General features: G+C 71.3%; 52 protein-coding genes. 19 read left to right on the top strand and 33 right to left on the bottom strand.

From position 1 onward, the window contains the following. Positions 1-102: 102 nt before the first annotated feature. The 5 genes from ACFCV8_RS10640 to ACFCV8_RS10620 all read right to left on the bottom strand — a co-directional run bounded on the left by ACFCV8_RS10640 (position 103) and on the right by ACFCV8_RS10620 (position 3,663). Positions 103-1,803 (bottom strand): methylmalonyl-CoA mutase, encoded by a 1,701-nt coding sequence (locus tag ACFCV8_RS10640; protein WP_376684929.1) that lies wholly within the window; start codon positions 1,801-1,803, stop codon positions 103-105. Between the two features lie 110 nt (positions 1,804-1,913). After that, the gene (locus tag ACFCV8_RS10635) at positions 1,914-2,246 is read right to left on the bottom strand and encodes a DUF3817 domain-containing protein (RefSeq protein ID WP_376684928.1); all 333 of its coding nucleotides are present in this window, start codon (positions 2,244-2,246) and stop codon (positions 1,914-1,916) included. A 109-nt stretch (positions 2,247-2,355) separates the two neighbouring features. Beyond that, positions 2,356-2,865, bottom strand: a complete 510-nt coding sequence (locus ACFCV8_RS10630) for a MarR family winged helix-turn-helix transcriptional regulator (protein WP_376684927.1) — start codon at positions 2,863-2,865, stop codon at positions 2,356-2,358. Between the two features lie 157 nt (positions 2,866-3,022). Next, positions 3,023-3,316: an MTH1187 family thiamine-binding protein gene (locus tag ACFCV8_RS10625; RefSeq protein WP_014048385.1), complete on the bottom strand. Its 294-nt coding sequence runs from the start codon at positions 3,314-3,316 to the stop codon at positions 3,023-3,025. Next, complete coding sequence (locus ACFCV8_RS10620) at positions 3,313-3,663, bottom strand: DUF3817 domain-containing protein (RefSeq protein WP_376684926.1); 351 nt, start codon at positions 3,661-3,663, stop codon at positions 3,313-3,315. The genes ACFCV8_RS10625 and ACFCV8_RS10620 overlap by 4 nt, the downstream gene beginning before the upstream one ends. Before the next feature lie 262 nt (positions 3,664-3,925). Here ACFCV8_RS10620 and ACFCV8_RS10615 point away from each other — a divergent pair, with 262 nt between their 5' ends. The 4 genes from ACFCV8_RS10615 to ACFCV8_RS10600 all read left to right on the top strand — a co-directional run bounded on the left by ACFCV8_RS10615 (position 3,926) and on the right by ACFCV8_RS10600 (position 6,568). Continuing rightward, on the top strand, positions 3,926-4,558 hold the full coding sequence (locus ACFCV8_RS10615) for an AIM24 family protein (RefSeq protein ID WP_376684932.1): 633 nt from the start codon (positions 3,926-3,928) through the stop codon (positions 4,556-4,558). After that, complete coding sequence (locus ACFCV8_RS10610; RefSeq protein ID WP_376684925.1) at positions 4,558-5,208, top strand: AIM24 family protein; 651 nt, start codon at positions 4,558-4,560, stop codon at positions 5,206-5,208. The genes ACFCV8_RS10615 and ACFCV8_RS10610 overlap by 1 nt, the downstream gene beginning before the upstream one ends. Beyond that, positions 5,205-5,969: an AIM24 family protein gene (locus ACFCV8_RS10605; RefSeq protein WP_376684924.1), complete on the top strand. Its 765-nt coding sequence runs from the start codon at positions 5,205-5,207 to the stop codon at positions 5,967-5,969. Before ACFCV8_RS10610 ends, ACFCV8_RS10605 begins: the two co-directional genes overlap by 4 nt. A 122-nt stretch (positions 5,970-6,091) precedes the next feature. Continuing rightward, the gene (locus tag ACFCV8_RS10600; RefSeq protein WP_376684923.1) at positions 6,092-6,568 is read left to right on the top strand and encodes a MarR family winged helix-turn-helix transcriptional regulator; all 477 of its coding nucleotides are present in this window, start codon (positions 6,092-6,094) and stop codon (positions 6,566-6,568) included. 17 nt (positions 6,569-6,585) lie between these two features. Here the strand turns inward: ACFCV8_RS10600 and ACFCV8_RS10595 are convergent, their stop codons facing one another. Both ACFCV8_RS10595 and ACFCV8_RS10590 read right to left on the bottom strand, forming a co-directional pair. Continuing rightward, positions 6,586-8,031 (bottom strand): sensor histidine kinase, encoded by a 1,446-nt coding sequence (locus tag ACFCV8_RS10595; RefSeq protein ID WP_376684922.1) that lies wholly within the window; start codon positions 8,029-8,031, stop codon positions 6,586-6,588. Next, entirely contained in the window at positions 8,028-8,690 is a 663-nt protein-coding gene (locus ACFCV8_RS10590; protein WP_376684921.1) for a response regulator transcription factor, read from the bottom strand. The genes ACFCV8_RS10595 and ACFCV8_RS10590 overlap by 4 nt, the downstream gene beginning before the upstream one ends. Before the next feature lie 120 nt (positions 8,691-8,810). On the opposite strand from ACFCV8_RS10590, the gene ACFCV8_RS10585 reads away from it, so the two are divergent. Beyond that, positions 8,811-9,455, top strand: coding sequence for a PepSY domain-containing protein (locus tag ACFCV8_RS10585; RefSeq protein ID WP_376684920.1), 645 nt, complete (start codon positions 8,811-8,813; stop codon positions 9,453-9,455). A 326-nt stretch (positions 9,456-9,781) separates the two neighbouring features. Here the strand turns inward: ACFCV8_RS10585 and meaB are convergent, their stop codons facing one another. Next, a complete protein-coding gene (gene meaB, locus ACFCV8_RS10580; protein WP_376684919.1) occupies positions 9,782-10,741 on the bottom strand; it encodes a methylmalonyl Co-A mutase-associated GTPase MeaB in 960 nt (319 codons plus the stop codon). Positions 10,742-10,773: 32 nt separating this feature from the next. Next, positions 10,774-11,976, bottom strand: coding sequence for an acetyl-CoA C-acetyltransferase (locus ACFCV8_RS10575; protein ID WP_376684918.1), 1,203 nt, complete (start codon positions 11,974-11,976; stop codon positions 10,774-10,776). Positions 11,977-12,109: 133 nt separating this feature from the next. Here ACFCV8_RS10575 and mce point away from each other — a divergent pair, with 133 nt between their 5' ends. From mce to ACFCV8_RS10540, 7 genes are all read left to right on the top strand, one after another. Next, on the top strand, positions 12,110-12,538 hold the full coding sequence (gene mce, locus ACFCV8_RS10570; RefSeq protein WP_376684917.1) for a methylmalonyl-CoA epimerase: 429 nt from the start codon (positions 12,110-12,112) through the stop codon (positions 12,536-12,538). Positions 12,539-12,741: 203 nt separating this feature from the next. Then, complete coding sequence (scy, locus tag ACFCV8_RS10565) at positions 12,742-16,602, top strand: polarized growth protein Scy (RefSeq protein WP_376684916.1); 3,861 nt, start codon at positions 12,742-12,744, stop codon at positions 16,600-16,602. 344 nt (positions 16,603-16,946) lie between these two features. After that, entirely contained in the window at positions 16,947-17,885 is a 939-nt protein-coding gene (locus ACFCV8_RS10560) for a cellulose-binding protein (RefSeq protein ID WP_376684915.1), read from the top strand. Between the two features lie 80 nt (positions 17,886-17,965). Further along, positions 17,966-18,967 (top strand): ABC transporter ATP-binding protein, encoded by a 1,002-nt coding sequence (locus ACFCV8_RS10555; protein ID WP_376684914.1) that lies wholly within the window; start codon positions 17,966-17,968, stop codon positions 18,965-18,967. 5 nt (positions 18,968-18,972) lie between these two features. Further along, positions 18,973-19,752, top strand: coding sequence for an ABC transporter permease (locus tag ACFCV8_RS10550; RefSeq protein WP_376684913.1), 780 nt, complete (start codon positions 18,973-18,975; stop codon positions 19,750-19,752). A gap of 171 nt (positions 19,753-19,923) precedes the next feature. Then, complete coding sequence (locus ACFCV8_RS10545) at positions 19,924-21,060, top strand: ATP-binding cassette domain-containing protein (RefSeq protein ID WP_376684912.1); 1,137 nt, start codon at positions 19,924-19,926, stop codon at positions 21,058-21,060. Then, positions 21,057-21,923, top strand: coding sequence for an ABC transporter permease (locus tag ACFCV8_RS10540; protein WP_376684911.1), 867 nt, complete (start codon positions 21,057-21,059; stop codon positions 21,921-21,923). Before ACFCV8_RS10545 ends, ACFCV8_RS10540 begins: the two co-directional genes overlap by 4 nt. A gap of 7 nt (positions 21,924-21,930) precedes the next feature. Here the strand turns inward: ACFCV8_RS10540 and ACFCV8_RS10535 are convergent, their stop codons facing one another. Then, on the bottom strand, positions 21,931-22,260 hold the full coding sequence (locus tag ACFCV8_RS10535) for an ATP/GTP-binding protein (protein ID WP_376684910.1): 330 nt from the start codon (positions 22,258-22,260) through the stop codon (positions 21,931-21,933). Between the two features lie 212 nt (positions 22,261-22,472). Between ACFCV8_RS10535 and ACFCV8_RS10530 the strand changes: the two genes are divergently transcribed. Then, complete coding sequence (locus tag ACFCV8_RS10530) at positions 22,473-23,513, top strand: LLM class flavin-dependent oxidoreductase (RefSeq protein ID WP_376684909.1); 1,041 nt, start codon at positions 22,473-22,475, stop codon at positions 23,511-23,513. Between the two features lie 109 nt (positions 23,514-23,622). Here ACFCV8_RS10530 and ACFCV8_RS10525 read toward each other — a convergent pair whose 3' ends face one another. After that, entirely contained in the window at positions 23,623-24,015 is a 393-nt protein-coding gene (locus tag ACFCV8_RS10525; RefSeq protein WP_376684908.1) for an SCO5389 family protein, read from the bottom strand. Positions 24,016-24,285: 270 nt separating this feature from the next. On the opposite strand from ACFCV8_RS10525, the gene nucS reads away from it, so the two are divergent. Both nucS and ACFCV8_RS10515 read left to right on the top strand, forming a co-directional pair. After that, the gene (gene nucS / locus ACFCV8_RS10520) at positions 24,286-24,957 is read left to right on the top strand and encodes an endonuclease NucS (protein WP_376684907.1); all 672 of its coding nucleotides are present in this window, start codon (positions 24,286-24,288) and stop codon (positions 24,955-24,957) included. Positions 24,958-25,024: 67 nt separating this feature from the next. Next, complete coding sequence (locus ACFCV8_RS10515; RefSeq protein ID WP_376684906.1) at positions 25,025-25,705, top strand: 2-phosphosulfolactate phosphatase; 681 nt, start codon at positions 25,025-25,027, stop codon at positions 25,703-25,705. On the opposite strand, the gene ACFCV8_RS10510 is transcribed toward ACFCV8_RS10515, so the two are convergent. From ACFCV8_RS10510 to ACFCV8_RS10500, 3 genes are all read right to left on the bottom strand, one after another. Next, positions 25,702-28,191 carry an ATP-binding protein gene (locus ACFCV8_RS10510; protein ID WP_376684905.1) on the bottom strand — a complete coding sequence of 830 codons (2,490 nt, stop codon included), beginning with the start codon at positions 28,189-28,191 and terminating at the stop codon, positions 25,702-25,704. The genes ACFCV8_RS10515 and ACFCV8_RS10510 overlap by 4 nt on opposite strands. Positions 28,192-28,431: 240 nt before the next feature. Next, positions 28,432-28,755 carry an STAS domain-containing protein gene (locus ACFCV8_RS10505; protein WP_362621836.1) on the bottom strand — a complete coding sequence of 108 codons (324 nt, stop codon included), beginning with the start codon at positions 28,753-28,755 and terminating at the stop codon, positions 28,432-28,434. A 225-nt stretch (positions 28,756-28,980) separates the two neighbouring features. Beyond that, positions 28,981-29,829, bottom strand: coding sequence for a 3-hydroxyacyl-CoA dehydrogenase family protein (locus ACFCV8_RS10500; protein WP_376684904.1), 849 nt, complete (start codon positions 29,827-29,829; stop codon positions 28,981-28,983). 201 nt (positions 29,830-30,030) lie between these two features. Between ACFCV8_RS10500 and ACFCV8_RS10495 the strand changes: the two genes are divergently transcribed. Continuing rightward, complete coding sequence (locus ACFCV8_RS10495) at positions 30,031-30,603, top strand: cob(I)yrinic acid a,c-diamide adenosyltransferase (protein WP_376684903.1); 573 nt, start codon at positions 30,031-30,033, stop codon at positions 30,601-30,603. 50 nt (positions 30,604-30,653) lie between these two features. On the opposite strand, the gene ACFCV8_RS10490 is transcribed toward ACFCV8_RS10495, so the two are convergent. Beyond that, positions 30,654-31,199 (bottom strand): hypothetical protein, encoded by a 546-nt coding sequence (locus ACFCV8_RS10490; RefSeq protein WP_376684902.1) that lies wholly within the window; start codon positions 31,197-31,199, stop codon positions 30,654-30,656. A 160-nt stretch (positions 31,200-31,359) separates the two neighbouring features. Between ACFCV8_RS10490 and ACFCV8_RS10485 the strand changes: the two genes are divergently transcribed. The 3 genes from ACFCV8_RS10485 to ACFCV8_RS10475 all read left to right on the top strand — a co-directional run bounded on the left by ACFCV8_RS10485 (position 31,360) and on the right by ACFCV8_RS10475 (position 35,252). Beyond that, positions 31,360-32,556 (top strand): sensor histidine kinase, encoded by a 1,197-nt coding sequence (locus tag ACFCV8_RS10485; protein WP_376684901.1) that lies wholly within the window; start codon positions 31,360-31,362, stop codon positions 32,554-32,556. Continuing rightward, positions 32,553-33,203, top strand: a complete 651-nt coding sequence (locus tag ACFCV8_RS10480; protein ID WP_376684900.1) for a response regulator — start codon at positions 32,553-32,555, stop codon at positions 33,201-33,203. The genes ACFCV8_RS10485 and ACFCV8_RS10480 overlap by 4 nt, the downstream gene beginning before the upstream one ends. 168 nt (positions 33,204-33,371) lie before the next feature. Further along, positions 33,372-35,252 (top strand): glycosyl hydrolase family 18 protein, encoded by a 1,881-nt coding sequence (locus ACFCV8_RS10475; RefSeq protein ID WP_376684899.1) that lies wholly within the window; start codon positions 33,372-33,374, stop codon positions 35,250-35,252. Between the two features lie 139 nt (positions 35,253-35,391). Here the strand turns inward: ACFCV8_RS10475 and ACFCV8_RS10470 are convergent, their stop codons facing one another. The 18 genes from ACFCV8_RS10470 to ACFCV8_RS10385 all read right to left on the bottom strand — a co-directional run bounded on the left by ACFCV8_RS10470 (position 35,392) and on the right by ACFCV8_RS10385 (position 51,917). Then, positions 35,392-35,838, bottom strand: coding sequence for a DUF2550 domain-containing protein (locus ACFCV8_RS10470; RefSeq protein ID WP_376684931.1), 447 nt, complete (start codon positions 35,836-35,838; stop codon positions 35,392-35,394). Between the two features lie 156 nt (positions 35,839-35,994). Next, positions 35,995-36,369, bottom strand: a complete 375-nt coding sequence (locus tag ACFCV8_RS10465) for a F0F1 ATP synthase subunit epsilon (RefSeq protein WP_093898532.1) — start codon at positions 36,367-36,369, stop codon at positions 35,995-35,997. 111 nt (positions 36,370-36,480) lie between these two features. Then, a complete protein-coding gene (gene atpD / locus ACFCV8_RS10460; protein ID WP_376684898.1) occupies positions 36,481-37,923 on the bottom strand; it encodes a F0F1 ATP synthase subunit beta in 1,443 nt (480 codons plus the stop codon). Continuing rightward, on the bottom strand, positions 37,923-38,837 hold the full coding sequence (locus ACFCV8_RS10455) for a F0F1 ATP synthase subunit gamma (RefSeq protein ID WP_376684897.1): 915 nt from the start codon (positions 38,835-38,837) through the stop codon (positions 37,923-37,925). The genes atpD and ACFCV8_RS10455 overlap by 1 nt, the downstream gene beginning before the upstream one ends. Before the next feature lie 3 nt (positions 38,838-38,840). After that, complete coding sequence (atpA, locus tag ACFCV8_RS10450; RefSeq protein WP_376684896.1) at positions 38,841-40,412, bottom strand: F0F1 ATP synthase subunit alpha; 1,572 nt, start codon at positions 40,410-40,412, stop codon at positions 38,841-38,843. Positions 40,413-40,550: 138 nt separating this feature from the next. Beyond that, positions 40,551-41,366 carry a F0F1 ATP synthase subunit delta gene (locus ACFCV8_RS10445; protein WP_376684895.1) on the bottom strand — a complete coding sequence of 272 codons (816 nt, stop codon included), beginning with the start codon at positions 41,364-41,366 and terminating at the stop codon, positions 40,551-40,553. Next, the gene (locus tag ACFCV8_RS10440) at positions 41,363-41,911 is read right to left on the bottom strand and encodes a F0F1 ATP synthase subunit B (RefSeq protein WP_376684894.1); all 549 of its coding nucleotides are present in this window, start codon (positions 41,909-41,911) and stop codon (positions 41,363-41,365) included. Before ACFCV8_RS10440 ends, ACFCV8_RS10445 begins: the two co-directional genes overlap by 4 nt. Before the next feature lie 38 nt (positions 41,912-41,949). Continuing rightward, positions 41,950-42,177 (bottom strand): ATP synthase F0 subunit C, encoded by a 228-nt coding sequence (atpE, locus tag ACFCV8_RS10435; protein ID WP_030386954.1) that lies wholly within the window; start codon positions 42,175-42,177, stop codon positions 41,950-41,952. A 72-nt stretch (positions 42,178-42,249) separates the two neighbouring features. Further along, a complete protein-coding gene (atpB, locus tag ACFCV8_RS10430; RefSeq protein WP_376684930.1) occupies positions 42,250-43,086 on the bottom strand; it encodes a F0F1 ATP synthase subunit A in 837 nt (278 codons plus the stop codon). A 210-nt stretch (positions 43,087-43,296) separates the two neighbouring features. Continuing rightward, positions 43,297-43,734, bottom strand: a complete 438-nt coding sequence (locus ACFCV8_RS10425) for a hypothetical protein (RefSeq protein WP_376684893.1) — start codon at positions 43,732-43,734, stop codon at positions 43,297-43,299. Positions 43,735-43,998: 264 nt separating this feature from the next. Next, a complete protein-coding gene (locus tag ACFCV8_RS10420; RefSeq protein ID WP_376684892.1) occupies positions 43,999-45,393 on the bottom strand; it encodes an MraY family glycosyltransferase in 1,395 nt (464 codons plus the stop codon). A gap of 144 nt (positions 45,394-45,537) precedes the next feature. Further along, on the bottom strand, positions 45,538-46,797 hold the full coding sequence (gene glyA, locus ACFCV8_RS10415) for a serine hydroxymethyltransferase (protein WP_376684891.1): 1,260 nt from the start codon (positions 46,795-46,797) through the stop codon (positions 45,538-45,540). A 157-nt stretch (positions 46,798-46,954) separates the two neighbouring features. Then, the gene (locus ACFCV8_RS10410; protein ID WP_376684890.1) at positions 46,955-47,596 is read right to left on the bottom strand and encodes a protein-tyrosine-phosphatase; all 642 of its coding nucleotides are present in this window, start codon (positions 47,594-47,596) and stop codon (positions 46,955-46,957) included. Next, the gene (locus ACFCV8_RS10405; RefSeq protein WP_376684889.1) at positions 47,593-48,240 is read right to left on the bottom strand and encodes an L-threonylcarbamoyladenylate synthase; all 648 of its coding nucleotides are present in this window, start codon (positions 48,238-48,240) and stop codon (positions 47,593-47,595) included. The genes ACFCV8_RS10410 and ACFCV8_RS10405 overlap by 4 nt, the downstream gene beginning before the upstream one ends. A gap of 70 nt (positions 48,241-48,310) precedes the next feature. Further along, entirely contained in the window at positions 48,311-49,156 is an 846-nt protein-coding gene (gene prmC / locus ACFCV8_RS10400; protein WP_376684888.1) for a peptide chain release factor N(5)-glutamine methyltransferase, read from the bottom strand. Positions 49,157-49,200: 44 nt separating this feature from the next. Further along, positions 49,201-50,277 carry a peptide chain release factor 1 gene (prfA, locus tag ACFCV8_RS10395; protein ID WP_376684887.1) on the bottom strand — a complete coding sequence of 359 codons (1,077 nt, stop codon included), beginning with the start codon at positions 50,275-50,277 and terminating at the stop codon, positions 49,201-49,203. Positions 50,278-50,433: 156 nt separating this feature from the next. After that, positions 50,434-50,661, bottom strand: coding sequence for a 50S ribosomal protein L31 (gene rpmE, locus ACFCV8_RS10390; protein WP_376684886.1), 228 nt, complete (start codon positions 50,659-50,661; stop codon positions 50,434-50,436). A gap of 152 nt (positions 50,662-50,813) precedes the next feature. Then, positions 50,814-51,917, bottom strand: a complete 1,104-nt coding sequence (locus ACFCV8_RS10385) for an LCP family protein (protein WP_376684885.1) — start codon at positions 51,915-51,917, stop codon at positions 50,814-50,816. Between the last annotated feature and the right edge of the window lie 322 nt (positions 51,918-52,239).

The raw sequence follows: 52,239 nt of genomic DNA, 5'->3' as shown, positions 1-52,239 counted from the left end.
CTACGCGCCGGGGGCGGGGCGGGGGTGCGGTCCGCCGGGGCGGGCGGTGCGGCCGTCGTACCGCGTCCGTCCGCACCCCGAAGGCCGCGGCCGCCGTGCGGGTCAGAAGCCCGGCGGCTCGGTGTAGGTGCCCCACTCGTCGCGCAGTGCCCCGCAGATCTCCCCGAGGGTGGCCTCGGCGCGTACCGCGTCGAGCATCGGGGCGATCATGTTGGAGCCGTCGCGGGCGGCGGTCAGCATGGCGTCCAGGGCCGCCTTCACCCGGGCGTCGTCGCGGGCCTCCTTGCGGCCGGCGAGGCCCCGGACCTGCTCGCGTTCGACCTCGTGGCTGACCCGCAGGATCTCCAGGTCGCCGGTGACCGAGCCGTGGTGGACGTTGACGCCGACGACGCGCTTGTCGCCCTTCTCCAGCGCCTGCTGGTACCGGAAGGCGGATTCGGCGATCTCGCCGGTGAACCAGCCGTCCTCGATGCCGCGCAGGATGCCGGAGGTGATGGGCCCGATGGGATGCTGCCCGTCCGGGTGGGCCCGGATGCCGCGCTCCTTGATCTGGTCGAAGATCTTCTCGGCGTCCGCCTCGATGCGGTCGGTGAGCTGCTCGACGTACCAGGAGCCGCCCAGCGGGTCGGCCACGTTGGCGACGCCGGTCTCCTCCATGAGCACCTGCTGGGTGCGCAGGGCGATCTCGGCGGCCTGCTCGGAGGGGAGCGCGAGGGTCTCGTCGAGGGCGTTGGTGTGGAGCGAGTTGGTGCCGCCGAGGACGGCGGAGAGGGCCTCCACGGCCGTGCGCACGACGTTGTTGTACGGCTGCTGGGCGGTGAGCGAGACCCCGGCGGTCTGGGTGTGGAAGCGGAGCCACTGGGCCTTGTCGGTCTTCGCCCCGTAGGTCTCCTTCATCCAGCGGGCCCAGATCCGGCGGGCGGCGCGGAATTTGGCGATCTCCTCGAAGAAGTCGAGGTGCGCGTCGAAGAAGAAGGAGAGGCCGGGCGCGAAGGTGTCGACGTCGAGCCCGCGGGAGAGGCCGAGCTCCACGTAGCCGAAGCCGTCGGCGAGGGTGTACGCGAGCTCCTGCGCGGCCGTCGCCCCGGCCTCGCGGATGTGGTAGCCGGAGACCGAGAGCGGCTTGTACGCGGGGATGCCCCGGGCGCAGTGCTCCATCAGGTCACCGATGAGGCGCAGATGGGGCTCGGGCTGGAAGAGCCACTCCTTCTGCGCGATGTACTCCTTGAAGATGTCGGTCTGGAGCGTGCCGTTGAGCACCGCCGGATCGACGCCCTGGCGCTCGGCCGCGACCAGGTACATGCAGAAGACCGGGACGGCCGGGCCGCTGATCGTCATGGACGTGGTGACGTCGCCGAGCGGGATGTCCTTGAAGAGGACCTCCATGTCGGCGGCGGAGTCGATGGCCACGCCGCAGTGGCCGACCTCGCCGAGCGAGCGAAGGTCGTCGGAGTCGCGGCCCATGAGCGTGGGCATGTCGAAGGCGACGCTGAGGCCGCCGCCGCCCGCGGCCAGGATCATCTTGTACCGCTCGTTGGTCTGCTCGGCGTTGCCGAAGCCGGCGAACTGGCGGATGGTCCAGGTCCGGCCGCGGTAGCCGGTGGCGTGGAGTCCTCGCGTGAAGGGGTACTCACCGGGCCAGCCGATCCGCTCGAACCCGTCGTACGCGTCCCCGGGGCGGGGGCCGTAGACGGGATCGACCGGGTCCCCGGAGAGCGTGGTGAAGTCCGCGTCACGCTTGCGGGCCTTGTCGTAACGGGCCTGCCAGCGGAGGCGGCCTTCCTCGATCGCTTCAGCGTCCATACGATCGAATTTACTAGGACGTCCTACTAAATGTCGATGGGAAACCGCCCGGCGCTTCGCGCGGGGCGGTTTCGGGTGGTACGGGCGGTGCGGGCCGGGGCCCGCGCCGTTCAGGCCCCGGCGGTCGCCGGGGCGGCGTCGGCGATCAGCGGCTCGACCTCGCGGACGACCTTGCGCTCGACGAAGAACGCGGCCGTCGGGATCGTGCCGGAGATCAGCACCCAGAGCAGCTTGCCCATCGGCCACTTCGCCTTGGAGCCGAGGTCGAAGGCGAAGATCAGGTAGATGATGTAGAGGACCCCGTGGATCTGGGAGACGACGAGCGTCAGGCCCTCCCCGGTGTCGAAGCCGTACTTGAAGACCATGCAGGTGCAGAGCACCAGCAACATGACGGCGGTGACGTAGGCCATCACCCGGTACCGGGTCAGCACACTGCGTTTCATGGCATCGAGCCTAACCGGACACCCGGGGCGATCTTGCGGCGGGCCGGTCTCTCGAAACGCCGTTCTACGCCCCGTGTTTCCCCGGCTACGCCGCCCCGCCGGCCGGCCCCTACGCCTCCTCGAAATCGTGCGCCGCCACCCGCAGCGGGCGCAGCAGCGCGAAGATCTCCGCGCACTCCTCGGCGTCGTACACCCCGAGGCCGAACTCCATGGCGACCAGGTCCTCGGTCGCCGCCTCGACGACCTCGCGGCCCTTGTCGGTGATGGAGGCGAGGGTGCCGCGGCCGTCGTTGGGATTGGGACGCTTGTCGACCAGGCCGGAGCGGACGAGCCGGTCCACCGTGTTGGTGACCGAGGTGGGGTGCACCATGAGCCGCTCGCCGATCTTGGACATCGGCAGCTCACCGGCCTTGGAGAAGGCGAGCAGCACCAGCGCCTCGTAGCGGGCGAAGGTCAGCCCGTACGGCTTGACGACCGCGTCGACCTCGGCGAGCAGGATCTGCTGGGCGCGCATGATCGAGGTGATCGCCCCCATCGAGGGCACGGGCCCCCAGCGCTGCTGCCAGAGCTCGTCGGCGCGTGCGATGGGGTCGAAGGGGAGACTGAGCGGCTTCGGCACGGCATCGACCTTACCCACTGGTCATATGGCGGTCAGCTCTGTCTCGAACTTCGGTCCGAATATGACGGGATCACCCTGACAGCACCCGATCGGACCTGCCACAAAAAGGGACGAGCCCCGGCAAAGGGGGCTCGTCAGGGGGTTCGGGCACGGGACGTCAGTCCGCGAGGTACCGCTCGACCGTCTCGACCTTCGAGGTGAGCCCGTCGGTGACGCCGGGGCGGATGTCGGCCTTCAGGACCAGCGAGACCCGTCCGGCACGGGCCTCGACGGCGGCGACGGCCCGCTTGACGACGTCCATCACCTCGTCCCACTCGCCCTCGACGGAGGTGAACATCGCGTCCGTGCGGTTGGGCAGGCCGGACTCCCGGACGACCCGGACGGCGTCGGCGACGTACTCGCCCACGTCCTCGCCGACACCCAGCGGACTGACCGAGAACGCGACGATCATGCGCTGATCACGCCCTCGCGGCGGGCGCGGGCCGCGATGACACCGTCGGCCTCGTAGCGCTTGAGCACCTTGTCGCCGTAGAGCCCGCCGAACGGCAGGACCGCGAGCAGGAAGAAGAACGCGATGCGCTTCAGCGGCCACTTGGTCTTCGACCAGACGTCGATGAGCAGGACGGCGTAGATCACGAAGAGCACACCGTGCAGCATGCCGAGCGGCATCATCAGGAAGTCGATGTCCGAGACCCGGCTGAGGACCGAGCCGAAGATGATCAGGGCCGGGAAGGAGAGCGCCTCGGGAACCGAGATGAGGCGCAGCCGGTGCAGGGCGGTAGCGGTCTTGACGTCCACGGGGGCACCTTCGGTGGGAGAACGGTGACGGCTTGCGAAAGACGGCTTGTGAATCAAGGCACAAGCTCGCCCCATTGTGGCACCGTCGCGACGGCTGCCCGCCCCCGGGGCGGTGTGTACCGGCTCACGTGCCGTGGGGGCCGTACGTCCCGGTTGCGTACGGATCCTGTACCGGATACGCATCAGGGGCGGTTCGGGGCGGGCGCCGGGCCCACGGACCCTGTTCCGGCCGGGCGCCTGCGGCTAACGTCGGCCCGTGGCAATGTTCCGACTCCAAGGCAGCAGAACGCTCGCCGTCGACCTGGCCGGCGACGCCGTCAAGGCGAAGAACGGCTCGATGGTCGCCTACGACGGCCGGATGACGTTCAAGAAGATGACCGGCGGCGGCGACGGCCTGCGTGGCATGGTGACCCGCAGGCTGACCGGCGAGCAGATGGCCGTGATGCAGGTGACCGGCCAGGGCACCTGCTATTTCGCGGACCGGGCGAGCGAGATCAACCTGGTCTCGCTGCACAACGACAAGCTGTACGTCGAGGCCAGCAATCTGCTGTGCACCGACGCCGGACTGCGCACCGGCACCACCTTCACCGGTCTGCGGGGCGGGGCGAGCGGCAACGGCCTGTTCACCACCACCGTCGAGGGCACCGGGCAGGTGGCGATCATGTCGGACGGCGCGGCGGTGGCGCTGCGGGTCTCGGCGCAGTACCCGCTCTTCGTCGACCCGGGCGCCTACATCGCCCACCAGGGCAGTCTCCAGCAGCACCTCCAGTCCGGGGTGAACTTCCGGACACTGATCGGCGAGGGGTCCGGGGAGGCCTTCCAGATGCGGTTCGAGGGCGAGGGCGTCGTCTACGTCCAGCCGAGCGAGCGGAACACCCTCGGGGGCGATGTCTGATGCCGTTCCGCGAGATCAACCCGAAGATGGTCGAGGCGACGGTGGTGCCCGGCCAGAAGCTGTTCAGCCAGCGGGGCGCGATGCTCGCGTACCGCGGCGAGGTGTCGTTCACCCCGAACATCCAGGGCGGCCAGGGCGGCGTGATGTCGATGATCGGCCGCCGGGTGGCGGGCGAGGCGACCCCGCTGATGACGGTCGAGGGCAGCGGCACGGTGCTGTTCGGCCACGGCGGCCACCACATCCAGGTGATCGATCTGTCCGGCGACACCCTGTACGTGGAGGCCGACCGGCTGCTCGCCTTCGACGGGTCGCTCCAGCAGGGGACGATGTTCATGGGGTCGCAGGGCGGCGTGATGGGCATGGTGCGCGGCCAGGTCACCGGCCAGGGGCTGTTCACCACCACGCTCAAGGGGCACGGCGCGGTGGCGGTGATGGCCCACGGCGGGGTGATCGAGCTGCCGATCACGCCCGGCCGCGAGGTGCACGTGGACCCGCAGGCGTACGTGGCGCACCACGGCGACGTACGGAACAAGCTGTCGACCGCGCTCGGCTGGCGCGACATGGTGGGGCGCGGCTCCGGCGAGGCGTTCCAGCTGGAGCTGAGCGGGAGCGGCGCGGTGTACGTCCAGGCCTCGGAGGAGAAGCTGTGAGCACGCCCGTGGTCTTCGACCCGATGACGCTGCCGTCCGACGACAACGTCAACTCGTACACCTTCTGCGTGGAGCTCAAGGGGAGCCAGTGGTTCCTCCAGAAGGGCAAGATGATCGCCTACTACGGGCGGATCGACTTCAACGGCATCGGCCACGGCCGCTTCGAGCGGCTGATCCGTACGAGCTTCCACTCGCCGCTGCACGCGAGCGACTGGGTGGTGGCCGAGGGCAGCGGCAAGATGCTCCTCGCCGACCGGGCCTTCGACGTGAACTCGTACGACCTGGACGACGGGAATCTGACGATCCGGTCCGGGAACCTGCTCGCCTACCAGCCGTCCCTGGCACTCAAGCAGTCGATCGTGCCGGGTTTTCTGACCCTGATCGGTACGGGGAAGTTCGTGGCCGCCTCCAACGGTCCCGTGGTCTTCATGGAGCCGCCGCTGCGGGTCGATCCGCAGGCCCTGGTGGGCTGGGCGGACTGCCCCTCGCCGTGCCACCACTACGACCACGGGTACATGACCGGGGTGCTGGGCGGGCTGCGGTCGCTGACGGGGATCGGGGGCACCTCGGGCGAGGAGCACCAGTTCGAGTTCGTCGGCGCGGGCACGGTGCTGCTCCAGTCGACGGAGATGCTGATGGCCGAGCAGCCGACGGGGACGGTGCCGGATCAGGCCGGGGTGCCGGGGCGCGGGAGTCAACCCGGCGCCGGCCCCCGCATGCCCGGTCAGCTCGGGGACCTCCAGCGTCGTTTCGGGCTGTGAACGGTAGTCTGCGGAGTGTGACGCCGCACGTCCGAGCCTTGCGACCGGACCCGTTCCCGGGCGGTGCCGACCGTCACACTCCCACTTCGTCCAGCTTTCAACTTCTTAGGTAGAATCCATATATGGAGACCGAGACAGCCACTCGCTGGCTGAACGACGCGGAGCAGTGCGCCTGGCGCACCCACCTCGACGTCAGCAGACTGCTGATGCACCAGCTGGAGAAGGATCTCCAGCCGTTCGGCCTGACCAACAACGACTACGAGATCCTGGTCAACCTCTCGGAGTCGGACGACCAGCGCATGCGGATGAGCGACCTCGCTTCCGCGACGCTCCAGTCCAAGAGCAGGCTCTCGCACCAGATCACCCGCATGGAGAACGCCGGGCTGGTCCGCCGGGAGAACTGCGAGTCCGACCGGCGGGGCCTGTACGCGGTCCTCACCGAGGAGGGCGCCGAGACCATGCGCCGGGTGGCACCGCACCACGTGGCCTCGGTGCGCAAGCACTTCATGGACCTGCTGACGCCGGAGGCGCTGGAGAACCTGCACGCGGCACTGGCGCCGGTCGCCGATCACCTCCGGGGACGGCGCGGCCGGATCTGACGGCCCGGCGGGCGGCCTCAGCCGGCTCCGGGCAGCCGGAGCTCGAAGCGGGCGCCGCCCTCCGGCGCGTCGCCGGCCGTCAGCCCGCCGCCGTGCCGGACGGCGACGTCCCGGGCGATGGCCAGGCCCAGCCCCGCACCGCCCTCGTCCCGGCTGCGGGCGTCGTCGAGCCGTACGAAACGCTCGAAGATCCGCTCCCGCTGACCGGGCGGGACCCCCGCCCCGTCGTCGCTGACGGACACGGCCACCCCGCCCCGCTCCGCCGCCCGCACCTCGACCGTCACCGCGCCGCGCGCGTGGCGCTCCGCGTTGTCCAGCAGATTGCCGAGCACCCGCGCCAGCTGTCCGCGCGAACCGGTCACTTCGAACCGCTCCCCCTCGGGGACCGATACCGTCACCGCGATCCGGTCCCCCGTCCGCCGGGCCACCTCCTCGCGCACCAGCCGCCCCAGGTCCACCCGCGTACCGCCGGGCCGCTCCCCCGCGTCCAGCCGGGCCAGCAGCAGCAGATCGGCGGCGAGCGTCTGGAGCCGTACGGTGTCGGCGACCGCGCCCGGCAGGTCCAGCAGCTCCGGATGGGCCTCGGCCACCTCCAGCTGGGTGCGCAGGGAGGCGATCGGGCTGCGCAGCTCGTGCGAGGCGTCGGCGACGAAGCGCCGCTGCCGCTCCACCGAGGACTCCAGGGCCGCCAGGGTCTCGTTGGTGGTCCGGGCCAGCCGGGCGATCTCGTCGCCCGAGCCGGGCTCGGGCACCCGTCGGCCCAGGTCCTCGGAGGCGGTGATCGCGGCCATCTCCCGCCGGATGCCCTCGACCGGGCGCAGCGCCCGCCGGGTCACCAGCCAGGTCACCCCGGCGACGACGAGCAGCACCACCGGCAGCCCGGCCAGCATCGAGTCGCGCACGGTGCCCACGGCCTGCTGCTCGGAGGCGAGCGGGGCGCCCGCGTGGACGGTCAGGGTCTCCCCGCCGGGGGTGGTGGCCCGGACGGAGGCGAAGCGGTAGTCGGCGCGCTCGCCGTCCACGGTGGCGGTGCCGTTGCCGAAGTCCGCGTCGTCGGAGTCGACCTCGCCGCGGCCGGGGGCGGGGGCGGCGGAGCCGTCGTCGTCATCGCGGTCGTCGCCGGAGCCCGTGGAGCCGCCGGTGAGCGGCGGACGGACGGGGGTGACACGGTCGGTGCCGGTGCCGGTGATCGCCTGGAGGTCCTTGGAGACGGCGACCACCCGCCCCTCGTCGTCGGTCACCTGGACCGGGTGGTCCTCCTCGTCGCGCGTCTCCAGGCCGTCGTACGGCACGCCGAGGGCCAGCTGCCCGGCCACCTCCCGGGCCACCACCTCGGCCTGGAGCCCCGCCTGGCCGGTGAGGTGGGCGCGCAGCACGAGCAGCACGGCGATCCCGGCGCCGACCAGGGCGAGCGCCACCACCGCGGTGGCGCCGAGCGCGGCCCTGGCCCGTACGGATCTCACCGTGCCTCCAGGCGGTATCCGGCGCCGCGCACCGTGCGGATGGTCTCCGCGCCGAGCTTGCGCCGCAGGGTGCTCACGTACACCTCGACGATGTTCGGGTCGCCGTCGTAGGCGAAGTCCCAGACGTGCTCCAGGATGTCCGCCTTGCTCACCACCTCGCCGGGGCGCAGCGCGAGCTGTTCCAGCACCGCGAACTCCTTGGCGGTGAGGGTGATCTCGGCGTCGTCGAGGTGGACGCGGCGGGCCGCGGTGTCCATCCGCAGGGCGCCGACCGTGAGCACCGGAGAGCCGGAACCGCCCCCGCGGCGCCGCAGCAGCGCCCTGATCCTGGCCAGCAGCACGACGTACGAGAAGGGCTTGGTCAGGTAGTCGTCGGCGCCGGTGTCCAGGCCCTCGGCCTCGTCGTACTCGCCGTCCTTCGCGGTCAGCACCAGGATCGGCGTGTCGTCCCCGGCGGCGCGCAGGGCGGCGCAGACCCGGTAGCCGTTCATCCCGGGCAGCATGATGTCGAGGACCAGCAGGTCGTAGCCGCCCCCGGCGGCCCGGTGCAGCCCTTCGAGGCCGTCGTGGACCACGTCCACGGCGAAGCCCTCGGCGGTGAGTCCCGCGGCCAGGGCCGTCGCGAGCCGCTTCTCGTCCTCCACGATCAACAGGCGCATGCCCCATAGGTTCGCAAACCGGAGCTGAAGACGGCTTCAGGTGGCTTCAGGCTGCGTTCAGCATCGCCCCGGCAGGGTGGTTCCCGTCGAGAACCGGCGCACCCGATCAGGAGGAACCCCATGAAGCGCAAGATCGTCATCGCCGCCGTCACGGCCGCCGTGCTCGCGGGCGGCACAGCCGCCACCTCGGTCGCCTTCGCGGACGACAACGACCACGACAGCGAGGTCAGGAGCAGCGTGGCGAGCGGCCATGCCGCGAAGGTGGACGTGAAGGAGGCGGTGGCAGCGGCCCTGAAGGCGGTCCCGGGCACGGCCACCGAGGCGGAGCTGGACGACGAGGACGGCGGGCTCGTCTGGGAGGTCGACGTGTACGGCTCCGACAAGGCCCGGCACGACGTGACGGTGGACGCCGGCAACGGCAAGGTGCTCGGCAAGCACACCGACGAGGACAAGGCCGACGACGACGACCGCGACCACGACCCGAAGGCGTCCGGACCGGCCGGAGTCACCCTGGACGCGGCCGTCGACACCGCGCTGAAGGCCCGCCCCGGGACGGTGACCTCGGTGGACCACGACCACGACGGCCGGGCGCAGCACTGGGAGGTCGAGGTCACGGCAGAGGACGGCAAGGAGCACGAGCTGAAGGTCGACGCGGCCGACGGCAAGGTGACGGCCGACCGGGTGGACGACGACCACCAGGACCGGAAGCACGACGACCACGACGACCCGAACGGCGACCACCACGACGACCGCGACGAGGACTGAGCACGGGCCCGCGACTCACACGTCGGAGCATCGCCTCCGGCCCGGCTGGGCGTGATGACGACGCGCGACGGCGACACGGGTCATCGAGCGCGGGACAGGAATCGGCGGCGACGGCAGCCGACGGGGTACCGTCCGTGCTCCCCGGAACGGTCGGTCCACGGCTCGTCCCGGACGGCGCGGTGGCCGCCGGTGCGCCAGGAGGCGGGAGTCACCCGTGCCGGTGGCCCGGACCGCGTCGTGCGGCACCGGGTGGTCGCCCGGGTACCGGAGAGCGGTGGCTCCCGCCGCCGTTCGGCGCCGTCGGCCGCGTCCAGCGCGCCCGGAGGTCAGGACCCGGCGGTGAGCCCGGCTACCAGCTCGTCGGCGGCGGCGTACGGGTCGAGGCCGCCGGCCACGATGCGTTCGGCGAGCGCGCCGAGGTGGCGGTCGCCGTGCAGGTCGCCGATGCGCTCGCGGAGCCGGGTGACGGCGATGGTCTCGACCTCGCGGGCGGCGCGGGCCCGGCGCCGCTCGGCGAGCACGCCGTGCTCCTCCATCCAGGCCCGGTGCTTCTCCAGTGCCTCGACGACCTCGTCGATGCCCTGGCCCCGGGCGGCGACGGTCTTGACGATGGGCGGCCGCCAGTCGCCGGGGCCGCGCGCCTCGCCGAGGCCCAGCATGTGGTTGAGCTCGCGGGCGGTGGCGTCCGCGCCGTCCCGGTCGGCCTTGTTGACCACGTACACGTCGCCGATCTCCAGGATTCCGGCCTTCGCCGCCTGGATGCCGTCGCCCATGCCGGGCGCCAGCAGGACGACGGAGGTGTCGGCCTGGGAGGCGATCTCCACCTCCGACTGGCCGACCCCGACCGTCTCCACCAGGATCACCTCGCAGCCCGCCGCGTCCAGCACCCGGATCGCCTGCGGCGCCGACCAGGCGAGCCCGCCGAGGTGGCCGCGAGTGGCCATGGAGCGGATGTAGACGCCCGGGTCGGAGGCGTGCTCCGACATCCGGACCCGGTCGCCGAGCAGCGCCCCGCCGGAGAACGGTGAGGAGGGGTCGACGGCGAGGACGCCGACCCGCTTCCCGGCCCGCCGGTACGCCGAGACCAGCGCCGACGTGGAGGTCGACTTCCCGACGCCCGGCGAGCCGGTCAGGCCGACCACGTACGCGTTGCCGGTCAGCGGTGCCAGCGCCGCCATCACCTCGCGCAGCTGTGGGGACGCCCCCTCCACCAGGGAGATCAGCCGGGCCACGGCCCTCGGCCGGCCCGCGCGTGCCTGCTCGACCAGGGTGGGGACGTCCACCATCACCGCTCCGTTCGCTCGTTGCGTGCTATTGGCTACTTGCCCGGGACGCGGACGATCAGCGCGTCGCCCTGGCCGCCGCCGCCGCACAGGGCCGCCGCGCCGACACCGCCGCCGCGCCGCTTCAGCTCCAGCGCCAGGTGCAGGACGACCCGGGCGCCGGACATGCCGATCGGGTGGCCGAGCGCGATGGCGCCGCCGTTGACGTTGACCTTCTCCGAGGTGACGCCGAGGTCCTTCATGGACTGGACGGCGACCGCCGCGAAGGCCTCGTTGATCTCGATCAGGTCCAGGTCCGCGACCTCCAGGCCCTCCTTCTTCAGGGCGTGCAGGATCGCGTTGGACGGCTGCGACTGGAGCGAGTTGTCCGGACCGGCCACGTTGCCGTGGGCGCCGATCTCGGCGATCCAGTCCAGGCCCAGCTCCTCGGCCTTGGCCCTGCTCATGACGACGACCGCGGCCGCGCCGTCGGAGATCTGCGAGGAGGTGCCCGCGGTGATCGTGCCGTCCTTGGCGAAGGCCGGGCGCAGCCTGCCCAGGGACTCCACGGTGGTCTCCGGGCGGATGCCCTCGTCCTTGGCGAACAGGACCGGGTCGCCCTTGCGCTGCGGGATCTCGACCGGGGTGATCTCGGCCTCGAAGACACCGTTCTTCTGGGCGGCGGCGGCCCGCTGGTGCGAGAGTGCGCCGATCTCGTCCTGGTCGGCGCGGGTCAGCCCGAGGCGGGTGTTGTGCTTCTCGGTGGACTCGCCCATCGGGATGTTCTCGTAGGCGTCGGTCAGACCGTCGTACGCCATGGAGTCGAGCATCTCGATCGCGCCGTACTTGTGGCCCTCGCGGGACTTCGGGAGCAGGTGCGGGGCGTTGGTCATGGACTCCTGGCCGCCCGCGACGACCACGTCGAACTCGCCGGCGCGGATCAGCTGGTCGGCCAGGGCGATGGCGTCGAGCCCGGAGAGGCAGACCTTGTTGACGGTGAGCGCGGGCACGTTCATCGGGATGCCCGCCTTGACCGCGGCCTGACGGGCCGGGATCTGGCCGGCGCCGGCCTGGAGCACCTGGCCCATGATCACGTACTCGACCTGGTCCCCGCCGATACCGGCCCGGTCCAGCGCCGCCTTGATGGCGATGCCTCCGAGGTCGGCTCCGGAGAAGCTCTTCAGCGAGCCGAGAAGGCGGCCCATGGGCGTCCGCGCGCCCGCGACGATCACTGAGGTGGTGTCGGTCGTTCCAGACATGAGGGGCGCCCCTTGGGTGAGAAGTGAACGAGGGTTTACTCGAATGTACTGAGCGGTCCCCCGCCCGTCATCCGGCAGCGGGTGTGACGGCGCGCACGTTGCGTAACCGTGCGTGCGGCGCTGCACTGGTTCCATGCTGACGCGCATCGATCACATCGGAATCGCCTGTTTCGACCTGGACCGGACCGTCGAGTTCTACCGCTCGACGTACGGGTTCGAGGTCTTCCACTCGGAGATCAATGAGGAGCAGGGCGTACGGGAGGCCATGCTCAAGATCAACGATACGTCGGACGGGGGCGCTTCCTACCTCCAGCTCCTGGAGCCGACCCGGGAGGACTCGGCCGTGGGCAAGTGGCTGGCGAAGAACGGCGAGGGGGTCCACCACATCGCCTTCGGGACCGCGGACGTCGACGGGGATTCCGAGGCGATCCGGAACAAGGGTGTCCGGGTGCTGTACGACGAGCCCAGGACCGGCTCGATGGGCTCCAGGATCACCTTTCTGCACCCCAAGGACTGCCACGGAGTCCTCACCGAACTGGTCACGTCCGCAGCGGAGCACTGACCTCCGGATACCTGGCCCGGTAGAGTGGGCGGTTCCGGGCCGGGGCCGGGTCGGGGCCGCGCCGCGTCCCCAGCCGCTGATCTGTCACCATTCCCCCGGGGGCCGTTCACCGGTGAACGGTACTCGTCGGAGAGTTGCGACCAGGGTTGGGGTCTCCCCCGCTCGAACGAAGTTGAGAGCTCGGGGAAGGATGGGACCGCGCAGTGCGGGGCTACGAACGCCAGGAGAGCCACCGAGCTGAAGACGACCATCTCTCGCGGTTCGAGGCCGAGATGGACCGGCTGAAGACCGACCGGGAGAAGGCCGTCCAGCACGCCGAGGATCTCGGCTACCAGGTCGAGGTCTTGCGCGCCAAGCTGCACGAGGCTCGGCGCAATCTCGCGAGCCGTCCCGCGTACGACGGCGCGGACCTCGGCTACCAGGCCGAGCAGATGCTCCGCAACGCGCAGATCCAGGCGGACCAGCTGCGGACCGACGCCGAGCGGGAGCTGCGCGAGGCGCGGGCGCAGACGCAGCGCATCCTCCAGGAGCACGCCGAGCACCAGGCCCGGCTCCAGGCCGAGCTGCACAACGAGGCCGTGCAGCGGCGCCAGCAGCTCGACCAGGAGCTGGCCGAGCGCCGCCAGACCGTCGAGTCGCACGTCAACGAGAACGTCGCCTGGGCCGAGCAGCTGCGGGCCCGCACGGAGTCCCAGGCCCGCCGACTGCTCGAGGAGTCCCGGGCGGAGGCCGAGCAGTCCGTGGCCGCGGCCCGCGCCGAGGCGGCCCGGCTCGCGGAGGAGACCCGCCAGCGGGTCGGCTCCGAGGCGCAGTCGGCCCGTGCCGAGGCCGAGACGATCCTGCTGCGCGCGCGCAAGGAGGCCGAGCGGCTCCTCGACACCGCCTCCGCCCAGGCCCGCGAGGCCACCAGCCACGCGGAGCAGCTGCGTACGTCGACGTCGGCCGAGACCGAGCAGACCCGGCAGCGGACCGCCGAGCTGGGCCGGGCGGCCGAGCAGCACATGCAGGAGGCCGAGACCCGGCTGCGCGAGGCCCGGCTGGCGGCCGAGAAGGTCACCTCCGAGGCGAAGGACGCCGCGGCCAAGCGGCTGGCCGCCGCCGAGTCGGAGAACGAACAGCGCACCCGTACCGCCAGGTCGGAGATCGCCCGGCTGGTCGGCGAGGCCACCAAGGAGGCCGAGACGCTGAAGGCGGAGGCCGAGCAGGCGCTCGCCGACGCCCGCGGCGAGGCGGACCGGCTGAAGTCCGAGGCCGCCGAGAAGGCCCGCACCGCCGCCGCCGAGGACGCCGCGGCCCAGCTCGCCAAGGCCGCCCGGAGCGCCGAGGAGGTGCTGACCAAGGCGTCCGAGGACGCACGGTCCACCACCCGCGCGGCGGGCGAGGAGGCCGAGCGCATCCGCCGCGAGGCCGAGGCCGAGGCGGACCGGCTGCGCGGCGAGGCCGCCGAGCAGGCCGACCAGCTCAAGGGCGCCGCCAAGGACGACACCAAGGAGTACCGGGCCAAGACGGTCGAGCTCCAGGAGGAGGCGCGGCGGCTGCGCGGCGAGGCCGAGCAGCTGCGCTCCGAGGCGGTCGCCGAGGGCGAGCGCATCCGCGGCGAGGCCCGCCGCGAGGCCGTCCAGCAGCTCGAGGAGGGCGCGAAGAGCGCCGAGGAGCTGCTGGCCAAGGCGAAGGCGGACGCGGAGGAGCTGCGCGCCACCGCGAGCACCGAGGGCGAGCGGGTCCGCGCCGAGGCGGCCGAGCGCTCCGGCGCGCTGCGCAAGCAGGCCGAGGAGGCCCTGGAGCGGGCCCGTGCCGAGGCCGAGGAGCTGCGCACGGAGGCCGAGGAGCAGGCTTCCTCGACCACCACCGCGGCCGAGACGGCGGCGGCACGCTTGCGCGAGGAGACCGAGCGCGCGGTCGCGGCCCGGCAGTCGGAGGCGGCCGAGGAGCTGGCCCGGCTGCGCGAGGAGGCGGAGACCAAGGTCGTCACCGCCGAGCAGGCGCTCACCGACGCCCGTGCCGAGGCGGAGCGGGTACGGCGGGAGACCGGCGAGGAGTCCGAGCGGCTGCGCGCCGAGGCGGCCGAGCGCGCCCGCGCGCTGCGCGAGCAGGCCGAGGCGGAGGCGGAGCGGCTGCGTGACGAGGCCGCTTCGGACGCCTCGCAGGCGCGGGCGGAGGGCGAGTCCGTCGCCGTACGGCTGCGTTCCGAGGCCGCGGCGGAGGCCGAGCGGCTCAAGTCCGAGGCCCAGGAGGCGGCGGACCGGCTGCGCGCGGAGGCCGCGGCCGCCGCGGAGCGGGTGGGCACCGAGGCCGCCGAGGCGCTGGACGCCGCGCAGGAGGAGGCGAACCGGCGCCGCCGGGAGTCCTCGGAGACCCTCGACGCGGCGCGTGCCGAGGCGAACCAGGAGCGCGAGCGGGCCCGCGAGCAGAGCGAGGAGCTGCTGGCCTCGGCCCGCAAGCGGGTCGAGGAGGCGCAGACCGAGGCGCAGCGCCTGGTCGAGGAGGCGGACACCCGGGCGACCGAGCTGGTCACCGCTGCGGAGCAGACCGCCCAGCAGGTCCGGGATTCGGTCAGCGGGCTCCAGGAGCAGGCCGAGGCGGAGATCGCCGGGCTGCGTTCGGCGGCCGAGCACGCCGCGGAGCGGACGAAGTCCGAGGCGCAGGAGGAGGCGGACCGGGTCCGTACCGACGCGCACGCCGAGCGGGAGCGGGCCGGGGAGGATGCGGCCCGGGTCCGTCAGGAGGCGCGGGAGGAGGCCGAGGCCGCGAAGGCGCTGGCCGAGCGGACGGTCGCGGATTCGATCGCCGAGGCCGAGCGGCTGCGGGCGGACACCGCCGAGTACAGCCAGCGGATGCGCACCGAGGCGTCCGACGCCCTGGCGTCGGCCGAGCAGGACGCCGCGCGGAGCCGTGCCGAGGCCCGCGAGGACGCCAACCGGATGCGTTCCGACGCCGCGACGCAGGCCGACCGGCTGGTCGGCGAGGCGACGAGCGAGGCCACCCGGCTCGTCGAGGAGGCCACGGCGAAGGCGGCCGGGCTCGTCGAGGAGGCCACCGCGCAGGCGGCCACGCTGGTCGGGGAGGCCACGCAGCAGGCGGCCACGCTGTCGGGCGAGGCGGCGGACGAGGCCGAGCGGCTGCGGGCGGAGGCGGCGGCCACCGTCGGCTCGGCCCAGGAGCACGCGGCCCGTACCCGCGAGGAGACGGAGCGGGTCCGTGCCGAGGCGGAGGCGGCGACCGAGCAGTTGCGCACCGAGGCCCGCGAGGAGGCGGACCGGCTGCTCGACGAGGCGCGGGAGGCCGCGGCGAAGCGCCGGGCCGACGCGGCGGAGCAGGCCGACCAGCTCATCGAGAAGGCCCGCGAGGAGGCGCTGCGCGTCGCCACCGAGGCCGAGGAGCAGTCCGACACGATGGTCGGCGCGGCCCGCAAGGAGGCCGTGCGGATCACGTCGGAGGCGACCGTCGAGGGCAACACCCTGGTGGAGCGGGCCCGTACGGACGCGGACGAGCTGCTGGTCGGCGCGCGCCGGGACTCCACGGCGATCCGGGAACGGGCCGAGGAGCTGCGGGCCCGCCTGGAGGGCGAGATCGAGGAGCTGCACGACCGGGCCCGGCGGGAGACCGCCGAGCAGATGAAGACGGCGGGCGAGCGCGTCGACAACCTGATGAAGGCGGCGACGGAGCAGCGCGAGGAGGCGGAGACCAAGGCGAAGGAGCTGCTGGCGGACGCCAACTCGGAGGCGAGCAAGGTCCGGATCGCCGCGGTGAAGCGGGCCGAGTCGCTGCTGAAGGAGGCCGAGCAGAAGAAGGCCACGCTGGTCCGCGAGGCCGAGAAGCTGCGCGCCGACGCCGAGGCCGAGGCGAAGCGGACGGTCGACGAGGGCAAGCGCGAGCTCGATCTGCTGGTGCGCCGCCGCGAGGACATCAACACCGAGATCTCCCGTGTGCAGGACGTGCTGGAGGCCCTGGAGTCCTTCGAGACCCCGGCGGGCGGCGGCAAGGGAGCGGGCGGTTCCTCCGGCGGAGTCAAGGCCGGGGCCGGTTCCGGCACTCGGTCGGGTGGAAAGTCCTCGGAGAGCTGAGCGGTGTCCCGTAACCCCCGGTGGACTGGCGCGCGGCGTCGGACGCGGTGCGTCGCAGGGCGGAGGGACGTCCGGATGCCGGGCGCGTCCGGGCGTTCCGGCACCGCGGCGAGGTGCCGTGGCCGTCGTCGTGCGCCGGCCACGGATTGCGGGACACCCCTCGGGGCCGTTCCCGCGCGCCCGGCTGGACCATTCCGCCCTCCGGGTGGCAAGGGTTGTGCGGGGCGGCCACTCAAAAGAGGTGTCATTCTCCAGATCAAAAAGGCATCCGCTCGATGACACGCCGCTTCGGCCCCTAGGATTCCCCTTATAACACCTCACCGGTCTCATCCGACAGGAACCCCATGAGCGACCCTTCCTCCCCCTTCGGCTTCGAACTCGTGCGACGTGGATACGACCGCGGTCAGGTGGATGACCGCATTACCAAGCTCGTCGCCGACCGTGATAGTGCCCTGACCCGCATCACGTCTCTGGAGAAGCGCATCGAGGAACTCCACCTCGAAACGCAGAACGCCCAGGCCCAGGTGAGCGACGCGGAGCCGTCGTACGCCGGTCTCGGTGCCCGTGTCGAGAAGATCCTCCGGCTGGCCGAGGAGGAGGCGAAGGACCTGCGTGAGGAGGCCCGCCGCGGCGCCGAGCAGCACCGCGAGCTCGCCGAGTCCGCCGCCCAGCAGGTGCGCAACGACGCCGAGACCTTCGCCTCCGAGCGCAAGGCGAAGGCGGAGGACGAGGGCGTCCGGATCGTCGAGAAGGCCAAGGGTGAGGCGAGCTCGCTGCGCGCCGAGGCGCAGAAGGACGCCTCGCAGAAGCGCGAGGAGGCGGACGCCCTCTTCGAGGAGACCCGCGCCAAGGCCGCCCAGGCCGCCGCGGACTTCGAGACCAACCTGGCCAAGCGCCGCGACCAGTCGGAGCGCGACCTCGCGTCCCGTCAGGCCAAGGCCGAGAAGCGCCTCGCCGAGATCGAGCACCGCGCCGAGCAGCTCCGTCTGGAGGCCGAGAAGCTCCGTACGGACGCCGAGCGCCGGGCCCGCCAGACGGTGGAGACCGCGCAGCGCCAGTCCGAGGACATCGTGGCCGACGCGAACGCCAAGGCCGACCGCATCCGCAGCGAATCGGAGCGCGAGCTGGCGGCGCTCACCAACCGCCGCGACTCGATCAACGCGCAGCTGACCAACGTCCGCGAGATGCTGGCCACGCTGACCGGTGCCGCGGTCGCCGCCGCCGGCGCGCCCGTCGACGACGAGCCGGTCACCCGCGGCGTCCCGGCCCAGCAGGGCCGCTGACCCCGTAGCAGGACGCCGTCCGCGCGCCCGGTTCCGCCCGTGTGGTGGCGCCGGGCGCGCGGCCGTTCTAGCGTGAACGCATGATCGAGCTGGATGGACTCACCAAGCGCTTCGGTGCCAAGGTCGCCGTCGACCGGCTGTCCTTCCGGGTGAAGCCCGGAATGGTGACGGGTTTTCTGGGCCCCAACGGGGCGGGCAAGTCCACGACGATGCGGATGATGCTCGACCTCGACAATCCGACCAGCGGTTCGGTGCGGATCGACGGCAGGCCCTACCACCAGCTCGACGAGCCGCTGAAGCACATCGGGGCGCTGCTGGACGCCAAGTCGATGCACGGCGGGCGCAGCGCGTACAACAACCTGCTCTGCCTCGCACAGAGCAACCGCATCCCGGAGAGCCGGGTCGCGGAGGTGCTGGACACCGTGGGGCTGACGGCGGTGGCGAAGAAGAAGTCGAAGGGCTTCTCGCTCGGCATGGGCCAGCGGCTCGGGATCGCGGCGGCACTGCTCGGCGACCCGCGGGTGCTGCTCTTCGACGAGCCGGTCAACGGGCTGGACCCCGAGGGCATCCACTGGATCCGCAACCTGATGAAGGCGCTCGCCGCCGAGGGCCGGACGATCTTCGTCTCCAGCCATCTGATGAGCGAAATGGCCCTCACCGCCGACCACTTGATCGTGATCGGCCAGGGCAGGCTGCTCGCGGACACGTCGATGGCCGACTTCATCCACCAGAACTCCCGCAGCTATGTGCGGCTGCGCTCGCCGCAGCCGGAGCGGCTGCGCGACGTACTGCACGGGGAGGGGCTGGTCGTGGTCGAGACGAGCGGCGGCATGCTGGAGGTCGACGGCGCGACGACCGAGGCGCTGGGCGAGCTCGCGGCGCTGCACCGGATCACGCTGCACGAGCTGAGCGGCCAGCGGGCCTCGCTGGAGGACGCGTTCATGCAGATGACGGCGGGTTCGGTGGAGTACCACGCGCACTCCGACCATGCCATGGCGCCACCGCCGGCGGGCCCGCGGTGGGGCGACCAGTGGAACGCGCGGACCGGCGACAGCCCGGCCGGCGACGGCAAGGAGGCGTGACGACGATGGCATCGGTACCCGCGGTCCTGACCTCCGAGTGGACCAAGATCCGTACGGTCTCCTCGACCGTCTGGACGCTGATCTCGGCGTTCGTCGTCACCGTCGCGATGAGCGCGGCGCTCTGCGCGCTGATGAATGCCCAGTTCCGGGACCTCCCGGAGATGGAGCGGGCCACCTTCGACCCGACCCTGATCAGCTTCTCCGGAATGACCCTCGGCCAGCTCGCCATGGTCGTCTTCGGTGTGCTGGTGGTCGGTACGGAGTACAGCTCGGGCATGATCCGCACCTCGCTGGCGGCCGTGCCGAGGCGCGGCGCGTTCCTGTTCAGCAAGGTCGCGGTGGCCGGGGTGCTGGCCCTGGTGGTGGGGGTGGCGACCAGCTTCGTCTCGTTCTTCCTCGGGCAGGCGCTGCTCGGTGAGCACCACACGACCATCGGCGCGGAGCATGTGCTGCGCGCGGTGATCGGCGGCGGCCTCTACATGGGCCTGATCGGGATCTTCTCCATGGGCGTGGCGACGATGCTGCGCAGCTCGATGCTGTCCCTGGGCATCCTGATGCCGTTCTTCTTCCTGGTGTCCCAGATCCTCTCGGTGGTCCCGGGGGCGAAGAAGGTCGCCCAGTACTTCCCGGACCAGGCGGGGTCCAAGATCATGCAGGTGGTTCCCGAGGCCATGGGCAGCGGCCCTGCCCCGTACGGGCCGTGGGGCGGGTTCGGCATTCTGCTCGCCTGGGTCGCGGCCGCGCTGGTCGGCGGCTATCTGGTGCTGCGCAAGCGGGACGCCTGAGGCGCGGGAGGCCGCGGGAGCGGGGGGCCCGGGGCCGTCCCCGGAACGATGCACGTCCGTAACGGCTTGGCCGGAACCGTCAGCGCCTGGATATCCTCCTAACTCTTACGGGGGCGTGCGGCCGCTCGGCCGGGGCCCCGACGACAGAGTTTGAGTCGATGGGGCTGAAGCATGATCGAGGCAGTCGGCCTGACGAAGCGCTATGGCGCCAAGACGGCCGTGCACAACCTTTCCTTCCAGGTGCGGCCGGGTGCCGTCACCGGATTCCTCGGTCCCAACGGGTCCGGCAAGTCCACCACCATGCGCATGATCCTCGGCCTGGACCAGCCGACGTCGGGCAGCGTGACGATCGGCGGCCACCCGTACCGCAGCCTGCCGAACGCGCCGCGCCAGGTGGGTGCGCTGCTGGACGCGAAGGCGGTGCACGGCGGGCGCAGCGCCCGTAACCACCTGCTCTCGCTCGCCCAGCTCGCCGGTATCCCGGCCGCCCGGGTCGACGAGGTGCTCGGTGTCGTCGGGCTCCAGGACGTGGCGCGCAAGCGGTCCAACGGCTTCTCGCTCGGCATGGGGCAGCGGCTCGGGATCGCGGCGGCGCTGCTCGGCGACCCGCAGGTGCTGCTCTTCGACGAGCCGGTCAACGGGCTGGACCCCGAGGGCATCCTCTGGGTCCGCAATCTGATGAAGATGCTGGCCGCCGAGGGCCGCACGGTCTTCGTCTCCAGCCATCTGATGAGCGAGATGGCGCTCACCGCCGACCATCTGATCGTGATCGGCCGGGGTCAGCTCCTCGCCGACATGGACGTCAACGAGTTCATCTCCGCGAACTCCGCCGACTTCGCCCGGGTCCGGGTCGCCGACAGCCCGGCCGAGGGGCGCGAGAAGCTCAGCGCCTCGCTCATCGAGGCGGGCGGGCAGGTGCTGTCCGAGCCGGACGGCGGGCTGCGGGTCACCGGGCTGCCGCTGCCGCGGATCAGCGACGTGGCGCACGAGGCGGACGTCCGGCTGTGGGAGCTCTCGCCGCACCAGGCCTCGCTGGAGGAGGCGTACATGCGGATGACCCAGTCCGTCGTCGACTACCGCTCGACGACGGACCAGAAGGCCGGTCTCCAGCCGCCGCCGGAGCACGGCCACGGCGTGCCCGGTCACGGGCAGCCGGAGTACGGGCAGCCGCCGGCCCCCGAGGCGCCGCAGCAGAACTGGTACGCCCCGCCGCCGCCCGGCCAGAACCCGTACACGGCGCCCCTGCCCGGGCCCGCCACGGCCACCGCAGACCTGACCAAGCACGACACCAGCGAGGACACCCGATGACCACGCCGCCGACCCCGCAGGCACCGTCCCCGCAGTACGCCCCGCAGCCGGTGCCGGGGGCCGCCCCGCAGTACGCGTACACCTCGCCGATCCCGGTGCGCGCGGCCACCCTCGGCGACGCGATCGCCTCCGAGTGGACCAAGATCCGCTCGGTGCGCTCCACGATGTGGACGCTCGGCGTGATGATCGTGCTGCTGGTCGGGATCGGGGTGCTGGCCGCCATCGCGGTCGACGCCACCGACTCCGACATCGGCACGACCCCGGTACTCAGCTTCGGCTTCTTCGGGGTGCTGCTGGGCTCGATCTGCGTGATCACGCTCGGGGTGCTGACCATCTCGTCGGAGTACGGCACGGGCATGATCCGTACGACGCTGACGGCCTGCCCCAGCCGCGCCCGGGTGCTCACCGCGAAGGCGATCGTCTTCTTCCTGCTGACCTTCACGATCACGACCGTGACGGCCGCGGTGGTCGCGATGCTGCAGGTCGCGATCATCGGCGGCGAATCCGCCGACGGCTCCGCGTGGCTGAACGCGACCGTCGGGGTCGGTCTGTACGTCGCGACGCTGGGGCTGCTCTCGCTCGCGGTCGGCGCTCTCGTCCGGCACTCCGCCGGAGCGATCACGATCATGATCGGTGTGGTGCTGCTGCCGCTGGTACTGGCCATGTTCATGATGTCGCAGTCGCTCGAGGACCTGCGGATGTGGCTCTTCGAGTACTCGATCCCCAGCCAGCTCAGCGTCCTGTACGACACCGCGCCCGCCGACTCCGGGCCGTCCGGCTGGGGCTCGGTCCTGATCATGGTGGGCCTCTCGGCCGTGGCGCTGTTCTCCGCGTACCTCTCGCTGGACCGCCGGGACGTGTGAACCGGGCTCAGTGGCGAGGCGCGTTCCTGGACCGCTGCACCTGTGTGGTGCGGCGGTCCTTCGCGTTCCAGCAGGCCTTGTGCCAGTGCCTGCGGTCGTCGATCCCGGCGTACTCGGACCAGGCCACCAGGTGCGGGGTGCCGGGCGGGATCTCCTGGTCGCAGCCGGGGCAGCGGTAGCGCTTCCCGGCCGCGCTCGCCCCGCTGACCGGGCGGACGGACCACTGCTCGCCCTGCCACTCCTCGGCGCGCCCGCCGCCTCCGTACCGGCCCCCCGGCTCCGGGGTGCTGTCGTGGGGACTCTCGCCGCCTCGGGGGCGGTTGCGGCGCGGGGACACGTGTACACCTCTCGGGGCAGTCCGGACGGGGTCCCGTCCAGCGTAGGGCCATTCGGCGGACCCGGGGCCCGGCACCGCACGGGCGGGCCCACCGAAGGGGATGAGTTACCGGAAAATCGCAACAACTTGCCCCAGGCCCGTGCCCTTGGCACGTGTCGGACGTTGTTGCTCTACAGGGGAGAGCCGCGTCGGCCACAAGGAGGCAATTGGCGATGCGCTTGGGAACGTTCGTACTGGCCGCCCAGTTTCCGGGGCAGGGGGCGGCGGAGGCGCTGCACCGGGCGGTCCGGTCCGCCGAGATCGCGGAGGAGTCCGGGCTCGACTCGGTCTGGCTGGCGGAGCATCACTTCGTGCCGTACGGGGCCTGCCCGTCCGCCGTCACGCTGGCCGGGCTGCTGCTCGGCCGCACCCGCAGAATCCGGGTGGGTACGGCGGTGAGCGTGCTGCCGACCCAGCATCCGGTGGCGCTCGGCGAGCAGGCCGCGCTGCTCCACCTCACCAGCGGCGGCCGGTTCAGCCTCGGCATCGGCCGGGGCGGCCCCTGGGTGGACCTGGAGGTGTTCGGCGGCGGCCTGGAGGCGTACGAGAAGGGCTTCCCGGAATCCCTGGAGCTGCTGCTGGACTGGCTGCGCGAGCCCCGGGTGGCCGGGCGCGGCGAGCGGTACGCCTTCCGCGAGGTCGCCGTGGTCCCCCGCGCCGACGAGCTGCTCGACGACGACGGGGAGGGTGCCCCCGGCCCCGAGGTGGTCGTCGCGTGCACCTCGCCGGGCACGGTGCGGCTCGCCGCCGAGCGGGGGCTGCCGATGCTGCTCGGGATGCACTGCGGGGACCAGGAGAAGGCGGACATGGTCGCGCTGTGGCGCTCCGCCGCGCTCGCGGCGGGCCATCCGCCGGAGCGCGTCCGGTCGCCCGGACACGTCTCCGCCGGGGTCGCCCAGATCGCCGACCGCGCCGAGGACGCGGTGGAGACGCTGGTGAAGGCGATGCCGGGCTGGCTGCGCCAGGGGTTGGGCGCCCATGTGACGGTCGACGGCCGGCACCGGGTGATGCGCGACCCCGTCGCGTACACGGAGCTGCTGTGCGGCCTGCATCCGGTGGGTCCGCCGCGGCTCGCCGCCGACCGGCTCGCCGCCACCTCCGAGCGCACCGGCATCACCCGCTTCGCGCTGCTGGCGGAGGGCTCGGGAGACCTGGCGGGCACGGAGGAGAACGTGGCACGGCTGGGCACGGAAGTGCTCCCGCTGCTCACCTGACACACCCCGGAGGCACGGGCCCCTCCCCCGGGGCCGACGATTCGCCGGAGGTGCGGAGCTGCCGCCCCGGAAGCGGACGCGCCACCGCGGCCCGGAACGGCAGCCGCGGTCAGCAGTCCCGCAGCTCCGGCGACTGGTTGAGCAACTGGCCCCGCACCGAGGTGAATCGGGCCAGCCGCTCGTCGGCCGAGGCGTCCAGCGGGAACACCGCCACGCGGTGGCAGTTCTGGAATGCCAGACGCACTCCGAAGTGCCGCTGGAGCGCACCGCGGATCGCGTCGCTCGCAAGGGCGCGCAGCAGCTGGCCACGCGCCTGCTCGTTGGGCGGCGGCGTCTGGTTGTCGGCGAACTCGCCGCCGTCCACCTTCAGCTGAGCCACCAACGAACTGATCATCTCCCATGCGTAGGGCAGGGAGGTCCGGACGCAGTCGACGAATTCTGCTTCGTCGACCTCGCCTCGCTCGGCCTGTTCCAACAGCGCCGGTGAGACGTCGAGCGACATGGGGTTCTCCTCTCGCGACCCCGGCACCGGGCCGGGGCCTTACGGGCTGGGACGGAGAGCGGCGACGCACCGTACACGCACGACGACCTCCTGCATCCACGGTAAGGGTGCAGTCCGGCCCGCACCAGGAGATTGGGAACACAACCGGCCAATAACGAAGACACGCAAAGAGGGGCAAGCCCGAACCGTGCCGCACGACAGTGACCGGGGGGACGGGCGTGACGGGGGAGAATCGCGTGGAACCCCTGTCGTCGAGTAGCGTTGCCGACCATGCGTCTCGTCATCGCCCGCTGTTCCGTGGACTACGCCGGCCGGCTCACGGCCCACCTGCCCTCCGCTCCCCGCCTGATCCTCGTGAAGGCCGACGGGAGCGTGTCGATCCACGCCGACGACAGGGCGTACAAACCACTCAACTGGATGTCACCTCCCTGCACCCTCAAGGAAGGCACCGGCGACAGCGCGGGTGTCTGGACCGTGGTGAACAAGGCGGGCGAGAAACTGATCATCACGATGGAGGAGATCCTCCACGACACGTCCCACGAACTGGGCGTGGACCCGGGCCTCATCAAGGACGGCGTCGAGGCACACCTCCAGGAGCTGCTCGCCGACCGGATCGACACCCTCGGCGAGGGCTACACCCTGATCCGCCGGGAGTACTTCACCGCCATCGGCCCCGTCGACATCCTGTGCCGGGACGCCGACGGCCGGACCGTCGCGGTGGAGCTGAAGCGTCGCGGCGACATCGACGGCGTCGAGCAGCTGACCCGCTACCTGGAGCTGCTCAACCGCGATCCCCATCTCGCCCCGGTGCGGGGCATCTTCGCGGCGCAGGAGATCAAGCCGCAGGCGCGGGTGCTGGCGACCGACCGCGGGATCGGCTGCGTCGTGCTCGACTACGACGCGCTGCGCGGCATCGAGGACGACAAGCTGCGCCTGTTCTGACCCCCTGGGACCTCCGGCACGGACCACGCCCGCCCCGCCCGGGGCGGGCGTGGTTCATCATGCCCGGATGGACTCCCGTTTCCTCGGCATACCCGAACTGACCGAAGCCCCGTCCGTGGCCGTCGTCGTCGACGTCATGCGCGCGTACACGGTGGCCGCCTGGGCCTTCGCCCGGGGGGCCGCGAGGATCGTGCTCGCCGGCTCCCTGGACGAGGCCCTGGCGCTCAAGGCCCGCCACCCGGACTGGGCGGCGCTCAAGGACGGCCCGCCCGCGCCCGGCTTCGACCTGGTCAACTCCCCCGGGCGGCTGCGCTCCGCCGACCTCGGCGGGCGGACCGTCGTGCAGAAGACCACGGCGGGGACGGTCGGCGCCCTCGCGGTGAAGGACGCGTCACTGGTGCTGTGCGCCGGCTTCGTGGTCGCCGAGGCGACGGCCCGGGTGCTGCGGGAGGGCGGCCACGACGGCGTCACGTACGTGGTCACGGGCGAGGACGGGCGGGCCGACGAGGACCTGGCCTGCGCCCGGTACATCGCCCGCAGGGCCGCCGGGGCCGCGACGGATCCGGCCGGGTACCTCCGCCGCGCCGCCGCATCGCGTGCCGCCGCCGAGCTGACGGAGGGCGTGCGCCGGGGCACGCACCCGGACGACGTCGCCCTCTGCCTGGAACTCGACCGGTTCCCCTTCGCCATGGTGGCGGCCGAGGAGGACTCGCTGATGGTCCTCCGCCCGTACGCCGTGCCCGCCTAGGCGATCCCCGGTTCGCCCTCCGCGCCCGCCGACGCCGACGCCGAGGAGGGCCCGCTCGCCGAGTCCGAGGTGTCCGGCGAGGACGGGTCGGGCTCGGTGGCCGTGTCGGTGGGGGTCGGGGAGTCGGTCTCCGGCTCCGTGGGGGTCGGGCTGGGCGACTTCGGCGGCGAGGGCGACTTCGTCGTGCTCTGCGAACCGGACGGCTTGTGCGAGGACGGCCCGGTGCTGGAGGGGGTGTCCGACGACGGGCTGTCGCTCGGTCCGGTGGGGTCGGTGGACGGGCCGGTGCTGCCGCTCGGCGTGGTGCCGCTGCCGGACGGGCCGGGCGTCACGTCGCCGTCGGACGACGGGCCGCCGGGCGTGGAGCCGTCCGCCGGGCCGTCGGCCGGGGTCTCCTCCTCGCCCTCCTCCTGGCTCTGCGTCTGCTCCGTCGTGACGTCCTGGTTGCCCTGGACGTCGTCGTCGCCGGAGGTCAGCCCGAGGGCCACCACGGTGCCGAGCACCCCGGTGAGCAGGATGCCCGCGACGGTGGCGACCAGATTCCGGCGGGCCCCGGCGAGCAGCGCGAAGCGGCCCTCGGCGGCCCTGGCCGGGGCCTTGGGGGCGTGCTGCCGGGGCAGGGCCCCGGTGGTCGCGTACGGCCCGGACGGCGTCTGTGCCACGACGGGCGTCACGCGGGTGGTGGGCTCGCCGGGGCGGGGTGCCACGGCGGGCAGCGGGGCCGTGACGTCGGCCGGCAGCTCCCCCTCCGGCGGCGTGAGGATCACCGGCAGCGGGCCGCCGATGCGGTCCGCGACCAGGGCGAGGGCCCGCCGCCCGGCGACCGCGCCGGACTTGTCGGCGAGCGCCCCGCGCATGCCGATCGAGGTCTCCAGCTCGGCCCTGGCCCGGTCCGGGTTCCCGGTGAGGAGCGCGAGCACGCCCAGCTCGTGGTGGAAGTACGCCTCCTCGGCGACCTCCCCGGCGATCCTGGCCGCCTCCTGCCCGATCCGCAGCGCCCGTTCCCAGGCGCCCCAGTGCAGGCCCGCCGCGAAGGCCGGGGCGGCGCTGCGGGCCAGCAGCACGGCCACGCTGGTCTGTCCGGCACCGTCGCCGGGCACCAGCTGGGCCATCGCCGCGAGGACCGCGTCACCCTCGGCCGTCACCCGCTCGGGGGTGACCGAGGGGTGCCCGGCCCACCAGGCGTAGTGCTGGGCCGCGGTCCGGGCCCGCTCGGTGGCGTCCTCGCCGTATCCGGCGGCCTCCAGCTGGGTCATCACCCCGGCTGCCAGCCGGTAGCGGGTTCCGGCCGGGGAGAGCAGCCCGCAGCCGGCCAGCTCGCCGAGCGCGGCGTCCGCGTGGGTGTCCCCGACGAGTGCCGGGAGATGCGCCTGGTGCGGCACCTCGCCGCCGAGCGCGACCGCGAAGCGCAGGGTGTCGCGGGCGGCCTCGCTGAGCCGGGAGGCGAGCAGGGCGGCCGGGGCGGCGCCGTCCCCGAGGCTGGGCAGCGGGATGTGGGCGCCGTCGACGTCCGGGTCGTACCCGAACGGGAGGTCCGCCGCCGGACCGTCCTCGTCGTACGCGTCGGACTGCGCGCGCAGCAGGTCGCGCTGGCGCAGCAGGGCCGCCGCCTGGACGAAGCGCAGCGGCAGCCCCTCGGACTCGAACCAAAGGTCGCCCGCCCAGTTCCGCTCCTCCTCGCTGAGCGGGCGCTCGACGGCCCGCTCCAGCAGCTCGGTCACGGCTCCGCGGCCGAGGCCCGCGAGGAAGACCTCCTCGAGCTGGGAGTCCGTGGTGGGCGCGGCGACATCGGGCACCGTCGCGAACAGGAAGGCGCACTCCGGGGTCGCGTCGAGCAGTTCCTCCAGCGCGGCACCGCCGAACTCCAGGTCGTCCAGGAGCACGACGGCGCCGATGCGGCGGACCGCGTCGAGCAGCTGGTCCCGGTCGGGGCGGTGCTCGGGTGCGTCGTGGACCGCGTCGAAGAGGGCGTACAGCAGGTCGGTGGCGGTGCGCTTGTGGCCGCTGAGGCGTACGACGCCGTCGGGGGCGAGGTCGGCGCAGTCGGCCGCGACGGCGTCCAGCAGCGCCGTGCGGCCGGAGCCGCCCGGTCCGGTGAGCCGCACCGAGCGGCCCTGGGTGAGCAGGCGCACCAGCCGCTCGCGCTCCCGCGCGCGCTCCAGGAGGGGCAGCTGCGGGGCGGGCGGGCCCGGGGGCACGGGCGGTGCGGCGGCGCGTTCACGGCCGGCCCGCCCCGCCTCGGTGCGCCGGGCGGGCGGGCCGGGGCGCTCCCCCGGCGGGCAGAGCTCGATCTCGCTGCCGTCGACCGGGTTGACGGTGAGGAGGCAGTCGCCCGATATGAGCCGGACGACACGGGCCTGCGGCGGTGTGGGCCGTCCGGGGTCGGGGGTCAGCTGGCCGCGCACCGGCCGCCTGGGCCCGGGGCCCGTACCGGGTCCGTCGTTGTCCCGGCCGTACTGTTCCGGTCCCCGGTGTGTCGGGTCCATCGACAAAGCCCCCAGACGCGTCGCGCACGATTGCCCCTCCCGGCCTCGCACGCCCCGCGGTCGCCGCTGGTCCGGTGTCCGCCCGGTGGGTTCCCGTCAATCGGCGGACGGCCGAACCCTAGACCGTCGCACGGGGTCTTCGCACAGTCGGGGGGCCGCACCGCCCGAAGCGCGCGTTCCGTACGGATATGCGGTGGTCCGTCCGCGGTGCGCGAGCGGGGGCCGCTCGGCCGGACCCGCTTACACCCGGGGCAGCGAGTCGGCGGCGATTCCGCCCTCGATGGCCAGAATGCGATGCAGCCGGGTCGCCACCAGGAGGCGCTGCATCTGCGGCGGCACCCCGCGGAGCACCAGCCGCCGCCCGGCTCGGCCGGCCCGCCGGTGGGCGCCCATGATGACGCCGAGTCCGGTGGCGTCCCAGGAGTCCAGCTCGGTCAGGTCGAGCACCAGGTCGCCGGCTCCGTCGTCGAGGGCGGAGTGCAGGGCCGTACGGGCGTCCGCCGCGCTTCGGACGTCGAGGCGGCCCCCGACGACCAGTTCGGCGTGGTCGCCCCTGATGTGCATATGCGCTCCCCTGGAATGCTCCGTAGCAAGGTTCGTCTGTCTGTTCTGTCTCTGCCACAACTGACTCCGGCAGAGACAGGGAAGTTTCCGTCTGTAAGCGAACCGATACCGAATTCACCCCGTGGAGTGACCGAGGGCCGGATCGGGTCCACGGTTCCCGGGGCTGCTTCCCCGGACCTCCGGGGCTGACCGACGGCGGATCAGCCCCCGGAGGAACGAAAACGATCAGTACGTGTAGAAGCCCTGCCCGCTCTTGCGGCCGATGTCACCAGCGTCCACCATCCGGCGCATCAGCTCCGGGGCCGCGAACTTCTCGTCCTGCGACTCGGTGTAGATGTTGCCCGTGGCGTGCAGGAGGATGTCCACGCCGGTCAGATCCGCGGTGGCGAGCGGGCCCATGGCGTGGCCGAAACCGAGCTTGCAGGCGATGTCGATGTCCTCGGCCGAGGCGACGCCCGACTCGTACAGCTTGGCGGCCTCGACGACGAGTGCCGAGATCAGCCGGGTGGTGACGAAGCCGGCCACGTCGCGGTTGACGACGATGCAGGTCTTGCCGACGGACTCGGCGAACTCCCGTGCGGTGGCGAGGGTTTCGTCGCTGGTCTTGTAACCGCGCACCAGCTCGCAGAGCTGCATCATCGGGACCGGCGAGAAGAAGTGCACGCCGACGACGCGCTCGGGGCGCTCCGTCACGGCCGCGATCTTGGTGATCGGGATGGCGGAGGTGTTGGAGGCGAGGACCGCGTCGTCCCGGACGATCTTGTCGAGGGAGCGGAAGATCTCGTGCTTGACCTCCAGCTTCTCGAAGACGGCCTCGACGACGACGTCCGCGTCGGCGACCGCGTCGAGGTCGGTGGTGGTCGTGATGCGGGCGAGCGCGGCCTCGGCGTCCGCGGCGTCCAGCTTGCCCTTGGAGACGAACTTGCCGTACGACGCCTCGATGCCGCCGCGGCCGCGGGCCAGGGCCTCGTCGGTGACGTCGCGCAGCACCACGTCCCAGCCCGCCTGGGCGGAGACCTGCGCGATGCCGGACCCCATGAGTCCGGCTCCGATGACGGCGAGCTTCCTGGCCACGTCTGCACCCCTTGGTTTCGTGTTCGCCTCTGCAGCTGGTCCCTGCACGGCCTTTAACGCTTGTTCACATGCTCTCCGGCGGAGATTAGTACCCGTGAGGGGCGCTGGGGCCCTGAAGAGATGCGCGTCACGTCTCACATGACGGACATCACACCGGCACGGGTCATCCGGCGGCGCGCCGGGCGTAGTTACGCTGACGGCATGGTCAATCTGACACGTATCTACACCCGCACCGGCGACCAGGGCACCACCGCTCTGGGCGACATGAGCCGCACCGCCAAGACCGATCTGCGGATCTCCGCCTACGCCGACACCAACGAGGCCAACGCGGTCATCGGGACCGCGATCGCGCTCGGGCAGCTTCCCGAGGAGCTCGTGAAGGTCCTCGTCCGCGTGCAGAACGACCTGTTCGACGTGGGCGCCGATCTGTCGAACCCGGTCGTCGAGGATCCGAAGTACCCGCCGCTGCGGGTGGAGCAGAGCTACGTCGACAAGCTGGAGGCGGACTGCGACCGCTTCCTGGCGGAGCTGGAGAAGCTGCGCAGCTTCATCCTGCCGGGCGGAACGCCCGGGGCGGCGCTGCTGCACCAGGCGTGCACGGTGGTCCGGCGCGCGGAGCGGTCCACCTGGGCGGCACTGGAGGTGCACGGAGACGTGATGAACGCGCTGACCGCCACGTACCTCAACCGCCTCTCCGACCTGCTGTTCATCCTCGCGAGGACGGCGAACAAGGAGGTCGGGGACGTGCTGTGGGTGCCGGGCGGCGAGCGGTAGCGGGGGGTGGTCCGGACGGGCCCGTACCCCCGTGACGGGCCCGTCCGGTGTCAGCCAGAAGCCCTCGGCTCCTGCTTCGGGAACACCGTGTAGCCCACGGCGATGACCAGGTTGATCCCGATGACCCACAGCATCTTCTGCTGCCACGCCCGCAGCGAGGAGACGTCGCCGTCCCCGCCCACGTACCAGGCGGCCGCCTGGAGCAGCGCCAGCGCGGTCACCGCCGCCACCGTCCAGCGTCCGGCGACCCGCCACTCGTGCGCGGCGCGCGCCATGCCGTACTTCGGCGGCTTCACCGGCGGCGGGCCGCCCGCGAAGCGGTGGGCGACCCGGGCGTCGGCCCAGCGGATCGTGGAGTGGCCGAGCCCCACCGTGAAACCGATGTAGACCGCGGCGAGCCCGTGCTTCCAGTCGGGCTGCGCCCCGTTCTTCAGGTCGATGGCCGTCACCACCAGCAGGACCAGCTCCAGCAGCGGCTCGCACAGCAGCACGGCCGCCCCGAGCGTGGGCTTCTTCGCCAGGTACCGCAGGGCCAGCCCGGCCGCCAGCAGCACCCAGAAGGCGACCTCGCAGATCACGATCAGCGTGACGATCACGGCGCCTCTCCTTTCCTCTCCCCCTCGTCCTCCCAGCATTCCGGCCGTCCGGGGCGCGATCGTCGTCGGCGATGACGAACCGGCACTGCATCCTTCGATGTACTGGCTCCTCCCCCCGGGACACGAGGCCGGGGCGTCGTTCGGCGTGTTGGATGGGAACGTGTCCATCCCTTTCCGCCCGCACCGCCACGACGTGCTCCTGGCCGTACTCGGCCTGTCCGGGGGCGTGCTCCTGTGGCTGTTCGGCCTGCACCTCCAGGGGAACCGGGCGCTCATGGCCCCCTGGGTCTGCCTGGTGCCGCTCGCCGTCGTGTCCGGCCTCGAGCTGCTCCGCAGGACCGCCCCGCAGACAGGGCTGGTCATCGGTACGTTCGCGCTGGTCGCGGACCAGTTCACGGTCGGGAACCTGGCGACGGTCCTGATGTTCACGGACCTGGTCTACGCGGCCGTGCTGTACGGGAAACCGTCCGCCGCCCGCCGCATCCCGGTGACCACGTTCCTGATCACGGTCGCGGTCACGGTCGGCTTCCTGGCCTGGTTCCGCAATCCGCAGGCCCTGCTCATCGGCGTCGTCACGGCCATGGTCTCGTTCCTCCCGTCCCTCACCGCGGTGAGCGTCCGCAACCACCGGGACGCCGCCGAGACGGCCCGGCTGCACGCCGAGCAGACCGCGCTGCTGGCCGAGATGGACCGGGCCCAGGCCGTCACCGCCGAGCGCACCCGGATGGCCCGCGAACTCCACGACATGGTGGCCAACCACCTCTCCGCGATCGCCATCCACTCCACCGCCGCGCTCTCCATCGACGACCCGGAGACCTCACGCGGGGCGCTCGGGGTGATCCGGGAGAACAGCGTCGACGGCCTCGCGGAGATGCGCCGCCTCATCGGGCTGCTGCGCACCGGCGACGCCGCCGTGGAGCCCGCCGCCTCCCCCACCCTCACCTCGCTGGACGCACTGGTCGAGCAGGCCCGTACCAACGCCGCGTCCAGCGGGCTGAGCTGCGTCTTCGAGGACGCCCGGGAGGAGCGGGGCCCGCTGGCCGCGCCGGTCGAGCTGGCCGCGTACCGGATCGTCCAGGAGTCCCTGACGAACGCGCTCAAGCACGCCGCGCCCGGCCCGGTCACGGTGCGGCTCGGGCAGCGCGGGCCGTTGCTCACGGTGGAGGTCAGCAGTGTGCTCGGGGTGCGCGACGGGCCGCGCGCGCCGGGTTCGGGGGCCGGACTGGTGGGGATGCGGGAGCGGGTGGCGCTGCTGGGCGGCACGATCGACGCGGGCCCGTCGACCGCCACCGGCGGCGGGGACATCTGGAGGGTACGGGCGGAACTGCCCGTGGAGGAAGGGGTGTCCGGACGATGACGATCCGGGTTGTGGTCGCCGAGGACCAGTCGGCCGTACGCGCGGGGCTGGTGCTCATCCTGCGCAGCGCGCCGGACATCGAGGTGGTGGGCGAGGCCGGGGACGGCGAGGAGGCGGTGCGGCTGGCCCGTGAACTCCGGCCGGATCTGGTGCTGATGGATGTGCAGATGCCGCGGCTGGACGGGGTGTCGGCGACCGCGCGGGTGGTGGCCGAGCGGCTCGCGGACGTCCTGGTGCTCACCACGTTCGACCTGGACGAGTACGTCTTCGGGGCGCTGCGGGCGGGGGCCGCGGGCTTCCTGCTGAAGAACACCAACGCGCACGATCTGCTCGAGGCCGTCCGCACGGTGGCCCGCGGCGAGGGGCTGATCGCCCCGGCCGTGACGCGTCGGCTGATCGCCGAGTTCGCCGGCGGCGCGGTGGCGGCCCCGGCGAACGCCCCCGATCCGGGGGTGCTCGACGCCCTCACGCGACGGGAGCGAGAGGTACTGGGCTGCCTCGGCGAGGGGCTGTCGAACGCGGAGATCGCCCTCCGGCTGTCGATGGCGGAGGCCACCGTGAAGACCCATGTGAGCAGGTTGCTGGGGAAGTTGGGGCTGCGCAGCAGGGTCCAGGCGGCCGTCCTGGCACAGGAGTTGGGTGTCTGAGGTTTAGAACTGGTCTTTGGTCCAGACCTCTTGACGATTGGTCCAGACCTTCCTAATCTCACCGGACACACTGCGGTGAGCACGCCATGACAAGACGTGCTCTGGGCGGCGCAGGGTTGCAGTCCACGGACCACCCCCGATTGTCCGGACCTCACCCGAGGAGCACCGTTGAGCACTGAAAACCCCCTACGCCGGACCCGATTCAGACTCGGGACCGGCAGAGCCACCAGAAGCAGGGCGGTCGCGGGCCTCACCGCGCTGCTGCTTCCACTCGCCGCGATGGTCGGCCTGGCCGCCCCCGCCGAGGCCGCCGGTTCGGCGACCGCCTCCTTCGTCAAGAAGTCCGACTGGGGCAGCGGCTTCGAGGGCCAGTGGACGGTGAAGAACACCGGCACCTCCGCGCTGTCCTCCTGGACCATCGAGTGGGACTTCCCCTCCGGCACCGCGGTCGGCTCCGCCTGGGACGCCACCGTCACCAGCTCCGGAACCCACTGGACCGCCAAGAACCTCGGCTGGAACGGTACGGTCGCCCCCGGCGCCTCCGTCAGCTTCGGCTTCAACGGCACCGGCACCGGCGCCCCCACCGGCTGCAAGCTGAACGGCGCCTCCTGCGACGGCGGCAGCGTTCCGGGCGACAACGCCCCCTCGGCCCCCGGCACCCCCACCGCGAGCGCCGTCACCGACACCTCGGTCAAGCTGAGCTGGACCGCCGCGACCGACGACAACGGCGTCAAGAACTACGACGTCCTGCGGGACGGCGCGGTCGTCTCGACGGTCACCGGCACCACGTACACCGACTCCGGCCTCAAGGCCGGCACCGACTACTCGTACACCGTGCAGGCCCGTGACACCGCGGGTCAGACCGGTCCGGTCAGCGGCGCGGTCAAGGTGCACACCACCGGCGGTGGCGGCGGCAACCCCGACCCGGGCACCGGCGGCAAGGTCAACCTCGGCTACTTCACCGACTGGGGCGTCTACGGGCGCAACTACCACGTCAAGAACCTGGACACCTCCGGTTCCGCCGCGAAGATCACGCACATCAACTACGCCTTCGGCAATGTCCAGGGCGGCAAGTGCACGATCGGTGACTCGTACGCCGACTACGACATGGCCTACACCGCCGACAAGTCCGTCGACGGCGTCGCCGACACCTGGGACCAGCCGCTGCGCGGCAGCTTCAACCAGCTGCGCAAGCTCAAGGCGAAGTACCCGCACATCAAGGTCCTGTGGTCGTTCGGCGGCTGGACGTGGTCCGGCGGCTTCGGTGAGGCCGCGAAGAACCCGGCCGCGTTCGCCGAGTCCTGCTACAACCTGGTGGAGGACCCCCGCTGGGCCGATGTCTTCGACGGCATCGACATCGACTGGGAGTACCCCAACGCCTGCGGCCTGACCTGCGACACCAGCGGCCCGGCCGCGCTGAAGGGCCTCACCTCCGCGCTGCGCACCAAGTTCGGCAAGGACTACCTGGTGACCGCCGCCATCACGGCCGACGGCTCCGACGGCGGCAAGATCGACCTTACCGACTACGCCGGCGCCGCCCAGTCCCTGAACTGGTACAACGTGATGACGTACGACTTCTTCGGCGCCTGGGACGCCAAGGGCCCGACCGCCCCGCACTCCCCGCTCACCTCGTACGACGGCATCCCGCAGGCCGGGTTCAACTCCGCCGACGCCATCGCCAAGCTGAAGACCCAGGGCGTCCCCGCCTCCAAGCTGCTCCTCGGCATCGGCTTCTACGGCCGCGGCTGGACCGGCGTCACCCAGGACGCCCCCGGCGGCACCGCCACCGGAGCCGCCCCCGGCACCTACGAAGCGGGCATCGAGGACTACAAGGTCCTCAAGAACAGCTGCCCGGCCACCGGCACCGTCGCCGGCACCGCCTACGCCCACTGCGGCACCAACTGGTGGAGCTACGACACCCCCGCCACCATCACCTCGAAGATGAGCTGGGCGAAGAACCAGGGCCTGGGTGGCGCGTTCTTCTGGGAGTTCAGTGGTGACACCGCCAACGGCGAGCTCGTCAGCGCCATCAACAGCGGCCTGAAGTAACCCCCCGCGCGGTCCGGGCAAACCCCCCACCGGCACCGCACAGCACCACCCCGCAAAGCAGCCGGGGAGACAGGTCCGCCCCCTGTCTCCCCGGCTTCTCACATCTCTGCCAAGGGCCCCGGTACGGGCCCCGCGGCGCTCAGGCCACGTTCACCCGCTGGCCGGGCGGCGCCGCCTCCAGCCAGGCGAGGAAACCGGTCAGCGCGTCCTCGCTCATGGCCAGCTCCAGGCGGGTCTCCTCGTGGAGACAGCCGAGCACCACCGCGTCGGACAGGAGCGCCAGCTCCTCCTCGCCCTCGGGCAGCCGCCGGGCGACCACCTCGATCGAGGCACGCTCCAGGACGCGGCGCGGGCGAGGCGCGTACGAGAAGACCCGGAACCAGTCGATCCGGTCCTCGCTGTACCGGGCGACGCCGTACACCCAGCCCTTGCCCGAGAGGTCGGGCTCCTCCGGGATGTTCCACCGCAGACTGCAGTCGAACGTCCCGCCGGAACGCTGGATCAGCCGTCGGCGCAGGCCGAAGACGAAGAGCGCCACCAGAATCAGGGCGACGACCAGACCGCCCACCCACAGCGCGAGGAACATCTCCACCGACCTCCTCGCGTCGTCGAGTAACGAATACCGCCCGGTCCAACAAACCGCATCTGCACCTGCACCTGCATCGCCTCAGCCGCGGCCCGGTCTGGAGGGGTTCTCCAGCTCGGGCCGCGGCTGAGGGTAAAGCTACGTTGTCGCGGTGCGCTAGCGCACCGCCACCGCGCGCAGTCGCACTTCGGCGCGCCGCTCGGAAGCGGCGTCCGTGTCCGACTTCGCACGCTCCAGCGCACGCTCGGCGCGCTGGACATCGATCTCGTCCGCAAGCTCGGCGATCTCCGCGAGCAGCGAGAGCTTGTCGTCCGCGAACGAGATGAATCCGCCGTGCACAGCGGCGACGACAGTGCCGCCGTCGCTCGTACGGATGGTCACCGGGCCCGACTCCAGCACACCCAGAAGCGGCTGGTGACCGGGCATGACGCCGATGTCGCCGGACGTGGTGCGCGCGACGACCAGGGTGGCCTCGCCGGACCAGACACTGCGGTCCGCGGCGACCAGCTCGACGTGCAGCTCAGCAGCCAAGGGTGGCTCCTCGGGTCACCACCCGGCGGTTGTGCCGGGTGTTGGGTCAATTCTAAGGGGCGTGGTGAGGGGGACGGGACGCGCCCGCCCCCCCCTCGGTGAGCCATGGGCTCAGGAGACGCCGAGCTCCTTGGCGTTGGCCTTGAGGTCCTCGATGCCACCGCACATGAAGAACGCCTGCTCGGGGAAGTGGTCGTACTCACCGTCGCAGATCGCGTTGAACGCGGCGATCGACTCGTCCAGCGGCACGTCCGAACCGTCCACGCCGGTGAACTGCTTGGCGACGTGGGTGTTCTGCGACAGGAAGCGCTCGACACGGCGGGCACGCTGGACGACCAGCTTGTCCTCCTCGCCCAGCTCGTCCATACCGAGGATGGCGATGATGTCCTGGAGGTCCTTGTACTTCTGGAGGATCCCCTTGACGCGCATGGCGGCGTCGTAGTGGTCCTGCGCGATGTAGCGCGGGTCCAGGATGCGGGACGTGGAGTCCAGCGGGTCCACGGCCGGGTAGATGCCCTTCTCGGAGATCGGACGGGAAAGAACCGTCGTCGCGTCGAGGTGGGCGAACGTGGTGGCCGGGGCCGGGTCGGTCAGGTCGTCCGCGGGGACGTAGATCGCCTGCATCGAGGTGATCGAGTGACCACGGGTCGACGTGATGCGCTCCTGCAGCAGACCCATCTCGTCGGCCAGGTTCGGCTGGTAACCCACCGCGGACGGCATACGGCCGAGCAGGGTGGACACCTCGGAGCCGGCCTGGGTGTACCGGAAGATGTTGTCGATGAAGAAGAGCACGTCCTGCTTCTGCACATCGCGGAAGTACTCCGCCATGGTCAGACCGGCCAGCGCAACGCGAAGACGCGTGCCCGGGGGCTCGTCCATCTGGCCGAAGACGAGCGCCGTCTTGTCGATGACGCCCGAGTCGGCCATTTCCTCGATGAGGTCGTTGCCCTCACGGGTGCGCTCGCCGACACCGGCGAACACCGACACACCGTCGTGGTTGTTGGCCACGCGGTAGATCATTTCCTGGATCAGAACGGTCTTGCCGACACCGGCACCACCGAACAGACCGATCTTTCCACCCTTGACGTACGGGGTGAGAAGGTCGATGACCTTGACGCCGGTCTCGAACATCTCGGTCTTGGACTCGAGCTGGTCGAAGTTGGGCGCCTTGCGGTGGATCGCCCAGCGCTCGGTGACCTCGGCGTTGGCCTCCGGCTTGTTCAGGATCTCGCCGAGGGTGTTGAACACCTTGCCCTTGGTGATGTCACCGACGGGGACGGTGATGCCCTCGCCCGTGTCGGTCACCGGGGCCTGGCGGACCAGGCCGTCGGTCGGCTGCATCGAGATCGCGCGGATCACACCGTCGCCGAGGTGCTGCGCGACTTCCAGGGTCAGCGTCTTGAGCTTGCCGTCCTCGGCCGGGTCGGCCACCTCGACGGTCAGCGCGTTGTAGATGTCCGGCATCGCGTCGACGGGGAACTCCACGTCGACGACCGGGCCGATGACCCGGGCGACGCGGCCCGTGGCAACGGCCGTCTCAACTGTCGTCGTCATTACTTGTCACTCCCCGCGGTCGCGTCGGCCAGCGCACTGGCACCACCGACGATCTCGCTGATTTCCTGGGTGATTTCGGCCTGGCGGGCCGCGTTGGCAAGCCGGGAGAGCGTCTTGATGAGCTCACCGGCATTGTCGGTGGCGGACTTCATCGCGCGGCGGCGGGCGGCGTGCTCGGAAGCAGCGGCCTGCAGCAGTGCGTTGTAGATCCGGCTCTCGACGTACCGCGGAAGCAGCGCGTCGAGAACGTCCTCCGCCGACGGCTCGAACTCGAACAGCGGCAGGATCTCTCCCTTGCCGTCCTCGTCCTTCGTCGCACCGAGACTGAGCGGCAGCATCCGGTCGTCGATCGGGTTCTGCGTCATCATCGACACGAACTCCGTGAAGACGATGTGCAGCTCGTCGACACCGCCCTCGGCGGTCTCCTGGGTGACCGCCTCGATCAGCGGCGCCGCGGCCCGCTTGGCGTCCGCGTACGTCGGGCTGTCGGTGAAGCCGGTCCACGAGTCCGCGATCTGGCGCTCACGGAAGCCGTAGTAGGCGACGCCCTTGCGGCCGATCACGTAGGTGACGACCTCCTTGCCCTCGCCCCGGAGCCGCTCGGTCAGTCGCTCCGCGGCCTTGATGGCGTTGGAGGAGTAACCGCCGGCCAGACCGCGGTCGCTCGTGATGAGCAGGATCGCGGCCCGGGCCGGGGTGGCGGCCTCGGTCGTCAGCGGGTGCTTGGTGGTGGAGCCGGTCGCCACCGCGGTCACCGCACGGGTGAGCTCGGTCGCGTACGGCGTGGATGCCGCCACCTGGCGCTGCGCCTTGACGATGCGCGAGGCGGCGATCATCTCCATCGCCTTGGTGATCTTCTTCGTGGCGGAGACGGAGCGAATGCGGCGCTTGTAAACGCGAAGCTGAGCGCCCATCGATCAGCCCTCGCCCAGCAGCTTGCCGTCCGCGGTCTCGAACTGCTGCTTGAAGGAGGCGATCGCGTCGGCGATCGACTGCAGCGTGTCGTCGGACATCTTGCCGCCCTCGCGGATGCTGGTCAGGAGGTCCTTGCGCTCGCGGCGCAGGTACTCCAGCAGCTCGCCCTCGAAGCGGCGGATGTCCTGGACCGGGACGTCGTCCATCTTGCCGGTGGTGCCGGCCCAGACGGAGACGACCTGCTCCTCGACGGGCATCGGCTGGTACTGGCCCTGCTTCAGCAGCTCGACCATGCGCTTACCGCGCTCCAGCGACGCCTTCGAGGCCGCGTCCAGGTCGGAACCGAAGGCGGCGAACGCCTCCAGCTCGCGGTACTGGGCGAGGTCCACGCGGAGTCGGCCGGAGACCTGCTTCATGGCCTTGTGCTGGGCGGAACCACCCACGCGGGAGACCGAGATACCGACGTTCAGGGCCGGGCGCTGACCGGCGTTGAACAGGTCGGACTCCAGGAAGCACTGGCCGTCGGTGATGGAGATGACGTTGGTCGGGATGAACGCCGACACGTCGTTGGCCTTCGTCTCGACGATCGGGAGACCCGTCATCGAACCGGCGCCCATGTCGTCGGAGAGCTTGGCGCAGCGCTCCAGCAGACGCGAGTGGAGGTAGAAGACGTCGCCCGGGTAGGCCTCGCGGCCCGGCGGGCGGCGCAGCAGAAGCGACACGGCGCGGTAGGCGTCGGCCTGCTTCGAGAGGTCGTCGAAGATGATCAGGACGTGCTTGCCCTGGTACATCCAGTGCTGGCCGATGGCCGAACCGGTGTACGGCGCGAGGTACTTGAAGCCGGCCGGGTCGGACGCCGGGGCGGCGACGATGGTCGTGTACTCCAGTGCACCGGCCTCTTCGAGGGCACCGCGCACCGAGGCGATGGTGGAGCCCTTCTGACCGATGGCGACGTAGATGCAGCGCACCTGCTTGTTCACGTCGCCCGAGCGCCAGTTGTCGCGCTGGTTGATGATCGTGTCGACGGCCAGAGCGGTCTTGCCGGTCTGACGGTCACCAATGATCAGCTGACGCTGGCCGCGGCCGATCGGCACCATGGCGTCGACGGCCTTGTAGCCGGTCTGCATCGGCTCGTGCACCGACTTGCGGACCATGACGCCAGGGGCCTGCAGCTCAAGGGCGCGGCGGCTGTCGGTCGCGATCTCGCCGAGACCGTCGATCGGGTTGCCGAGCGGGTCGACGACGCGGCCGAGGTAGCCCTCGCCGACGCCGACGGAGAGCACCTCGCCGGTGCGCTGCACCGACTGGCCCTCCTCGATACCGCTGAACTCGCCGAGGACGATCGCACCGATCTCGCGCTCCTCGAGGTTGAGGGCGAGACCGAGGGTGCCGTCCTCGAACTTCAGCAGCTCGTTCGCCATGGCCGAGGGAAGACCCTCGACCTTCGCGATGCCGTCGCCGGCAACGCTGACCGTACCGACCTCCTCGCGCGAGGCCGCGTCCGGCTTGTACGACTGGACAAAGTTCTCCAGCGCGTCCCGGATCTCCTCCGGCCGGATCGTGAGCTCCGCCATCTGGGTTCCCTGCTCTCCTTGTTGGGCCCGAAGTTTCTTAAGGGGGTCTGGGGGCCGACCCCCAGGAATCTTCTGCAATTTCTGCACGGCCCAACCGGGCCGCTGGTCTTGCTCTGTTCTGTTGCTGCGCGGCGTCGGTCAGCCGGCCATACGACGGGACGCCTCGTCGAGGCGGTCCGCGATGGTGCCGTTGATGACCTCGTCACCGACCTGCACCGCGATCCCGCCGAGGACCGTCGGGTCCACGTCGAGGTTCAGGTGCATCTGGCGTCCGTAGATCTTCGCCAGCGCGGCGCCGAGGCGCTGCTTCTGCTGATCGCTCAGCGGCACCGCCGACGTCACGACCGCGACCATGCGCTCCCGGCGGTCCGCGGCCAGCTTGGAAAGGGACTCCAGTCCCTCTTCCAGGCTACGTCCGCGCGGCTGGGTGACAAGCCGCGTGACGACGCGCTCGGTGGTGGCCCTGGCCTTGCCGCCGAGCAGGCTGTGCAGCAGCTGGCCCTTGGCGGAGGCGGACGCCGACCGGTCGGTCAGCGCGGCGCGCAGTGCCTTGTCGGACGCGACGATCCGGCCGAACCGGAACAGCTCGTCCTCGACGTCGTCGAGGTCTCCGCTGCGCTGGGCCGCGGTGAGGTCGGCGGTGTTCGCCAGCTCCTCGACCGCGTCGACCAGGTCGCGCGACTGCGACCAGCGGGAGCGGACCATGCCGGAGACCAGGTCGACGGTCTCGCCGCCCACCTGACCGCGCAGCAGCCGTCCGGCCAGCTCCGCCCGGGCCTCGCCGGGCTGCGACGGGTCGGTCAGGACCCGCCGCAGGGAGACCTCGCGGTGGAGCAGCCCCGTCACGGCGGCCAGCTCCTCGGCGAGCTTCGTCGCGTCGACCGACGTGTTGTCGGTCAGCGCGTCGAGGGACTCACGTGCGGCAGCCAGTGCCTCGCGGCTCGCTCCGTTCATCGGACAGCCTCGGCCTTCGCCTCGAGCTCGTCGAGGAATCGGTCGACGGTGCCGCTCTGCCGGGCGTAGTCCTCCAGGGACTCACCGACGAGCTTGCCGGCCAGGTCGGTGGCGAGCTTGCCCACGTCCTGACGCAGCGCGGAGGCCGCGGCCTTGCGGTCGGCCTCGATCTGGGCGTGACCGGCAGCGATGATCTCTTCGCGCTGCCGCTGGCCCTCGGCCCGCATCTCCTGCAGGATCACGGCGCCCTGCTCCTGCGCCTCCTGGCGCAGGCGCGCGGCCTCGTGGCGGGCCTCGGCGAGCTGAGCCTTGTACTGCTCGAGCACGCTCTGGGCTTCGGTCTGGGCCGCATCGGCCTTTTCGATACCGCCTTCGATGGCCTCGCGGCGCTCTTCCAGAACCTTGTTGATGTTCGGGAGGAGCTTCTTGGCGAGGAAGCCGAAGACGATGACGAAGGCGATCAGACCGATGACGAGCTCAGGGATCGGCGGAATGAGGGGGTTTTCCACCTCGGCTTCGGCCGCGAGCTGAACCAGGGGGTTCACATCAGTGCCTTTCGTCGGAACGGACTAGTCGCGGTTCGTCAGCTGTAGACGAACGGCATGACCAGACCGATGAGGGCGAGCGCCTCACAGAAGGCGAAGCCGAGGATCTGGTTGGCGCGGATCAGGCCGGCAGCTTCGGGCTGACGGGCGAGCGCCTGGGTGCCGTTACCGAAGATGATGCCGACGCCGACGCCGGGGCCAATGGCGGCCAGGCCATAACCGACGGAGCTGAGGGAACCGGTGACGGCGGCAAGGGTCTGGGACATGCCAGTTCTTCCTTCTCTTTCACGGACCGGTGGGGGTTGGCCACCGGACGACTGGGGGTAAGGGAGGCGCGATCAGTGGTGCTCGGCGACAGCGCCCTGGATGAAGGCGCACGCCAGGAGCACGAAGACGTACGCCTGAACAGCCTGGATGAACAGCTCGAAGGCGGTCATCACGATGACCATCACGAACGAGACGCCCGCGTAGGCGATACCGATGCCGTTGAGCAGGTACCAGCTCGCGATGGTGAAGAGCAGCAGCAGCGTGTGACCGGCGAACATGTTCGCGAAGAGTCGGACCGCGTGCGTGAAGGGCCGGACCAGGACGTTCGAGAAGAACTCGATGACCATGACCAGCGGGAGCACCGGGCCGAGCGACTTGTCGTAGCCCGTCAGGTTCTTGAAGCCACCGACGAAGCCGTGGCGCTTGAACGTGATGCTCATCCAGAGGATGTAGACGATCGCAGCCAGCCCTGCCGGGTAGGCGATGACCGACGTCACCGGGAACTGGGCGAGCGGGATGATCGACCAGAGGTTCATCATCCACACGAAGAAGAAGATCGAGACCATCAGCGGGACGTACTTCTCGCCCTCGCGCTTCCCGAGCGTCTCGTAGACGATGCCGCGGCGCACGAAGTCGTACCCGGCCTCGGCGACCATCTGCAGCTTGCCCGGAACGACCTTCGGCTTACGGAAGGCGGCCCAGAAGAAGCCGACGATGATGACCGTACCGAGGAGCGCCAGCAGCATCGTCTTGTTGAAGTAGATGTTGCTGTCCGCGTCACCGAAGATCGGCTCGAACAGGAATGAGTGCAGGCCAGGACCCGGGAAACCACAACCGGAGAAGATGTGGCAATCGGTCTCGAAGGCGAGCACCTGTGTCGGGTCAGCACTCACCGCGGGCTCCTTCAGCGTGGCGCATAGGTACGGCAACCTCGTTGTGTCGGCGCGGCGCGAAGCCGCGGTTCGGCACTGGACTGGTGTTACGGATGTGTGAGCGGCAGTCAGGCATTGAGCCTCGCGATCGAGCAGGCGTCAGCTCACATGCCCGCGCCCGCAATGCCGCAGTTGGAACCGGACGATAGCAGGGTCTTGAACCTGCGCTTATCCCGCCCCTACCCTTCACGACTTCGAGCCCGTGTTCTTGGGCTTTTCCGCCTTGTCGGACTCGGGCTCGACGTAAAGGATCTTGGCCTTCATGTGTGCACGCGTCTGCGCGCCGATCCACACGAGGGTCATCGCCACCAGGGTGATCGCGAATGCCTTCGGGTTGAACAGCGTCGTGTTCTTGAATGCGGCCACGAAGATGAACATCAGGAGAAGCTGAGCCGTGTAAAGCATCAGCCCCATGGCCTGGAAGAGGTGGGGCAGGGACCTCGCGGTCCGCTGCAGGACGAGCAGCCCGATCCCCATGAAGAGGATCACCACGAGCGTCGCCACGAGTGCGCCCAGGGCTCCCTTGCCGCCCGCGACACCAGCACTGATCGCGACGGCGACAGCGCCGGCGGCAGCAGTGGGTACGGCGGCTTGGAGGAGAGTCCGGGCGTCGTTGGACGGCATGGCGGCAGCTCCGCTTGCAGGGGGTGGGCAGTGTGTCGTCATGGACGAGCGTAGGCCCGGGGCGGGACGATGGCCTCGGGCCGATGAACCGTTTCTACTCAAGTCCTTCGGCCCCGCCACCAGGCTTCGTGAACGGTATCACAAACTATTTGGTGAGGCCTTTACTCGGAACGTGTGCTTACTGTCACACGTGAGGATGAAGTTGCGCATGTGAGCGAGACAACCCATATCGCTGTCTGCTATTGCCCCGAACTGCCCTGATTCTCAGCGCGCGCTTTCGGCCTTGTTTCTGTCCGAAAGACGCGAACGGGGGCCTATGGCGGTCGCTCCGTTGACGCCCGACACCCCCACGACGACCGGGGTGCGCTCCTGCCTCTCGGGCTCCGTGCGCCCCACGTGACCCGTCCGCTCCCCCGGCCCCTCGGGGCCCGTCGCGACGGTCGACGGGGGTTCCGTACCGGAAGCCCCTCCTCCGGCGCGACGGTGGCGGTAACGGGGCGGAACGAAGCGTTCCGCCCAGTACGGCGCCCGCGGGGTGAACCGCGGCATCAGCAGCAGGACGAGCCCGATCGTGCTCATCCCCATGATGACCAGGACGATCCACAACGACGTCGAGTGCACCGAGTAGCCGACCGCCCCGAAGGCGATCAGGGCCGACCAGAAGTACATGATCAGCACGGACCGGCTGTGCGAGTGGCCGATCTCCAGCAGCCGGTGGTGCAGATGGCCCCGGTCGGCCGCGAACGGCGACTGCCCGTTCCAGGTACGGCGCACGATCGCCAGCACCAGGTCCGCGGCCGGGATCGCGATGATCGTCAGCGGCAGCAGCAGCGGGATGAAGACCGGCAGCATCGCGTGGGTGGCCTCGCGCTCACTGCCCGCGAAGAGCTTCATCGTGTCCGGGTCGACCTGCCCCGTGACGGAGATCGCCCCGGCCGCCAGCACCAGGCCGATCAGCATCGAGCCCGAGTCGCCCATGAAGATCCGGGCCGGGTGCATGTTGTGCGGCAGGAAGCCCAGGCACATGCCCATCAGGATCACCGCGAAGAGCGTCGCCGGGGCCGCCGCCTCGATCATGTGCCCGTACCAGAGCCGGTACGTGTACAGGAAGAACGCCGCCGCCGCGATGCACACCATGCCCGCCGCGAGCCCGTCGAGCCCGTCGACGAAGTTGACCGCGTTGATGGTGATGACGACCAGCGCGACCGTGAGCAGCGTGCCCTGCCACTGGGTGAGCGCGACGGTGCCCACGCCGGGGATCGGCAGCCACAGGATCGTCAGACCCTGCAGGACCATGACGGCGGCGGCGATCATCTGCCCGCCGAGCTTGATCAGGGCGTCGATCTCGAACTTGTCGTCGAGCACACCGATCAGCCAGATCAGCGCGGCCCCGGAGAGCAGCGCACGCGGTTCGGTGGAGAGCTGGAAGACCCATTCGAGGTTGTGGAGATGGGCCGCGACGATCAGCCCGGCGCAGAGCCCGCCGAACATGGCGATGCCGCCGAGCCGCGGAGTGGGCTCCCGGTGGACGTCGCGCGCACGGATCGCGGGCATCGCTCCGACCGCGATGGCGAACTTACGCACCGGACCGGTCAGCAGATACGTCACCGCGGCCGTGACGCAGAGCGTCAGCAGGTAATCACGCACGGGCTGCCCCAACAGATTTCGCCGGCCATCTCAGCCCACACCCTAAACCGTCCGGGCTCCCCGGACGGCCGCGCTGCACAGGCCTCACCATCAAGGACACCACGCCCGGGCCGGCCGGTTCCGCACCGCGGAACCCCACCGTCCGTCACCCCCGGGTCACCCCGGGTAGGGCGGATGTTCCGCGGCCAGTGCGTGGATCTCGGCGCGGACGTCGCCCTCCTCGCGCACCGCCTGCCCGAGGAGCACCGCCAGCCGTGCCATGTCGGCGTCGTCCATGCCCTGGGTGGTGACGGCCGCCGTGCCGAGCCGGATGCCCCGGGTGTCCCCGTACGGCAGCGCGCAGGTGTCCAGCACCACACCGGCCGCCGCCAGCCGGGCCCGGGCGGTGGGTCCGTCGACGCCCAGCGGGGCCGGGTCCGCGACGATCAGGTGGGTGTCCGTACCGCCCGTGGTGACGTCGAAGCCCTCCGCCTCCAGGCCGGCCGCCAGCACCCGGGCGTGCGCGATCACCCGATGGGCGTACGCGGTGAACGCCGGGGTGGCCGCCTCCCCGAACGCGACGGCCTTCGCCGCGACGGTGTGCATCTGGGCGCCGCCCTGGGTGAACGGGAAGACCGCCCGGTCGATCCGCTCCGCCAGTTCCGCGCCGCACAGCAGCATCCCGCCGCGCGGCCCGCGCAGCACCTTGTGCGTGGTCGCGCAGACCACGTCGGCGTACGGCACCGGGCTGGGCGCCGCTCCCCCGGCGATCAGGCCCATCGGATGCGCGGAGTCGGCGATGAAGTACGCGCCCACCTCATCGGCGATCTCCCGGAACCGCTCGTAGTCGGGATGGCGGGGGTAGGAGATGGAGCCGCTCACGATCGCCTTGGGCCGGTGGGCGCGGGCCAGGGCGCGGACCTGTTCGTAGTCGATCAGGCCGCTCTCGGAGTCCACCCCGTAGCCGACGAACTCGAACCAGCGGCCGGAGAAGTTGGCGGGCGAGCCGTGGGTGAGGTGTCCGCCGTACGCCAGTCCCATGGCGAGCACCGTGTCGCCGGGGCGCAGCAGCGCGGCGTACGCGGCGAGGACCGCGGAGGAGCCGGAGTGCGGCTGGACGTTGGCGTGCTCGGCGCCGAAGAGGGCGGTGGCGCGGCGGCAGGCGATGCGTTCGGCGGCGTCCGCCTGCTCGCAGCCGCCGTGGTGGCGGGCGCCGGGGTAGCCCTCGGCGTACTTGTTGGCGAGCGGGGAGCCCAGGGCGGCGAGGACCGCGGGCGAGGTGAAGTTCTCGGCGGCGGTCAGCTGCAGGGTGCCGGACTGGCGGTGCAGCTCGGCCAGGAGCACGGCGGCGATCTCCGGATCGTCCCGGAGCAGGGCGGCGGGGTCCTGGGGCAGGGCCGGGCCGGACGGGGGTGCGGCGGGGGTGGTGACCGGCATCGGGATGCTCCGGGCCTGGAGGGGGCGCTGGCGTCAGCTCCCAATGTAGGCCGGGGGCGGCTCTCCTGCCCGCTGTACGGCGCCGGGGCGCACCGGTCGGCCCCGAGGGCCCGCCGTGGTCGCTCCGCCCGTCGTGGCGGCGCGGGCGGCGTTGCGCTCAGTGCGGCGCGGGAACGCCGGTCAGGGCGGTGAGGACCGGGTCGAGGGCCTGGTTGATCTCGTCGCCGATGGACCGGAAGAAGGTGATCGGGGCGCCGTACGGGTCGTGGACCTCGTCGGCCTCGACGGTGGGGGCCAGCAGCCAGCCGCGCAGCGCGGCGGCGGCGCGGACCAGCGCGCGGGCGCGCTCGACAACGCCTTCGTCGAGCGGGTCGGGCAGGGTGGCGGGGTCTATCGCCCGGACCAGCCGGGTGAATTCCTTGAGGGTGAAGGTCCGCAGACCGGCCGAGTGACCCATCGAGATCACCTGCGCGCGGTGGTCGCGGGTGGCGGTGAGCACCAGGTCGGCGCGGATCACGTGCTCGTCGAGCAGCTCGCGGCCGACGAAGCCGGTGGTGTCGGCGCCGAAGTCGGCCAGCACGATCTCGGCGTTCGCCTCCATGGGCGCGCCCTCGTGGCCCCAGGTGCCCGCGCTCTCCACGATCAGCCCGCCGCCCAGCGGATCGCCGAGGCGGTCCACCAGGGCATGCCGGGTCAGCCGCTCGGTGATCGGTGAGCGGCAGACGTTGCCGGTGCTGACGTGGAGGATGCGGAAAGCGTCGGACCGCCCCGCTATGCCACGCCCCTCAGGGGCGGTCAATTGGCCACCTCGAGGTCGGGTACCACCTTGCGCAGCTCGTCGGCGGAGACCGCTCCGGCGCGCAGCAGCACGGGGACCTTGCTGGTGACGTCGACGATCGACGAGGGCACGATGCCGGGCGTCGGCCCGCCGTCCAGGTAGACGGAGACGGAGTCGCCGAGCATCTCCTGGGCGGCGTCGCAGTTCTCGGGGGCCGGGTGGCCGGTGAGGTTGGCACTGGAGACGGCCATCGGGCCGACCTCCGTGAGCAGCTCGATGGCGACCGGGTGCAGCGGCATCCGGATGGCGACGGTGCCGCGGGTGTCGCCGAGGTCCCACTGGAGCGAGGGCTGGTGCTTGGCGACGAGTGTGAGGGCGCCGGGCCAGAAGGCGTCGACGAGCTCCCAGGCCTGCTCGGAGAAGTCGGTGACCAGTCCGTGCAGGGTGTTCGGGGAGCCGATCAGCACGGGGGTGGGCATGTTCCGGCCGCGGCCCTTGGCCGCCAGCAGGTCGGCGACGCCCTCGGAGCTGAAGGCGTCCGCGCCGATTCCGTACACCGTGTCGGTGGGCAGCACGACCAGTTCGCCGCGGCGGACGGCCGACGCGGCCTCACGCAGGCCCGTCGTGCGGTCGGTCGCGTCGTTGCAGTCGTATCGCCGAGCCATCAGCCGGCCTCCTCAAGCGTGTACGGGTATGACGGGTGGGGCGGGTACGGGTGCGGGGCGCGGCCGCCGGTCACGGCAGGGCCTTGCGGGCCGTGGCGAACCGCGGCCGGTTGTTCAGGTCGGGGTGGTCGGCCGCGTCGGCCCAGCCGCGTTCCTCGGCGAAGATCCACGGCACCTGGCCGCCCTGGGTGTCGGCGTGCTCGATGACGACGAGGCCGCCGGGGCGCAGCAGACGGTGCGCGGTGCGCTCGATGCCGCGGATGGTGTCGAGGCCGTCCTCGCCGGAGAACAGGGCCATCTCGGGGTCGTGGTCGCGGGCCTCGGGCGCCACGTACTCCCACTCGGTGAGCGGGATGTACGGGGGGTTGGAGATGACCAGGTCGACCTGGCCGTCCAGCTCGGGCAGGGCGGTCAGCGCGTCGCCCTGGTGGACGGTGACGCGGGAGCCGTCGGCGTTCTTCCGGGTCCAGACGAGGGCGTCGTCGGAGAGCTCGACGGCGTGCACCCGCGAGCGGGGCACCTCCTGGGCGATGGCCAGCGCGATGGCGCCGGAGCCGCTGCACAGGTCGACGACGACGGGTTCGACCACGTCCATCGCGCGCACCGCGTCTATCGCCCAGCCGACGACCGACTCGGTCTCCGGGCGGGGGACGAAGACACCGGGGCCGACCTGGAGCTCCAGGTAGCGGAAGAAGGCGCGGCCGGTGATGTGCTGGAGGGGTTCGCGGGCCTCGCGGCGGGCGATGGCCTCCCAGTAGCGGGCGTCGAAGTCCGCGTCCGGCACCCGGTGCAGCTCGCCCCGCTTGACGCCGTGGACGAACGCGGCGAGTTCCTCCGCGTCGAATCGCGGCGAGGGCACACCGGCGTCGGCCAGCCGCTGGGTGGCCTGGGCCACCTCGGCGAGCAGCAGGTTCATCGCGGTTCTCCGTACGGTCTACGGGCGGGCGGGGCGGTCTCGGCTCACGCGGCGGCGAGCTTGGCGGCGGAGTCGGCGTCGACGCACGCCTGGATCACTGCGTCCAGGTCGCCGTCGAGCACCTGGTCCAAGTTGTACGCCTTGAAGCCGACGCGGTGGTCCGAGATCCGGTTCTCCGGGAAGTTGTACGTGCGGATCTTCTCGGACCGGTCGACCGTGCGCACCTGGCTGCGGCGTACGTCGGAGGCCTCCTGCTCGGCGGCCTCCTGGGCGGCGGCGAGCAGGCGGGAGCGCAGGATGCGCATGGCCTGCTCCTTGTTCTGGAGCTGGCTCTTCTCGTTCTGGCAGGAGGCGACGACGCCGGTCGGCAGGTGGGTGATGCGGACGGCGGAGTCCGTGGTGTTGACGGACTGGCCGCCGGGGCCGGAGGAGCGGTAGACGTCGATGCGCAGGTCGTTGGCGTGGATCTCCACGTCGACCTCCTCGGCCTCGGGCGTGACGAGCACACCGGCGGCGGAGGTGTGGATGCGGCCCTGCGACTCGGTGGAGGGCACCCGCTGCACGCGGTGCACCCCGCCCTCGTACTTCATCCGGGCCCACACGCCCTGGCCGGGCTCGGTGGCGCCGTTGCCGCCCTTGGTCTTCACCGCGACCTGGACGTCCTTGTAGCCGCCCAGCTCGGACTCGGTGGAGTCGATGATCTCGGTCTTCCAGCCGACCCGCTCGGCGTAGCGCAGGTACATGCGCAGCAGGTCGCCGGCGAACAGGGCGGACTCGTCGCCGCCCGCGCCCGCCTTGATCTCCAGGAGCACGTCCTTGTCGTCGCTGGGGTCGCGCGGGACCAGGAGCAGCCGGAGCTTCTCGGTGAGCTCCTCGCGCTGCTTCTCCAGCTCCTTGACCTCGGCGGCGAAGTCGGGGTCGTCGGCGGCGAACTCGCGGGCCGTCTCGATGTCGTCGCCGGACTGCTTCCAGGAGCGGTACGTCGCGACGATCGGGGTCAGCTCGGCGTAGCGCTTGTTGAGCTTGCGCGCGTTGGCCTGGTCGGCGTGGACCGCCGGGTCCGCGAGCTGCTTCTCCAGATCGGCCTGCTCGCCGATCAGTTCCTCGACCGCCTCGAACATCTTCGGGCTCCTGTTTTCTTCACTCGGGCGTGCCTGCTGGACGGCGTGATTCCGGCCGGGCGGGGGTACGGGGACGGGCCCGGGCACCCCCGGCCGGAAAAAACGCCGGTCCCGACGCCCCCGGAAGAGGGCGCCAGGAACCGGCGCAGTGGCTCGCTACTTGCTGGCGGAGCCGGAAGCAGCCTTGCCGAAGCGGGCCTCGAAGCGGGCCACACGGCCACCGGTGTCGAGGATCTTCTGCTTGCCCGTGTAGAACGGGTGGCACTCGGAGCAGACGTCGGCGCGGATGGTGCCGCCCTCGATGGTGCTCCGGGTGGTGAACGACGCGCCACAGGTGCAGCTGACCTGCGTCTCGGCGTACTCGGGGTGGATGTCGCGCTTCAAGGGTTTCTCCTAGGTTCGGGAGGGCGCCGGGTCGCACGCGCGGATTGCGCGTCCGTGAACCGGGGCCGACGTACCAGTCTGCCAGGACCGGCCGTATCTCCCAAAACCGGGGGCGGTACGGAACTATTCCCCGGCCCCGGCAAGGGGTGCGGTCAGCGGACGACGCCGCCCGCGGCGCCCTTGTCGCCCGCCGAGTGCTCGGTGGCGGAGGCGGGGATCGCCCGGTCCTGGGCGAGTGCGGCCCAGACCTGTGCGGCGCCGGGCTCCAGCGGTACGACGCGGTTCGGGTCGGCGGGGTCGTACTCCACGGGCAGGGTGACCATGTGGACGTTCTTCGCTCCGAGGCCCTTGAGGCCGTTGGCGAAGGAGGTGAGCTCCTTCACCGAGCCGAGGTCGGAGTCGGTGGTGACGGTCCTGGTCGCGGTGTCCGCGAGGTCGAACAGGGTTTTCGGGTTGGAGAACACTCCGACGCTCTTGACCTGTTCCATCAGTGCCTTGATAAACGCCTGCTGGAGCTGGATGCGGCCGAGGTCGCTGCCGTCGCCGACGCTCTTGCGGGTGCGGACCAGGCCGAGCGACTGCTCGCCGTCGAGGGTGTGGGTGCCGGCGTCGAGCTTGAGGTGGCTCTTGGGGTCGTCGATCGGGGCGGTGGTGGTGATCTTCACGCCGCCCAGCTGGTCGATGAGCTTCTTGAAGCCGGTGAAGTCGACCTCGAGGTAGTGGTCCATGCGGATGCCGGACATGGCCTCGACGGTCTTGACCGCGCAGGCCGGTCCGCCGACCTCGTACGCGGTGTTGAACATCGCGCGCTGCTGGCCGGGGACGGTCTGCCCGGTGGTGTCGCCGACGCAGTCGGGGCGGGTGACGAGGGTGTCGCGCGGGATGGAGACGACGGAGGCCGTCCGGTGGCCCTTGTCGACGTGCAGGACCATCGCGGTGTCGGAGCGTGCGGTGCCCTCGTCGGCGCCGTACGCGGCGTTCGCGCCGGAGCGGGAGTCCGAGCCGAGCACGAGGATGTCCTGGGAGCCGTTGTCGACGTTGTCGGGGCGGTTCTTGCCCAGGGCCGCGTTGATGTCGACGGACTTCAGATTGCCGTCGAGCCTGAGGTACGCGTATCCCAGTCCGGCGCCGCCGACGACCACGGCTCCGGCCAGGGTCCAGGCGGCTATCACCGTCGCCCTGCGGCGGCGGGAGGGCTTCTTCCGGCGCTTGCCGGTGGGGCGTATTCGGCCGCCGCTCCCGTTCTGCTCGGTCATGGGTCTCCTTCGGTCCTCGGCCTTCCCCGGCTACCCCCAAGCAGCGGTGTACGGGTACGGAAACGTCAACAACACGGACTTGTCAGTACTTCGTGCGACGTCTTCCTACCAAAAAGGGTTGCACAGCCACCTGTTGCGTCCACGTGAGGACATAGCGGACTTCCGGCTCGCGCGGACACCCCGTGACCCCCCGCTCACCTGCGGTTTCTTGACCGGTACAGCCATCTCACCGACCCTTGGAGTCCACCCGCGATGTGGCAAAGGTCTCGGAACGGACACGGCGTACGACACAGGGCCGCCCCCGTCACCGAAGTGACGGGGG

The sequence above is a fragment of the Streptomyces sp. NPDC056347 genome (assembly GCF_042262625.1).
Taxonomy (GTDB): Bacteria; Actinomycetota; Actinomycetes; order Streptomycetales; family Streptomycetaceae; genus Streptomyces.
The sequence above is the reverse complement of the archived record's forward strand: the minus strand, read 5'-3'. Positions and strand labels throughout refer to the sequence as shown.

Bases quoted from the DNA above. Each gene is read 5' to 3' on its own strand.
- prmC (WP_376684888.1), bottom strand. From the start codon at position 49,156: ATGAACCTGCTGCTCGCCGAGGTGGCCCAGGCCACCCAGCGGCTGGCC.
- ACFCV8_RS10445 (WP_376684895.1), bottom strand. From the start codon at position 41,366: ATGAACGGAGCGAGCCGCGAGGCACTGGCTGCCGCACGTGAGTCCCTC.
- ACFCV8_RS10615 (WP_376684932.1), top strand. From the start codon at position 3,926: ATGTTCCGACTCCAAGGCAGCAGAACGCTCGCCGTCGACCTGGCCGGC.
- ACFCV8_RS10425 (WP_376684893.1), bottom strand. From the start codon at position 43,734: ATGCCGTCCAACGACGCCCGGACTCTCCTCCAAGCCGCCGTACCCACT.
- ACFCV8_RS10555 (WP_376684914.1), top strand. From the start codon at position 17,966: ATGATCGAGCTGGATGGACTCACCAAGCGCTTCGGTGCCAAGGTCGCC.
- ACFCV8_RS10610 (WP_376684925.1), top strand. From the start codon at position 4,558: ATGCCGTTCCGCGAGATCAACCCGAAGATGGTCGAGGCGACGGTGGTG.
- ACFCV8_RS10550 (WP_376684913.1), top strand. From the start codon at position 18,973: ATGGCATCGGTACCCGCGGTCCTGACCTCCGAGTGGACCAAGATCCGT.
- ACFCV8_RS10635 (WP_376684928.1), bottom strand. From the start codon at position 2,246: ATGAAACGCAGTGTGCTGACCCGGTACCGGGTGATGGCCTACGTCACC.
- ACFCV8_RS10515 (WP_376684906.1), top strand. From the start codon at position 25,025: ATGGACTCCCGTTTCCTCGGCATACCCGAACTGACCGAAGCCCCGTCC.
- ACFCV8_RS10405 (WP_376684889.1), bottom strand. From the start codon at position 48,240: ATGGCTCGGCGATACGACTGCAACGACGCGACCGACCGCACGACGGGC.
- ACFCV8_RS10545 (WP_376684912.1), top strand. From the start codon at position 19,924: ATGATCGAGGCAGTCGGCCTGACGAAGCGCTATGGCGCCAAGACGGCC.
- ACFCV8_RS10590 (WP_376684921.1), bottom strand. From the start codon at position 8,690: ATGCGCCTGTTGATCGTGGAGGACGAGAAGCGGCTCGCGACGGCCCTG.
- ACFCV8_RS10385 (WP_376684885.1), bottom strand. From the start codon at position 51,917: ATGACCGAGCAGAACGGGAGCGGCGGCCGAATACGCCCCACCGGCAAG.
- atpD (WP_376684898.1), bottom strand. From the start codon at position 37,923: ATGACGACGACAGTTGAGACGGCCGTTGCCACGGGCCGCGTCGCCCGG.
- ACFCV8_RS10540 (WP_376684911.1), top strand. From the start codon at position 21,057: ATGACCACGCCGCCGACCCCGCAGGCACCGTCCCCGCAGTACGCCCCG.
- ACFCV8_RS10505 (WP_362621836.1), bottom strand. From the start codon at position 28,755: ATGCACATCAGGGGCGACCACGCCGAACTGGTCGTCGGGGGCCGCCTC.
- prfA (WP_376684887.1), bottom strand. From the start codon at position 50,277: ATGTTCGAGGCGGTCGAGGAACTGATCGGCGAGCAGGCCGATCTGGAG.
- ACFCV8_RS10480 (WP_376684900.1), top strand. From the start codon at position 32,553: ATGACGATCCGGGTTGTGGTCGCCGAGGACCAGTCGGCCGTACGCGCG.
- ACFCV8_RS10530 (WP_376684909.1), top strand. From the start codon at position 22,473: ATGCGCTTGGGAACGTTCGTACTGGCCGCCCAGTTTCCGGGGCAGGGG.
- ACFCV8_RS10600 (WP_376684923.1), top strand. From the start codon at position 6,092: ATGGAGACCGAGACAGCCACTCGCTGGCTGAACGACGCGGAGCAGTGC.
- ACFCV8_RS10510 (WP_376684905.1), bottom strand. From the start codon at position 28,191: ATGGACCCGACACACCGGGGACCGGAACAGTACGGCCGGGACAACGAC.
- mce (WP_376684917.1), top strand. From the start codon at position 12,110: ATGCTGACGCGCATCGATCACATCGGAATCGCCTGTTTCGACCTGGAC.
- atpE (WP_030386954.1), bottom strand. From the start codon at position 42,177: ATGTCCCAGACCCTTGCCGCCGTCACCGGTTCCCTCAGCTCCGTCGGT.
- ACFCV8_RS10585 (WP_376684920.1), top strand. From the start codon at position 8,811: ATGAAGCGCAAGATCGTCATCGCCGCCGTCACGGCCGCCGTGCTCGCG.
- ACFCV8_RS10575 (WP_376684918.1), bottom strand. From the start codon at position 11,976: ATGTCTGGAACGACCGACACCACCTCAGTGATCGTCGCGGGCGCGCGG.
- ACFCV8_RS10495 (WP_376684903.1), top strand. From the start codon at position 30,031: ATGGTCAATCTGACACGTATCTACACCCGCACCGGCGACCAGGGCACC.
- ACFCV8_RS10525 (WP_376684908.1), bottom strand. From the start codon at position 24,015: ATGTCGCTCGACGTCTCACCGGCGCTGTTGGAACAGGCCGAGCGAGGC.
- atpA (WP_376684896.1), bottom strand. From the start codon at position 40,412: ATGGCGGAGCTCACGATCCGGCCGGAGGAGATCCGGGACGCGCTGGAG.
- nucS (WP_376684907.1), top strand. From the start codon at position 24,286: ATGCGTCTCGTCATCGCCCGCTGTTCCGTGGACTACGCCGGCCGGCTC.
- ACFCV8_RS10625 (WP_014048385.1), bottom strand. From the start codon at position 3,316: ATGATCGTCGCGTTCTCGGTCAGTCCGCTGGGTGTCGGCGAGGACGTG.
- meaB (WP_376684919.1), bottom strand. From the start codon at position 10,741: ATGGTGGACGTCCCCACCCTGGTCGAGCAGGCACGCGCGGGCCGGCCG.
- ACFCV8_RS10455 (WP_376684897.1), bottom strand. From the start codon at position 38,837: ATGGGCGCTCAGCTTCGCGTTTACAAGCGCCGCATTCGCTCCGTCTCC.
- glyA (WP_376684891.1), bottom strand. From the start codon at position 46,797: ATGCCGGTCACCACCCCCGCCGCACCCCCGTCCGGCCCGGCCCTGCCC.
- ACFCV8_RS10640 (WP_376684929.1), bottom strand. From the start codon at position 1,803: ATGGACGCTGAAGCGATCGAGGAAGGCCGCCTCCGCTGGCAGGCCCGT.
- ACFCV8_RS10470 (WP_376684931.1), bottom strand. From the start codon at position 35,838: ATGTTCCTCGCGCTGTGGGTGGGCGGTCTGGTCGTCGCCCTGATTCTG.
- ACFCV8_RS10560 (WP_376684915.1), top strand. From the start codon at position 16,947: ATGAGCGACCCTTCCTCCCCCTTCGGCTTCGAACTCGTGCGACGTGGA.